The organism is Kitasatospora sp. NPDC058444, assembly GCF_042721415.1.
GTDB lineage: Bacteria > Actinomycetota > Actinomycetes > Streptomycetales > Streptomycetaceae > Kitasatospora.
Genome location: NZ_JBHXLL010000005.1, coordinates 57,672 through 115,342, shown reverse-complemented (window position 1 = coordinate 115,342; position 57,671 = coordinate 57,672). Strand labels below are relative to the sequence as shown.

The 57,671-nt window shown below is 75.7% G+C and carries 10 protein-coding genes (2 of these 10 cut by a window edge); 8 read left to right on the top strand and 2 right to left on the bottom strand.

Annotated features, from left to right (window positions below; translation table 11 throughout):
* Positions 1-542, top strand: the 3' portion of a protein-coding gene (locus ACFWP2_RS08040) for an MFS transporter (protein WP_380449417.1). Its footprint begins 748 nt before the window's first position; only the last 542 of its 1,290 coding nucleotides appear in the window; the start codon falls outside the window, past its left edge; its stop codon occupies positions 540-542.
* A gap of 146 nt (positions 543-688) precedes the next feature.
* On the opposite strand, the gene ACFWP2_RS08035 is transcribed toward ACFWP2_RS08040, so the two are convergent.
* Positions 689-3,952: an AAA family ATPase gene (locus tag ACFWP2_RS08035; RefSeq protein WP_380449416.1), complete on the bottom strand. Its 3,264-nt coding sequence runs from the start codon at positions 3,950-3,952 to the stop codon at positions 689-691.
* A 226-nt stretch (positions 3,953-4,178) separates the two neighbouring features.
* Between ACFWP2_RS08035 and ACFWP2_RS08030 the strand changes: the two genes are divergently transcribed.
* The 6 genes from ACFWP2_RS08030 to ACFWP2_RS08005 all read left to right on the top strand — a co-directional run bounded on the left by ACFWP2_RS08030 (position 4,179) and on the right by ACFWP2_RS08005 (position 52,950).
* Positions 4,179-5,423 carry a transposase domain-containing protein gene (locus ACFWP2_RS08030; RefSeq protein WP_380449415.1) on the top strand — a complete coding sequence of 415 codons (1,245 nt, stop codon included), beginning with the start codon at positions 4,179-4,181 and terminating at the stop codon, positions 5,421-5,423.
* A gap of 699 nt (positions 5,424-6,122) precedes the next feature.
* The gene (locus tag ACFWP2_RS08025) at positions 6,123-6,860 is read left to right on the top strand and encodes a thioesterase II family protein (protein ID WP_380449414.1); all 738 of its coding nucleotides are present in this window, start codon (positions 6,123-6,125) and stop codon (positions 6,858-6,860) included.
* A gap of 136 nt (positions 6,861-6,996) precedes the next feature.
* Positions 6,997-8,250 (top strand): crotonyl-CoA carboxylase/reductase, encoded by a 1,254-nt coding sequence (ccrA, locus tag ACFWP2_RS08020; protein ID WP_380449413.1) that lies wholly within the window; start codon positions 6,997-6,999, stop codon positions 8,248-8,250.
* A gap of 255 nt (positions 8,251-8,505) precedes the next feature.
* A complete protein-coding gene (locus ACFWP2_RS08015; protein ID WP_380449412.1) occupies positions 8,506-33,498 on the top strand; it encodes a type I polyketide synthase in 24,993 nt (8,330 codons plus the stop codon).
* A 30-nt stretch (positions 33,499-33,528) separates the two neighbouring features.
* Positions 33,529-38,394 carry a type I polyketide synthase gene (locus tag ACFWP2_RS08010; RefSeq protein ID WP_380449411.1) on the top strand — a complete coding sequence of 1,622 codons (4,866 nt, stop codon included), beginning with the start codon at positions 33,529-33,531 and terminating at the stop codon, positions 38,392-38,394.
* Positions 38,395-38,505: 111 nt separating this feature from the next.
* Positions 38,506-52,950: a type I polyketide synthase gene (locus tag ACFWP2_RS08005; RefSeq protein WP_380449596.1), complete on the top strand. Its 14,445-nt coding sequence runs from the start codon at positions 38,506-38,508 to the stop codon at positions 52,948-52,950.
* A gap of 154 nt (positions 52,951-53,104) precedes the next feature.
* On the opposite strand, the gene ACFWP2_RS08000 is transcribed toward ACFWP2_RS08005, so the two are convergent.
* Positions 53,105-54,328 carry a cytochrome P450 gene (locus ACFWP2_RS08000; RefSeq protein ID WP_380449410.1) on the bottom strand — a complete coding sequence of 408 codons (1,224 nt, stop codon included), beginning with the start codon at positions 54,326-54,328 and terminating at the stop codon, positions 53,105-53,107.
* 280 nt (positions 54,329-54,608) lie between these two features.
* Between ACFWP2_RS08000 and ACFWP2_RS07995 the strand changes: the two genes are divergently transcribed.
* Positions 54,609-57,671, top strand: partial view of a type I polyketide synthase gene (locus ACFWP2_RS07995; RefSeq protein WP_380449409.1) — the 5' end (the start) only. The gene runs 13,389 nt beyond the window's last position; 3,063 of the gene's 16,452 nt are visible here — the first part of the coding sequence; its start codon is at positions 54,609-54,611; its stop codon lies off the right edge, out of view.

The window sequence follows — 57,671 nt, the reverse complement described above, 5'->3', positions numbered from 1 at the left end:
ACGCCACCGCGGTCAACTTCGTCGCGGGCGGGCTGATGACGCTCACCCCGGTGTTCCTGGTCGGCACCCTCGACGCGCCGGCCGCCGCCGTCGGCGCGCTGATGGCCACCGGGGGTCTGGGCAGTCTGGTCGGCGCCGCCCTCACGCCCCGGACGGTCTCCCGGATCGGCAGCGGCGGCGCCCTGCGGTGGGGGGCGCTGATCGCCGCGCTCTTCACCTTCCTGCTGCCGGCGGCCGGCTCCGGCTGGGCGGTGCTGGTCTTCGCCGTCGGCAACGCGGGCTTCTCGGCGGGAGTGGTGGTCACCAGCATCGTCACCCGCACCCACCGGCAGAGCCACACGCCGCCGGAGCTGCTGCCCAGGGTGATGGCCACCGTCCGGTTCGTCTCCTGGGGCGCCATCCCGGTCGGCGCGGTCCTGGCCGGCGCCGCCTCCACGGTCTGGGGGCCGCGTACGGCGCTGCTCCTGCTGGCGGTGTCCAGTCTGGTCAGCCCGGCGATCCTGCTCGCCGGGTCGATCCGCCGGGTGCGCGACCTCGCCTGACCGTCGCCCCGGAGCCGCTCGCGGCGCCCGCGCCCGGTCAACACCGGACACGGCACCGGGCGCCCTCGCGGACTCTCCGCGAGGGTGCCCGGTGCCGTTCGAGCGCCGTCCGGCGTGCCGTCAACTCGGCGGCACGTCAGGCAGGTTCAGCCCACGGCGACTCCGTCGGCCCCCAGGCCGGCCGCGTCGCCGACGGCCTCCAGCACCTCCACCGAGGAGGCGGCGCAGCCCACCAGCTCGACGGTGTGGAAGCCGACCTCGGGCCCGATCCGGGTGGAGCCGCCGGGCGCGTCCCGGAAGACGGGGGCGTCGGCGGGGAGCAGCTCCGCACGGAGCAGGTCCGCCAGGCCGGCCCGGCCGCTCAGGTTCAGCTTCCGGTAGATGCGCGTCAGGTGCTGCTCCACCGTGCTGACGGTGATCCAGAGCTTGTCGCTGATCTCCCGGTTGCTGTCGCCCTGTGCGGCCAGCCTCGCCACCCGGAGCTCGGCCCGGCTCAGGCCGGTGAGCACCGAGCACGACGCCGCGCCCGGGGCGGTGGCCGGCGACGGCCCCAGCAGGAGCGCCGCCTCGTCGTCGTGCGGGACGGCGACGTGCGGGCCGGCGACGTGCGATACGGCATCGAGCGGGACGGCGGCATGCGATACGGCGACATGCGGGACCGCGATCTGCGGAACGGCCGCGTGCGGTACGCCATCGCGCGGCCCGTCGTCCGCCGGGAGGCCGTGGCCGTCCCGGAGGCCGTCCTCGTCGCCGAGGCCGGTGCCGGTGTGCCGGTCCGCGCCGAGGTGTGCCGCCCCGCCGGCGTACGGCTGCTCGTCGTACCCGAACCCGTCGCCGAGGCCGGACGGCTCGTGCTGCGCCGCCGGGACGAACCCGGTCCGGACCCGGCGCGACCCGGCCTCCATCCGGGCCGCCGGCCGGGCCCCCGCCCGGGCCGGTTCGAGCCGGTCCTCGGACGCCCGGAGGCCGTCGACCGCCCGGCGCGACGGGGCGGGCTCCGCCCGGCCCCGGTCGCCGTCGTGGTCGGCCAGGAGGCGGAGCAGGACGCCGCGGCTGCGGTCGTCCAGCGACGGCTCCTCCAGCCGGCCGGCCGCCAGGTCCCGGGCGGCTTCCGGATCGCCGGCCCGGAAGGTGGCCTCGACCAGACTGGCGGTCAGCGGGATCAGGGCGGAGACGTCCGACTGCCAGACCCTGAGCCGTCGGGCGCAGGTCCGGAGGTCGTCGAGCGCCTCCGCGGTCCGACCGGTCGCCAGGGCGAGCCGGCCCCGGGCGTGCAGGTAGCGGATGCCCATCACGGTCTCGAACATGGCGCTCGGGACCTCGCGGCCGGCCTCCTTGGCGGCGTCGTCCAGGTGACCCAGTGCGAGGTGGGCCTGGATGAGCACCGACAGCGGATAGCCGATCGACACCCCCCAGTTCTCCTCGCCCGCCAACGAGAGGGCGTCCGAGGCCAGTTCGGCGGCGGCCCCGGGGTCGCCGTCGCGCAGGCAGACGTCGGCCCGGGCCGCCTTGAGCTGGGCCAGCCAGGTGGTCGCACCCCGCCGGGTGGCGTGGCCGATCAGTTCGTCGCACCAGAGCAGTGCCCGGCCGGTCTGGTCCCCGTCGGCGAGGGCGAGGATCGCCGTGGTGATCGCCTCCAGCGGCATCTCGTCCACCCGGCAGGAGGACAGGACGCGTTCGGCGAGCGAGGCGCTCTCCGCGTCGCCGCCCCGGGACCAGGCCCGGGAGAAGACCTCGATCGCCGCCGCCGCGGACGGGCGGGTGCCCCCGGCCGCGGTGCCGGCCCCGCCGCCGCAGAGTTCGTCGAGGTTCCAGGAGCGGGTGAAGGAGGGGCCGAAGAACCAGTGGAAGACGTGCAGGAGTTCGGCGCCGTCCTCGTGCCCGAGGGTGAGGTCCGCGTGCTCGGCCTCCGCGAGGACGGCGGAGACGGTGGTGAGGTCTCCCCGCCACAGCAGGGCCCGGATCAGTGCGACGACGTCCCGGCCGGTGAGCCTGCCCTCCACCAGGGCCTCGCGCAGCGCGGGGGTGTGCGGGGCGACCGCGCTGGGGTTGGTCTGCCAGGTGGAGCGGACGTACGTGCGCAGGGTGGCCAGGTGCTGGTCGTCGTTGGCCGCGGCCAGCGCCAGGTTGAGGTAGAGGTGTGCGGTCGAGGTCTTCCCCGAGGCCAGCTCCTGCTCGGCCGCGTCGGTGAGGATCGGTACGGTCCAGTCGCCGCCGGCCTCGCCCGCGGCGACGATCTGGGCGGCGATGTCCGTGGTGGCCATGCCCAGTTCGCGCCGGAGTCTGGTGGCCCGGGTGTACAGCGCCGTCCGCTCCTCGTGGGAGAGCGAGGCCAGGACGGCGGCCGCGACGTTCGGGTGGCGGAACTCGTCGCCGTTGGCCAGGCCGGCGTTGGTGAGGATCTCCAACGCCTGCCCGACGCACCGCCGGTCGAGGTCGAGCAGCCGGCCGAGCAGCGCCGGGGAGGCGTGCTCGCGCAGGACGGCCATGCCGCTGGCGACCGAGAGGATCTGCGGTTCCCAGCGGTAGAGGCAGGCCAGGACGGCCATCTCGAACGACCGGCCGACGTGCGGAGCGTCGTCGGTCCGGGCCCGGCCGTGGCCGGCGTCGACGTGCTCGTCGTGGGCGTCGTGGTCGAAGTGGTTGTCCTCGATCAGCGCGTGGACCAGGATCGGGTTGCCCCCGCTCAGCCGGTGGACGGCCGGGGCTAGTCGCGGCTCGATCGCGTGGTCCGCGGTCCGTTCGAGGATGTCGCGGATGGTGCGTTCGGACATCGGCTTGAGCTGGATCCTGCTGTGCGGTGCGCGGGTCAGCTCGGCGCGGAACATCGGCAGCGTGGGCTGCGGCCGGTCCCACTCGTTGAGCACCATGAGCATGCGCTGCGGGCGCATGCGCCGCTGGAGGTAGAGCAGCGCCTGGAGCGAGGCGGCGTCCGCGAAGTGCACGTCGTCGATCCCGACCACGACGGGGCGGCCGTCGCAGGCGCCCAGCAGGACGTTGCAGAGCCGGCGGATGGTCTCGTTCTCGACGGCCCTCGGCCGTTCGAACCGGGGACCGGACCCCAGGTGGTCGCCGAACGCCTCCGCGACCAGGCCGGGGATCTCCGCGGCGAGTTCGCTCGGCAGTTCGGCGCAGCGCAGCAACTGCTCGACGACCCCCATGGGGAGGTCCCGCTCCGCCCGTGAACCGGTCGCCTGGAGAACCAGCGCCCCCTCTTTCGCCGCCAGCGCCGAGAAATCGTGCAGTAGTTGGGTTTTACCACTTCCCAGAGTTCCACTGACGAGGACCACCCGCCCGTTTCCGCTGGACAGTCCGTCGAATAGAGCCAGTAAATACTCCAACGCCTCATGCTGTTCGGCTCGAATCAGCAAGAATGCCTCCGAGTTGTTGTGTAAAAGACTTGCATCCACCGCAACGGAAAGGCTGACTCCCCCGTGGTGCCTTGAGCCTCCATGACTTCACGTGATCACGCAGATGCGCAATGTACACAGCGCGCGGCGCCGGCGGGTCCGAGTACCCGGATCTGCATCTACTTTCACCCTAGGCGAACTTCAACGACCTCGGCTAGGGATCCGGTTCAGCACCGCACCGGTGACTTAGGCCCCGGGTCGGTAACGTGGTTTCAGGAGGTGTCGGATGTCGCGACCAGGGCAGTTCGGCGTGGAGCCGGGCGGGGGACTGTCGGACCGCATCGCGGTCGGGCTGCTGACCGGGGCGTTCCCGCCGGAGCTGGTGGACCGGGTGGTGGCCCGGTGCGGGCGGCAGGGGCAGCGGAACCGGCTGCTGACACCGAAGGTGACGGTCTACTTCGTCCTGACGATGTGCCTGTTCCCCGGGCAGGGCTACCGGGAGGTCGCCCGGACGCTCGCCGGGGGCCTGGCCTGGGGGAGGCGCTGCGCCGCGCCGGGGCAGGTGCCCAGCACGGCGGCGATCTCGCGGGCCCGGCTGAAGCTGGGGGCGGAGCCGCTCCGGGAGTTGTTCGCCGAGGTCGCCCGGCCGGAGCCGGTCCAGCCGGTCCAGCCGGTCCAGCCGGTCCAGCCGGCCGAGGGGGCTGCGGGGGCCGGTCGGGCGGGGTGGGGCGGCGGAGCCCGGTACCGGGGCTGGCGCCTGGTCGCCGTCGAGGGCACGGTGCTCGACGTGCCGGACAGTGCCGAGAACCTGGCGCACTTCGGGCCGCCGGAGACCGATGGCGGGTACCCGCGGGTGCGACTGGTGACGCTGGCCGAGTGCGGCGGCAACGCCGTCACCGCGGCGGCCGCGGGTCCGCCGTCGACCGCCGCGCCGGACCTGGCCCGCGGCCTGTTCGACCGCCTCGGCGGCGGCGACCTGGTGCTCGCCGACCGCGGCGGCTTCGACGATCCGGCGTCGTGGCGGGCGGCCTCGGCCGGCGGGGCGGACCTGCTGTGGCGGGCCGGTCCGGACGCGGTGCTGCCGGTGTGTCAGAAGCTGTCCGACGGCTCGTACCTGACGGGGGCCGCCCTCGACGGCTCGTACCTGACCGGGGTCGCCGTCGACGGAGGCGCAGGCGCAGGCGCAGGCGCAGGCGGGGGCACGGGCGCCGGCGGGCGTGGAAGCGGGCGCGGACGCGTCCGGGCGGGGGTGGCGGTGGTGCGGGTGGTCGAGGACTCCTCGGCGGGTGGCCCCGGCCGGCTGCTCACCACGATCCTCGACCCGGTGCGGGCGCCCGCCGCCGAGCTGGCCGCGCTGCACGGCGGTTGGAGCTCGGGGGTGACGGCCCTTCGGGAACTGACGGACGACCAGCTCGGGTCCGTCCGGGTGCTGCGCTCCTGCTCGCCCGAGGGGGTCGAGCAGGAGGTCTGGGGCCACCTGCTGGTCCATCACGCGGTGGGCCGGCTGAGGGCCTTCGGTCCGGCGCGTTAAGTCACCGGTGGGGTGGAGCTGAATCAGCCGTTCCGTTTCTTCTCGATGGCTGAAACATGACAGTGCATTCGGCGGCGATGTGCAGGCCGCGTGAGGAGAAGTGGATCGTGCCCTTCCGGTAATGCCGGAAGGATTCGGAGACGCTCGTTCCGCACACGTTCTGCCTGACCGGCCCGCGGGTTCCGCCGGTGGACCGTCGAGTTGCCGGGGCGGATGCCGGCGGCGGTTCCGCCGGTGGAATCAGCGGGTCCGGTCCGCCGGAGCGATCCGGCCGACACCCCTAAAGTTGGCCACCGGCCGCCCCCTAACCTCCCCCCGGCGCGAGGAGGCCCCCTTGTCCGGGCGGCGTGATCGACTAGCGTGGGTCGACCACCCGCACGGCCGCCGCAGTCCAGCGGCCCGATGGCGGGCCGGGGCGCCGGCGGGCATCCCCTACCGGGGCCGCCCGAGCGGGCCCGCGCGTGCGCGCCCGCGCCGCGCGGCTAGGGGTTGTCCGGTCGGGCCCGGCGCCGTCACGGTAGGAGCCGTTGAGGTCCCGACAGGACAGCGGGCGACCGGAGGCGGGCACGAACCCTCGTGCGCCCCCCGCCCGCGGATCAAGGTGAGACGGTTCTCCGCGCGCGGCCCGCAGGTCCGCGGGCGGCGGCTCACCGGTGTCGCGGTCCCACCACGCCGACCGCCGGAGGGATTCCAGTCACCATGGCCGCTATCGACGATCTGTGGGTGCGTCGCTACCACCCCGCGCCCGAGGCCCGGCACCGGCTGCTCTGCCTGCCGTACGCCGGCGGGTCCGCGAGCTACTTCTTCCCGGTGTCCCGCGCGCTGTCGCCCCAGGTCGACGTCCTCGCGGTGCAGTACCCCGGCCGCCAGGACCGGCGCCACGAGCCCTGCGTGGAGTCCGTGCAGGAACTCGCCGACCAGCTGGTCGACGTCGTCAAGCCCTGGGCCGACCGCCCGCTGTCGCTGTTCGGCCACAGCATGGGCGCCTCCGTGGCGTACGAGCTGGCGCTGCGGCTGGAGGACCTGGGCATCGTGCCGCACACCGTGTGGGCCTCCGGGCGGCGCGCCCCCGGCGCCCACCGCGACGAGCGGTTCCACCAGCTCGACGACCAGGGCCTGCTCGCCGAGATCAAGCGGCTGGACGGCACCGACTCCAACCTCCTCGACGACGAGGAGATGGTGCGGATGGTCCTCCCGGTGCTGCGCAGCGACTACCGGGCCGCCGAGACCTACCGCCCCGACCCCGGCCCGAAGCTCACCGCGCCGGTCCTCGCCCTGGTCGGCGACGACGACCCGAAGGTCACCGTGGACGAGGCCCGGAAGTGGGCCGAGCACACCTCCGGCCCCTTCGAGCTCGAAGTTTTCCGCGGCGGCCACTTCTACCTCAACGCCCACGCGAACACCGTCGTCGACCGGATCCGCACCAGGCTCGGCTGACCGGTCCGTCGTTCCTCCGCGTCATTCATCCACGCGAATCGACCGTGTTGAAGGGCAGCCGGTTCCGAAACCGGCCCAGAACTGCTCTGCGAGGCGGTCCTCGGAAATTCCGGAATACTGCCCAGAGGAGTCGTTCGTGTCCAAGTCGCTCTACGAACTCGGTGAGGTTCCTCCGCTCGGCCACGTGCCCGAGCAGATGTACGCGACCGTCATCCGGCAGGACCGTTTCGGCGAGCCCCTCAAGGCGATGCAGACCGAGGTCGTCGACGTGCCGGAGCCCGGTCGCGGCGAGGTGCTGGTCTACGTCATGGCCGCCGGGATCAACTACAACAACGTCTGGGCGTCGCTGGGTGAACCCATCGACGTCATCGCGATGAGACAGCGGATGCTCGGCGAGAAGGAGGACTTCCACATCGGCGGCAGCGACGGCTCCGGAGTCGTCTGGGCCGTCGGCGAGGGCGTCAGACAGTTCAAGGTCGGCGACGAGGTCATCCTCTCCGGCGCGACCTGGGACGAGACCGCGGAGGACGTCCGGATGGGCGTCGACCCGATCGCCTCGAAGTCGCTGCGGGCCTGGGGCTACGAGACGAACTACGGCTCCTTCGCCCAGTACACCCTGGTGCGCGAGCACCAGCTCCACCGCAAGCCGGCCAACCTGTCCTGGGAGAACGCCGGCGGCTACCTGGTCACCGGCGCCACCGCGTACCGTCAGCTGACCGGCTGGGCCCCCCACGACGTCCGCCCGGGCGACCCGGTGCTGATCTGGGGCGGCTCCGGCGGCGTCGGCTCGGCGGCGATCCAGATCGTGAAGCTGCTCGGCGGCATCCCGATCGCCGTGGTCTCCAACCCGGAGCGGGTCCGGTTCTGCCTGGACCTCGGCGCCGCGGGCGTGATCGACCGCCGGGAGTTCACCCACTGGGGACGGCTGCCGGACCTCGACGACGAGGCGGCCGGCCGGGCCTGGACGGCCGAGGCGCGCCGGTTCGGCGCCAAGATCTGGGAGATCCTCGGGGAGCGCCGCAACCCGAAGATCGTCGTCGAGCACCCCGGCGAGGACACCCTGCCGACCTCGCTGTTCGTCTGCGAGAACGGCGGCATGGTCGTCCTGTGCGGCGGCACCAGCGGTTACAACGGCGACCTGGACCTGCGCTACCTGTGGATGCGCAGCAAGCGCCTCCAGGGCTCGCACGCCTCGAACACCCGGGAGAACCGCGCGGTCATCGGGCTGATGGCGGACGGCCGGCTCGACCCGTGCATCACCTGGTGCGGCACCTTCGACCAGATCGGCGAGGCCCACCAGATGCTCTTCGCGAACCAGCAGGGCGTCGGCAACCTGGCCGCCCTGGTGAACGCCGGGGCGCCGGGGGAGACCACGCTGCGGCTCGGCTGAACGACCGGACGGAAATCCGTGCCGCCCGGCGGCGCGGATTTCCGGACCGAATTCCGGAACGGGAATCGCGTGAATGCGGTTCCCGCTCCGGCGGCGAACGGCCCGGGACGGCCCGTGCCATCTGAAGTCCTTTTTCTGGGGTCGGCTAGGGGTATCGCACGCGGATTCAATTCCTAGGATTCGAATCGCTGCGGTCTCACGGGTAATCGGTACCGGCTGCGGTTCACCACGGGCCGGGAGTAGGGGTTGATCAGCGTGGGGGAAGAGCAGAAGTATCTCGACTACCTGAAGCGGGTGACGGCCGATCTCCGGCGCACTCGTCGTCAGCTCCAGGTGGCGGAGATGCGCGAGCGCGAGCCCATCGCGATCGTCGCGATGGCCTGCCGGTATCCGGGCGGCGTGGACTCGCCGGCCGACCTGTGGCAGCTCGTGACCCGGGGCGAGGACGCCATCACCGGGTTCCCCGAGGACCGCGGCTGGCCGGCCGCCGGGTCCGACCACGCCGACGAGGGCGGATTCGTCGACGGCGTCGCCGAGTTCGACGCCGCGCTGTTCGGCATCTCCCCGCGCGAGGCCCTGGCCATGGACCCGCAGCAGCGGCTGCTGCTGGAATCCGCCTGGGAGGTCGTGGAACGGGCCGGGATCGACCCGCGCTCGCTCACCGGCAACCGGGTCGGCGTGTTCGTCGGCGCCTCCGCCTCCGGCTACGCCGAGGGCGCCCACTCCCTGCCCGAGGGCGCCGCCACCCACCTGGCCATCGGCAACGCGGCCAGCGTGGTGTCCGGCCGGATCGCCTACGCGCTGGGCCTGGAGGGCCCGGCCGTCACCATCGACACCGCCTGCTCCTCCTCCCTGGTCGCCCTGCACCTGGCCGTCCACGCGCTGCGCGCGGGCGACTGCGAACTGGCACTGGCCGGCGGCGTCACCGTGATGTCCTCGCCGAGCGTCTTCGCGGAGTTCAGCCGCCTCGACGGCCTGGCCGGCAACGGGCGCTGCAAGGCCTTCGCCGCGGCGGCCGACGGCACCGGCTGGGGCGAGGGCGTCGGCCTGCTGATGGTCGAGCGGCTCTCCGACGCCCAGCGGCTGGGACACCCCGTGCTCGCCGTGGTCCGCGGCAGCGCCGTCAACCAGGACGGCGCCTCCAACGGCCTCACCGCCCCCAACGGCCCGTCCCAGCAGCGGGTGATCCGCCAGGCGCTGGCCGGTGCGGGGCTCTCCCCGGCCGACGTGGACGCGGTGGAGGCGCACGGCACCGGCACCCGGCTCGGCGACCCCATCGAGGCCCAGGCCCTGCTCGCCACGTACGGGCGGGAGCGCGCCGAAGGCGGCCCGCTGTGGCTGGGCTCGGTGAAGTCCAACATCGGGCACACCCAGGCCGCGGCCGGTGTGGCCGGCGTGATCAAGATGGTGCAGGCGATCCACCACGGCCTGCTGCCGGCGACCCTGCACGTGGACGCGCCCACCCCGCACGTGGACTGGAGCGAGGGCGGCGTCGAACTGCTCACCGAGGCCCGGCCGTGGCCGGAGACCGACCACCCCCGCCGGGCCGGCGTCTCCTCCTTCGGCATCAGCGGCACCAACGCGCACGTGATCATCGAAGCGGCGCCCGCGCCCGCCACGGCGCAGGGCGAGGCGGAGCCGGACGGCGACACCGAGCCGGCCGCTTCGGCCGACCCGACCGCGGCCGACCCGACCGCTCTGGCCGCCCCGACTGCCCCGGCTGAGGCGCCCGAGGCGCCCGCGGCCGGCCGGCCGTCGCTGTGGCCGCTCTCCGGCAAGGGCGCGGCCGGGCTGCGCGCCCAGGCCCGCAGGCTGCGCGACCACCTCGCCGAGGCCGAGGCCAGGGGTGAGGCTCCGGACCCCGCCGACCTCGCCTGGTCGCTCGCCACCACCCGCGCCGGCCTGGACCACCGCGCGGTGGTGCTCGGCGAGTTGCTCCCGGGCCTGGACGCGCTCGCCGAGGGCGAGCCGGCCACGGCGGTCACGGGCGTGGTGGGCGAGGGCCGTCGCGCCTTCCTGTTCACCGGCCAGGGCTCGCAGCGCGCCGCCATGGGCCGCGGGCTCTACGAGGCGTTCCCCGCCTACGCCGAGGCCTTCGACGCCGTCTGCGCCGAACTGGACCGGCACCTCGGCGGATCGGTCGGGGACGCCGTCCGCACGGGCCGTGACCTCGACCGGACGATGTGGACCCAGGCCGGCCTGTTCGCCGTCGAGGTGGCGGGCTTCCGGCTGCTCGAATCCTGGGGCGTGGCCCCCGACTTCCTGCTCGGCCACTCCGTCGGCGAACTCGCCGCGGCGCACTGCGCGGGAGTCCTCACGCTCGCGGACGCCTGCGCCGTGGTGGCCGCGCGCGGCCGGTTGATGCAGGCGCTGCCGGCCGGCGGCGCGATGCTCGCCGTCCAGGCCACCGAGGCCGAGGCCGTCGAGGCGATCGCCGGACGCGCCGACGTCGCGGCGGTCAACGGCCCGTCCTCGGTCGTGGTTTCCGGCGACGCGGCCGTGATCGACGAACTGGCGGCCCGCTGGGCGGCGGAGGGCCGCAAGACGAGCCGCTTGGCGGTCTCGCACGCCTTCCATTCCGCCCTGATGGAGCCGATGCTCGCGGACTTCCGCGCGGTGCTGGAGACGGTCTCCTTCGCCCGCCCTCGGATCGCGATCGTCTCCAACCTGACCGGAGCCGTCGCCGAGCCCGACCTGCTCACCACCCCGGAGTACTGGGTGCGGCACGTGCGCGAGGCCGTCAGGTTCGCCGACGGCGCCGCCTGCCTGGCCGCCCGGGGCGTGACCCGCTTCGTCGAGCTCGGCCCGGACGGCGTGCTCTGCGGCATGGCCCAACAGGCCGGTGCCGAGGGCGTGTTCGCCCCGGTGCTGCGCCGTGGCCGGGACGACGCCGAGTCCGCGCTGACCGCGCTGGCCCGGATCTGGACGGCCGGGGTCGAGGTCGACTGGCGCGCCGTGCTGCCCGAGGGCCGCCGGGTGGAGCTGCCGACGTACGCCTTCCAGCGCGAGCGCTACTGGCCCCGGAGCATGGCGGCCCCGGCCGCCCCGCCGGCCGAGGCCTCGGAGCGGGACGAGCGGTTCTGGGCGGCGGTGGAGCGCGCGGACCTCGCCGAGCTGGCCACCACCCTGAAGCTGGAGGAGGCCCCCGGCCTGCTCGACGAGGTGGTCCCCGCGCTGGCCGCCTGGCGGCGCTCCCAGCGGCAGGAGTCGGTCGTCGACTCGTGGCGCTACCGGATCGCCTGGAAGCCGCTGACCGGCCTCGGCGACGCCGCCCCGCTCACCGGCGACTGGCTGCTGTCCGCCGCCCCCGAGGACGGGCGGGCGGAGGCCGTCGAGCAGGCCCTGCGGGCCGCCGGCGCCACCGTCCTGCGCTGCGCGCCCGGGGCGTGGCCGACGGAGAACCCGGCCGGCCTGACCGGCGTGGTCGCGCTGCCGGCCGGCGCGGACCCGGCCGCCGAGGCGCTGACGACCGTCCAGGGCCTCGGCGAGGCGGGCATCGAAGCGCCGCTGTGGCTGCTCACCTCCGGCGCCGTCTCGGTGGGCCGGTTCGACCCGCCGTGCGACCCCGCGGCGGCCCGGGTGTGGGGGCTCGGCCGCGTCGCCGCCCTGGAACTCCCGGACCGCTGGGGCGGATTGGTCGACCTGCCGGCCACCCTGGACGCCCGGGCCGGTGACCGGCTCGCCACGGTGCTGGCCGGACGCACCGGTGAGGACCAGGTCGCCGTGCGCGGCTCCGCCGTGTACGGACGCCGACTGGGCCGTCCGGAGCCGGTCCGGGCCGCCGAGCGGCCGTGGACCCCCTCCGGCACGGTGCTGGTCACCGGCGGCACCGGTGCGCTGGGCGCGGCCGTCGCCCGCTGGCTGGCCGGCCGCGGGGCGCCGCACCTGCTGCTGCTCGCCCGGCGCGGCGCCGCCGCACCGGGCGCCGGGGAACTGGTCGCCGAGCTGACCGCCACCGGCACCCGGGTGACCGTCGAGGCCTGCGACGTCGCGGACCGGGACGCGCTGGCCGCGGTGCTCGCGCGGATCCCGGCCGACCTCCCGCTGACCGGCGTGGTGCACGCCGCCGGGGTCGCGGCGCACGAGCCGATCGACCGGCTCGGCCTCGCCGACCTGGCCGCCGTCGTCGCCGGCAAGGCGGCCGGCGCCACCCATCTCGACGAACTGACCGACGGCCTGGAGCTGTTCGTCACCTTCTCCTCGATCGCGGCGACCTGGGGCAGCGGCGGCCAGGCCGCCTACGCGGCCGGCAACGCCCACCTGGACGCGCTGGTCGACAACCGCCGCAGCCGCGGCCTGGCCGGCACCTCGATCGCCTGGGGCCCCTGGGCCGAGGCCGGAATGGCCGTCCAGGGCGAGGCGGCCGACTTCCTGCGCCGGCGCGGGCTGAACGCGCTCGACCCGGCCCTCGCCGTCCTGGCCCTGGCCCGGGCCGTCGACCACGGCGAGGGCTGCGTGACCGTCGCCGACGTCGACTGGGGCCTGTTCGCCCCGGCCTTCACCCTGGGCCGCCCCAGCCCGCTGCTGGCCGACCTGCCCGAGGCGGCGCAGCCGGTCGAGGCGGAGGCCCCCGACTTCGAACTGGGCGCCGCACTGCGGCAGCGGCTCACCGCCGGGCCCGCCGGGCACCGCCACCAGGTCGTGGTGGACCTGGTCCGGGAGCGCGCGGCCGCCGTGCTGGGCCACCGCGGCGCCGAGGCGGTCGACCCCGACCAGGTCTTCCGCGACCTCGGCTTCGACTCGCTGACCGCCGTCGAGCTGCGCAACCTGCTGAACGCGGAGACCGGCCTCCGGCTGCCCGCCACCCTGGTCTTCGACCACCCGACGCCGACCGCCCTGGCCGGGTACCTGCTCGGCGAGCTGTTCGACGAGCCGCAGGCGCCGTCGGCGCAGGCCCGTGCCGCCGCCGGCACCGCCACCGACGACGACCCGGTCGTGATCGTCGGCATGAGCTGCCGCTACCCCGGCGGGGTGGAGTCCCCCGACGACCTCTGGCGGCTGGTCTCCGAGGGCGAGGACGGCGTCACCGGCTTCCCGGCCGACCGCGGCTGGGACCTCGCCGACGACGGGGGCTACGCCCGGCAGGGCGGCTTCGTCGCCGGGGCGACCGGCTTCGACGCGGCGCTGTTCGGCATCTCCCCGCGCGAGGCCCTGGCCATGGACCCCCAGCAGCGGCTGTTGCTGGAGGCCGCCTGGGAGGTCTTCGAATCGGCCGGGGTGGACCCGCGCTCCGTCCAGGGCGCGCAGATCGGCGTGTTCGCCGGCGCCTCCAACTCCGGCTACGGCGCCGGCGGACTCGGCACGGCGGGCGCGGAGGGGCACCTGCTGTCCGGCACCGCCAACAGCGTCATCTCCGGCCGGGTCGCGTACACCTTCGGCCTGGAGGGCCCGGCCGTCACCGTCGACACCGCCTGCTCCTCCTCCCTGGTCGCCCTGCACCTGGCCGTCCAGGCGGTGCAGCGCGGCGAGTGCGAGCAGGCGCTGGCCGGCGGCGTCACGGTGATGGTCTCACCGGCGGCCTTCGGCGAGTTCGACCGCCAGGGCGGGCTCTCCTCGACCGGACGCTGCCGCTCCTACGCGGGCGCCGCCGACGGCACCGGCTGGGGCGAGGGCGTCGGCCTGCTCCTGGTCGAGCGGCTCTCCACCGCGCGGCGCGCGGGCCACCGCGTCCACGCGGTGGTCCGGGGCAGCGCGGTCAACCAGGACGGCGCCTCCAACGGCCTCACCGCGCCCAACGGCCCCGCGCAGCAGCGGGTGATCCGCCGGGCGCTCGCCAACGCCGGCCTGTCCACCGGGGACGTCGACCTGGTCGAGGGCCACGGCACCGGCACGGTGCTCGGCGACCCGATCGAGGCCCAGGCGCTGCTGGCGACGTACGGCCAGGGGCGGCCGGAGGACGGTCCGCTGTGGCTGGGCTCGATCAAGTCCAACATCGGGCACACCCAGGCCGCCGCGGGCGCGGCCGGTGTGATCAAGATGGTGCAGGCGCTGCGCCACGGGATCATGCCCGCCACCCTGCACGTGGACGAGCCCAGCCCCGAGGTGGACTGGTCGCGCGGCGCGGTGGAACTGCTCACCGAGGCCCGGCCCTGGCCGGAGCGGGACCGGCCGCGCCGGGCGGGCGTCTCCTCCTTCGGCATCAGCGGCACCAACGCCCACGTCATCATCGAGCAGCCGCCGGCCGCCGAGCCCGAGCGGGCGCAGACCTCCGCGCTCGCCCTGTGGCCGCTCTCCGCGCACACCCGGGACGGCCTGCGGGCCCAGGCGGAGCGGCTGCGCACCTTCCTCGCCGACGCGGACACCGACCCGCGCGACATCGGCCACGCGCTCGCCACCACCCGCGCCGCGCTGGAGCACCGCGCGGTGCTGGTCGGCGACGACCGGGCCGAACTCCTCGGCCGGCTGGCCGACTTCGACGGCCTGAAGACCGCCACCACGGTCCCCGGCGGCACCGCCTTCCTGTTCACCGGCCAGGGCGCCCAGCGGGCCGGCATGGCCGAGGAGCTGTACGCGCGCTTCCCGGTGTTCGCGGACGCCTTCGACGCGGTCTGCGCCGAACTGGACCCGGCGCTGGACCGGCCGGTCCGCGAGGTGGCGGCCGACGGCGTGGACCTGAACCTGACCGGCTACGCCCAGACCAGCCTGTTCGCGGTCGAGGTCGCCACCTTCCGGCTGCTCGAATCCTGGGGCGTGGTGCCGAACCTGCTGCTCGGCCACTCGATCGGCGAGGTCGCGGCGGCGCACTGCGCGGGCGTGCTCTCCCTGGCGGACGCCTGCCGGCTGGTCGCGGCCCGGGCCCGGCTGATGCAGGCGCTCCCGGCCGGCGGGGCGATGCTCGCGGTGCGGGCCACCGAGGCCGAGGCCGTCGAGGCGATCGCCGGACGCGCCGACGTCGCGGCGGTCAACGGCCCGTCCTCGGTCGTGGTCTCCGGCGACGCGGCCGTGATCGACGAACTGGCGGCCCGCTGGGCGGCGGAGGGCCGCAAGACGAGCCGGCTGGCGGTCTCGCACGCCTTCCACTCCGCGCTGATGGAGCCGATGCTCGCGGACTTCCGCGCGGTGCTGGAGACGATCACCTTCGAGGCGCCGCGGATCGCGATCGTCTCCAACCTCACCGGCGCCCTCGCCGACGCCGAGACCCTGGGCACCCCGGACTACTGGGTGCGCCACGTCCGGGAGACCGTCCGGTTCGCCGACGGCGTGGCCTGCCTGCGGAGCCACGGCGTCCGCAGGTTCGTCGAGCTCGGGCCGGACGGCGTGCTCTGCGGCATGGCCCAACTGACCGTCACCGACGGCGTGTTCGTGCCGATGCAGCGCCGGGACCGGAGCGGTGCGCAGGCGGTCGCAGGTGCCGTCGCCGAGCTGTGGACGGCCGGCGTCCCGCTGGACTGGCGGGCCGTGCTGGGCGGCGGCCGGCGGGTCGAGCTGCCGACCTACGCCTTCCAGCGCGAGCGGTACTGGCCCGAGCCGGGCCCCGTCCCCGCGCCCGCGAACGGCGGCGGAGACGCCCTGGACGCCCGGTTCTGGGACGCGGTCGAGCGCGAGGACCTGGGCGAGCTGGCCAGCACCCTCGCCGTCGAGGCGGCGGGCGAGCTGGAGCCGCTGCTGCCCGTGCTGTCCTCCTGGCGGCGCCGCCGCCGGGCCGACGCGGTCATCAACTCCTGGCGCTACCGCGTCACATGGAAGCCGGTCACGGACGGGCTCGGCGCGGGCGAGCTCACCGGCAGCTGGCTGGTCGTGCTGCCGGAGGAGCCCGCCGAGGCCTCCGAGGAGACCGAGGGCGCCGGGGCGGGCGCGGCGGCCGGACTGCTCGCGGCGCTGCGGGCCGCTGGGGCCGAGCCGGTCGAGTTCCGCTGCGACCCGGTGGCCGAGGGCCGGGCGGCGCTGGCCGGACGGCTGGCCGAACTGCCGGCCGAGTACGCGGGCGTGCTGTCGCTGACCGCACTCGGCCCGGACGGGCTGACCGCCTCGCTGGTCCTGCTCCAGGCGCTCGGCGACGCCGCGATCGGCGCGCCGCTCTGGACCGTCACCAGCGGTGCGGTGTCGGTGGGCGGTTCCGACCCGCTGCGCGATCCGTTCCAGGCCCAGGTGTGGGGCGCCGGGCGGGTCGCCGCCCTCGAACACCCGGACCGCTGGGGCGGGTTGATCGACCTGCCGGCCACCGTGGACGGCCGGGCGGCCGCCCGGCTGGCCTCGGTGCTGACCGGCGACCAGGGCCTGGACCAGGTCGCCGTGCGCGGCGCCGGGGTCTACTCCCGCCGACTGGTGCGGGCGGCCGTCGAGGACGCCCCGGCCGAGCCGTGGACCCCGTCCGGCACCGTGCTGATCACCGGCGGCACCGGCGCGCTGGGCGCCGCCGTCGCCCGCTGGCTGGCCGGGCGCGGCGCGCCGCACCTGGTGCTCACCGGGCGGCGCGGGCAGGCCGCCCCGGGCGTGCCCGAGCTGGTCGCCGAACTCACCGGGCTCGGCGCCCGGGTGACGGTCGCCGCCTGCGACGCCGGGGACCGGCAAGCGCTGGCCGGGCTGCTGGCGGCCGTCCCGGCCGACCTCCCGCTGACCGGCGTGGTGCACGCGGCCGGCGTCGCCGAGACCGCACCGCTGGACTGGACCGGCCCCGCCGACGTGCGCTCCTCCACGGAGGGCAAGGTGACCGGCGCGGCGCACCTGGACGAGCTCACCGCCGACCTGGACCTGGAGCTGTTCGTCACCTTCTCCTCCATCGCGGGCGTCTGGGGCAGCGGCGGGCAGGGGCTCTACGCCGCCGCCAACGCCTACCTGGACGCGCTGGTCCAGCAGCGGCGCTCGCGCGGCCTGGCCGGCCTCTCGGTGGCCTGGGGCCCCTGGGCCGAGGCCGGAATGGCGGTGCGCGGCGAGGCGGAGGACTTCCTGCGCAAGCGCGGACTGCCCGCCCTGGACCCGAAGTCGGCCGTCACCGCGCTCGCCCAGGCGGTGGACCGGCGGGAGACCTGCGTGGTGGTCGCGGACGTGGACTGGGAGCGTTTCGCCCCGGCGTTCACCTCCAGCCGCCCCAGCCCGCTGCTGGCCGATCTGCCCGAGGCGGCCCAGCGCCCGGCCGGGGAGGAGTCCGCCGCCGAGGGCGGCACCGCCCTGGTGCGCAGGCTCGCGGCGGCCCCCGCCCCGCAGCGCGGCCGAATCCTGCTGGACCTGGTGCGGGCACGCGTCGCGACGGTACTCGGACACGGCACCGCCGAGGCCGTCGGAGCGGACCGGGCCTTCCGGGACCTGGGCTTCACCTCGCTGACCGCGGTCGAGCTGCGCAACGTGCTGGGCACCGAGACGGGCCTGGCGCTGCCGGCCACCCTGGTCTTCGACCACCCGACCCCCGGCGAGCTGGCCGAGCACCTGGCCGGCGAGCTGCTGGACGACCTGGAGACGGCCCCGGAGGCCGTCCCGGCCGGCGTCGCGGCCGGGGCCGGCGCCGACGACCCGATCGTGATCGTCGGCATGAGCTGCCGCTACCCCGGCGGCATCGCGTCGCCCAACGGGCTGTGGGAGCTGGTCGCCACCGGCGCCGACGGCATCTCCGGCTTCCCCGCCGACCGCGGCTGGGAGTTCGCGGCCGCCGAGGACCCGAACGCCAAGGGCTCGAACGCCGAGGGCTCGAACGCTGAGGACTCGTACGCCCGCCAGGGCGGATTCGTCGCGGACGCGACCCGCTTCGACGCCGGGCTGTTCGGCATCTCGCCGCGCGAGGCGCTCGCCATGGACCCCCAGCAGCGGCTGCTGCTGGAGGCCGCCTGGGAGGCCTTCGAGTCCGCCGAGCTGGACCCGCGCTCGGTGCGCGGCCGGCAGATCGGCGTCTTCGTCGGCGCCTCGTCCTCCGGCTACGGCGGGGGCGGCGCGCGCGGCTTCGAGGGCGCCGAGGGGCACCTGCTCTCCGGCACCGCCAACAGTGTGATCTCGGGCCGGGTCGCCTACTCCTTCGGCCTGGAGGGGCCGGCGGTGACGGTGGACACCGCCTGCTCCTCGTCCCTGGTGGCACTCCACCTGGCGGCGCAGGCCGTGCGGCGCGGCGAGTGCGCGATGGCGCTCGCCGGCGGTGTCACGGTGATGGTCTCGCCGGCCACCTTCGGCGAGTTCGACCGCCAGGGCGGGCTGGCCTCGGACGGCCGCTGCAAGGCCTTCGCGGCCGCGGCGGACGGCACCGGCTGGGGCGAGGGCGTCGGCGTGCTGCTGGTCGAGCGGCTGTCGGACGCCCAGCGGCTCGGGCACCGGGTGCTGGCGCGGGTCCGCGGCAGCGCCGTCAACCAGGACGGCGCCTCCAACGGCCTCACCGCGCCCAACGGCCCGGCGCAGGAGCGGGTGATCCGGCAGGCGCTGGCGGACGCCGGGCTGTCGGTCGGCGACGTGGACGTGGTCGAGGCGCACGGCACCGGCACCCGGCTCGGCGACCCGATCGAGGCCCAGGCCCTGCTGGCGACGTACGGCCAGGGCCGGCCGGAGGGCAGCCCGCTGCTGCTCGGCTCGATCAAGTCCAACATCGGGCACACCCAGGCCGCCGCCGGCGTCGCCGGGATCATCAAGATGGTCATGGCGATGCGTCACGGCGTCATCCCGGCCACGCTGCACGTGGACGAGCCGACGCCCCATGTGGACTGGTCGGCCGGTGCGGTGGAACTGCTCACGCAGGCCCGGCCGTGGCCGGAGGCCGAACGGCCGCGCCGCGCGGGCGTGTCCTCCTTCGGCATCAGCGGCACCAACGCCCACGTCATCATCGAGGCCGTGCCGAGCCCCGCCCCGGCCGAGCGGACCGCGGCGGCGCCGTCGGTGGTCCCCTGGCTGCTGTCAGCCAGGACGGAACCCGCCCTGCGGGCCCAAGCCGAGCGGCTCGCGGCCTTCGTCGGCTCCGGCGACGGGGCCGACGAGCGGCCGCAGCCGGACCCGGCCGACGTCGGGCACGCCCTGCTCGCCCGGGCCGCGCTCGCACACCGTGCGGTCGTGCTCGGAGCGGACGCGGCGGGCCTCGCCGAGGGGCTCGGCACCGTGGCCGGGGGCACCCCGTCGGGGCACGTGGTCGCCGGTGCGACCGTCGAGGGCCAGACGGCGTTCCTGTTCACGGGGCAGGGTTCGCAGCGGGTCGGTATGGGCCGGGGGCTGTACGAGGCGTTCCCGGTGTTCGCGGACGCGTTCGACGCGGTCTGCGCCGAGCTGGACCTGCACCTGGACCGGCCGCTCAAGGACGTCGTCTTCGCGGGCGTGGAGGATCCGGACCGTACGGTGTGGGCGCAGGCCGGGCTGTTCGCGGTCGAGGTGGCGTCGTTCCGGCTGCTGGAGTCCTGGGGCGTGGTACCGGACTTCCTGCTCGGGCACTCGATCGGTGAGGTGGCGGCCGCCCATGTGGCGGGTGTGTTCTCGTTGGCGGACGCCTGCGCCCTGGTGGCGGCTCGCGGCCGGTTGATGCAGGCGCTGCCGAGCGGCGGCGCGATGCTGGCGGTCGAGGCCACCGAGGCCGAGGTGAGGGCGGAGATCGGTGACCGGCTGGATGTCGCGGCCGTCAACGGGCCTTCCTCAGTGGTGGTTTCGGGCCTGACGGAAACCGTCGAGGAGTTCGCGGACCGCTGGAAGGCCGAGGGCCGCCGGGTCCGCCGGCTGACGGTCTCGCACGCTTTCCACTCCGCGCTGATGGAGCCGATGCTCGACGAATTCGCCGCTGTGCTGGGCGGGTTGACCTTCGCCGAGCCGCAGCTGCCGGTCGTCTCCAATCTGACCGGCGAGGTCGCCGAGCCCGGGCTGCTCGCGACCCCCGGCTACTGGCTGCGCCAGGTCCGGGAGGCCGTTCGCTTCGCCGACGGCGTTGAGGCGCTGGGGAAGCAGGGCGTCACCCGCTACGTCGAACTGGGACCGGACGCGGTGCTCTGCGGACTGGCCCAACAGTCCGCCCCCGAAGGGGTGTTCGCTCCCGTCTCCCGTCGCGACCGGGAGGACGTGGCCACCGCACTGCACGCGCTGGCCCGGGTCTGGGTCGTGGGCCTGGACGTGGACTGGCGGGCCGTGCTGCCGGCCGGCCGACGGCTCGAACTGCCGACCTATGCCTTCCAGCGCGAGCGCTACTGGCCGGAGGCGGTCCCGGTGGCCGGGGACCCGGGCACGGTCGGCCTGGAGCCGGTCGGCCACCCGCTGCTGAGCGCCGCCGTCACGGTGGCCGACGGCGGCAGCCTGCTGCTCACCGGTCGGCTGTCGCAGGCCACCCACCCGTGGCTGGCCGACCACGTCATCCTGGACCGGGTGGTGGTGCCCGGTGCCGCGCTGGTCGAGATGGTCTGGGCGGCCGGCCGCCGGGCCGGCGCCCCGGCGATCCGGGAGCTGGTGCTGCGCACGCCGTTGGTGCTGCCCGAGCGCGCCGGGGTGCAGATCCAGGTGAGCGTGAGCGCCGCCGGCGAGACCGGTGAGCGCACTGTCGAGGTCTACTCGCGGCCCGAGGGCACCGGCGACGCCGTCTGGATCAGCCACGCGGTCGGGCTGCTGGCCGACGAGGCCGCCGCCGACTCCGCTCCGGACCTCACCGCCTGGCCGCCGTCGGGGGCGACTGCGGTGGCGCTGGAGGGCTTCTACGAGGCTCTCGCCGAGAACGGGTACGGCTACGGTCCGGTGTTCCGGGGTCTGCGTGCGGCCTGGCGGGTCGGTGACGCCGTTTACGCGGAGGTCGCGCTGCCCGAGGAGGCGGCGGGTGAGGCGGGCGGCTTCGGCCTGCACCCCGCCCTGCTGGACGCGGCACTGCACGCGGTCGGGCTGTCCCCGGTCGTCCAGGCCGGAGGCACCCGGCTGCCGTTCGCCTGGACCGGTGTCCGGCTGGACGCGGTGGGAGCGTCGGTGCTCCGGGTGCGGGTCGAGGGCACGGCGGACGGCGTGTCGCTGCTCCTCGCCGACGGCGTGGGCGAGCCCGTCGCCACCGTGACCTCGCTCGCGATGCGTGAGGTGTCGGCGGAGGCGCTTCGGCCGACCGGTATGGGTGGGCCGGAGGCGTTGTTCGCGGTGGACTGGGTGCCGGTTCCGGTTCCGGTGGTTCGGGACGGTGCGGGTTCGTCGGATTGGGTGGCGATCGGTGAGGTCGCCGGTCTGCGGGGGTTCGTCGATGTGGCGGGCCTGGTGGGTGAGGTGGAGTCCGGTGGTGTGGTGGTGCCGCCGGTGGTGGTGCTGCCGGTGCCGGTCTCGGATGACGTGCATGAGGTGACCGCGCGGGTTCTGGGCGTGGTGCAGGAGTGGTTGGCGGAGGAGCGGTTCGAGGCGTCGCGGTTGGCGGTGCTGACGTGTGGGGCGGTTCCGGTTCCCGCCGGTGGTGGGGCCGATCCGGTGCAGGCGGCGGTGTGGGGTCTGTTGCGTTCGGCGCAGACGGAGAACCCGGGCCGGATCGTGCTGGTGGATCTGGATCCGCTGGGTGGTTCGGGGGAGTTGTGGCCGGCGGTCGTTGGTGGTGATGAGCCGCAGGCGGCGGTCCGTGGTGGTGAGGTTTCGGTGCCGCGTCTGGTGCGGGCCTCGTCGCTGGAACTGCCGGAGACTCCGGTGGAGTTGGATCCCGAGGGCACGGTGCTGGTCACCGGTGGGACGGGGACGCTGGGTGGGCTGCTGGCCCGGCACCTGGTCGCCGTTCACGGGGTGCGTCATCTGACGCTGCTGAGCCGTCGTGGTGCGGATGGTCCGGGTGTTGTGGAACTCCTTGCCGATCTGGGCGAGTTGGGTGCCGAGGCGGAGGTCGTCGCGTGTGACGCGGCCGACCGTACGGCCCTGGCCCAGGTGCTGGAGGGCCTTGCCCGTCCGCTGACGGGTGTGGTGCACGCGGCCGGGGTGCTGGACGACGGGGTGTTCGGTGCGCTGACGCCCGAGCGGCTTTCGGCTGTGCTGCGTCCGAAGGTGGAGGCGGCGCTCAACCTGGACGAGCTGACGGCCCACCTGGACCTGCCGTTGTTCGTGCTCTACTCCTCCGTGGCCGCGACGTTCGGTTCCGGTGGGCAGGCCAACTACGCGGCTGCGAACGCCTTCCTGGACGCCCTGGCCGCGCGGCGGATGGCCGCCGGCCGGGCGGGCCAGTCGTTGGCCTGGGGCCTGTGGGAGCAGGCCAGCGAGCTGACCGGCCACCTCTCCTCGGCGCGTACGGGTTCCGGTCTGCCCACCGAACAGGCCCTGGCCCTGTTCGACCGCGCGATCACCCTGCCCGTACCCCACCTGCTGCCGACGGTCCTGGACCTGGCCGCCGCGCAGGCCGTCTCCACCCATGGGGTGCCGCCGCTGCTGCGCGGTCTGATCCGCCCGTCGACCCGCCGGGCGGCCGCCGGCCGGGGCGCGGGCGCGGACTCCGGACTGGTGGCCCGGCTGTGGCCGCTGTCGCCCGAGGAGCGGCGCGCGCGACTGCTGGAGCTGGTCCGCGGCAGCGCGGCCACCGTGCTCGGCCACGGCGCCGCGGACGCGGTCGGCGCCCGGCACGCCTTCCGGGAGCTCGGCTTCGACTCGCTCACCGCGGTGGAGCTGCGCAACGGGCTGAACGCCGTCACCGGACTGCGGCTGCCCGTGACCCTGGTCTTCGACTACCCGACGCCGACCGTGCTGGCCGAGCACCTCGACGAGCTGCTCTTCGAGCGGGCCGCGTCCGTGGCGCCGCTCGCCGAGGCCGCCGTGGACACCGGCGAGCCCATCGCGATCGTCGGCATGAGCTGCCGCTTCCCCGGCGGCGCCGACAACCCCGAGCGGCTCTGGCGCCTGCTGGCCGAGGGCTTCGACGGCGTGACCGCGTTCCCGGCCGACCGCGGCTGGGAGATCGAGGTCGCCGACGCCAGGTACACGCCGCGCGGCGGCTTCCTGCACGACGCCGCCGACTTCGACGCCGGGCTGTTCGGCATCTCGCCGCGCGAGGCGCTTGCCATGGACCCCCAGCAGCGGCTGCTGCTGGAGGCGTCCTGGGAGGCCTTCGAATCGGCCGGACTGGACCCGCTGTCCATGCACCGCTCGTCCACCGGCGTCCTGGTCGGTGCCTCGGCGTTCGGCTACGGCGCCGGGATGGACCTGCCGGAGTCGGAGGGGCACCTGATGACGGGTGCCGCCACCAGCATCCTCTCCGGCCGCGTCTCGTACGTGTTCGGCCTGGAGGGCCCGGCCGTCACCGTGGACACCGCCTGCTCCTCCTCCCTGGTGGCGATGCACTGGGCGATCCAGGCGCTGCAGCGCGGCGAGTGCGCGATGGCGCTGACCGGCGGTGTGACCGTGATGTCCACCCCGGGGGTCTTCGCCGAGTTCGACCGCCAGGACGGCCTGGCCTCGGACGGGCGCTGCAAGGCGTTCTCCGCCGAGGCCGACGGCACCGTCTGGTCCGAGGGCGTCGGCGTGCTGGTCCTCCAGCGGCTGTCCGACGCCCGCCGGGACGGCCACCAGGTGCTCGCGGTGATCCGGGGCAGCGCGGTCAACCAGGACGGCGCCTCCAACGGCCTCACCGCGCCGAACGGGCCCTCGCAGGAGCGGGTGATCCGGCAGGCGCTGGCCACGGCGCGGCTCGCCCCGTCCGAGGTGGACGTGGTGGAGGCGCACGGCACCGGTACCCCGCTCGGTGACCCGATCGAGGCGCAGGCGCTGCTGGCGACCTACGGCCAGGGGCGTGAACTCCCGCTGCTGCTGGGCTCGATCAAGTCGAACATCGGGCACACCCAGTCGGCGGCCGGTGTGGCGGGTGTGATCAAGATGGTGCAGGCGATGCGGCACGGGCTGCTGCCCGCCACCCTGCACGTGGACGAGCCGACGCCCCATGTGGACTGGTCGGCGGGTGCGGTGGAGCTGCTGACGGAGGCCCGGCCGTGGCCGGAGGCGGACCGTCCGCGCCGTGCGGGTGTGTCCTCCTTCGGGATCAGCGGCACCAACGCCCACGTCATCCTGGAGCAGGGCGACCCGCTGCCCGCGCCGGAACCGGTGGAGAGCAGTGGCACGGTGCTCTGGCCGGTGTCCGCGAAGACCCCGGACGGGCTGCGCGGACAGGCTGAGCGACTGCGCGACTTCCTGGCGACCGGGCCCGACCTGGCGGCCGCCGGGCACGCGCTGGCCGTCACCCGGGCGGGGCTGGAGCACCGCGCGGTGGCCGTCGGTGACACGGCGGCCACGATCGAGGCGGGCCTGACCGCGCTGGTCGACGGCCGGCCCGGCGAGGGCGCCGTCTCCGGTGTCGCGGTGGAGGGCCGGACGGCGTTCCTGTTCACGGGGCAGGGTTCGCAGCGGGTCGGTATGGGCCGGGGGCTGTACGAGGCGTTCTCCGCCTTCGCGTCGGCGTTCGATGCGGTCTGCGCGGAGCTGGACCCGCGGCTGGATCGGCCGCTCAAGGACGTCGTCTTCGCGGGCGCCGAGGACCTGGACCGGACGGTGTGGGCGCAGGCCGGGCTGTTCGCGGTCGAGGTGGCGTCGTTCCGGTTGCTGGAGTCCTGGGGCGTCACGGCCGATTTCCTGCTCGGGCATTCGATCGGTGAGGTGGCGGCCGCCCATGTGGCGGGTGTGTTCTCGCTGGCGGACGCGTGTGCGCTGGTGGCGGCTCGTGGGCGGTTGATGCAGGCGCTGCCGAGCGGTGGTGCGATGCTGGCGGTCGAGGCCACCGAGGCCGAGGTGCGGTCGGAGATCGGTGAGCGGCTGGATGTCGCGGCCGTCAACGGGCCTTCCTCGGTGGTGGTTTCGGGCCTGGCTGAGATCGTCGAGGAGTTCGCGGACCGTTGGAAGGCCGAGGGCCGTCGGGTCCGCCGACTGACGGTCTCGCACGCTTTCCACTCGGCGCTGATGGAGCCGATGCTCGACGAGTTCGCCTCCGTGTTGGGCGGGTTGACCTTCGCCGAGCCGCAGCTGCCGGTCGTCTCCAATCTGACCGGCGAGGTCGCCGAGCCCGGGCTGCTCGCGACCCCCGGCTACTGGCTGCGCCAGGTCCGGGAGGCTGTTCGCTTCGCCGACGGCGTTGAGGCGCTGGGGAAGCAGGGCGTCACCCGCTACGTCGAGCTGGGACCGGACGCGGTGCTCTGCGGACTGACCGGGCAGTCGGACGCCGAGGCCGTGTTCGCGCCGCTGCTGCGCCGTGAGCGGGACGAGGCGGGCACCGCGCTGACCGCCCTGGCCCGGCTCTGGACGGCCGGCGCGGACGTGGACTGGCCGGCCGTGCTGCCGGCCGGCCGCCGGGTGGACCTGCCGACGTACGCCTTCCAGCGCGAGCGCTACTGGCCGCGCCCGGCCGCCAGGTCCGGTGACGTCGGCTCGGTCGGCCAGCTGTCGGCCGGGCACCCGCTGCTCGGCGCTGCGGTCCAACTGGCCGGGGACCAGAGCCTGTTGCTGACCGGTCGGCTGTCGCTGGCCACCCACCCGTGGCTCGCGGACCACGCGATCCAGGGCCGGGCGCTGGTGCCGGGGACGGCCTTCGTGGACATGGCACTGCGGGCGGGCGAGCAGATCGACCGCCCGGTGCTGGAGGAGCTGGTGCTCCAGGCGCCGCTGCCGCTTCCCGAGCGGGGCGGCGTGCACCTCCAGGTGCGGGTGGCGGCCCCGGGCGAGGACGGCGACTCCCGGGTGGAGATCCACGCCCGGCCGGACACCGACGAGACCGCGCCCTGGACCTGCCACGCGGTGGGAACCGTGACCGCGCAGGAGCGGGCGCCGGAGTTCGAGCTGGCCGCCTGGCCGCCGTCGGGGGCGGCTCCGGTGGCGCTGGAGGGCTTCTACGAGGCTCTCGCCGAGAACGGGTACGGCTACGGGCCGGTGTTCCGGGGTCTGCGTGCCGCCTGGCGGGTCGGTGACACGGTCTACGCGGAGGTCGCGCTGCCCGAGGCGGCGGCGGGTGAGGCGGGCGGCTTCGGCCTGCACCCCGCGCTGCTGGACGCGGCACTGCACGTCAGCGGCCTGGTGGACGCCGAGGGCGGGGCGACCCGACTGCCCTTCGCCTGGACCGGCGTGCGGCTGCACGCCGTCGGGGCGTCCACGCTGCGCGTCGCCATGAGCCCGGCCGCCGACGGTGTGGCGATCCTGGCCGCCGACGAACTCGGCACTCCCGTCGCGTCCGTGGGCTCCCTGGTGCTGCGTGAGGTGTCGGCGGAGGCGCTTCGGCCGGCCGGTGTGGGTGGGCCGGAGGCGTTGTTCGCGGTGGACTGGGTGCCGGTTCCGGTTTCGGTGGTTCGGGACGGTGCGGGTTCGTCGGATTGGGTGGCGATCGGTGAGGTCGCCGGTCTGCGGGGGTTCGTCGATGTGGCGGGCCTGGTGGGTGAGGTGGAGTCCGGTGGTGTGGTGGTGCCGCCGGTGGTGGTGCTGCCGGTGCCGGTCTCGGATGACGTGCATGTGGTGACCGCCCACGTGCTGGGTGTGGTGCAGGGGTGGTTGGCGGAGGAGCGGTTCGAGGCGTCGCGGTTGGCGGTGCTGACGTGTGGGGCGGTTCCGGTTCCCGCCGGTGGTGGGGCCGATCCGGTGCAGGCGGCGGTGTGGGGTCTGTTGCGTTCGGCGCAGACGGAGAACCCGGGCCGGATCGTGCTGGTGGATCTGGATCCGCTGGGTGGTTCGGGGGAGTTGTGGCCGGCGGTCGTCGGTGGTGACGAGCCGCAGGCGGCGATCCGTGGCGGTGGGGTTTCGGTGCCGCGTCTGGTGCGGGCCTCGTCGCTGGACGTGCCAGCTGTTCCGGTCGAGTTGGATCCCGAGGGCACGGTGTTGATCACCGGTGGGACGGGGACGCTGGGTGGGCTGCTGGCCCGGCACCTGGCTTCCGTTCACGGGGTGCGTCATCTGACGCTGCTGAGCCGTCGCGGTGCGGACGGGCCGGGTGTTGCGGAACTCCTTGCCGAGCTGGGCGAGTCGGGCGCCGAGGCGGAGGTCGTCGCGTGTGACGCGGCCGACCGTGCCGCCCTGGCCCGGGTCCTCGAAGGCCTTGCCCGTCCGCTGACGGGTGTGGTGCACGCGGCGGGTGTGCTGGACGACGGGGTGTTCGGTGCGCTGACGCCCGAGCGGCTGTCGGCGGTGTTGCGTCCGAAGGTGGAGGCGGCGCTCAACCTGGACGAGCTGACGGCTCACCTGGACTTGCCGTTGTTCGTGCTCTATTCCTCCGTGGCCGCGACGTTCGGTTCCGGTGGGCAGGCCAACTACGCGGCTGCGAACGCCTTCCTGGACGCGCTGGCCGCGCGGCGGATGGCCGCCGGCCGGGCGGGTCAGTCGTTGGCCTGGGGCCTGTGGGAGCAGGCCAGTGAGCTGACCGGCCACCTGTCCTCGGCGCGTACGGGTTCCGGTCTGCCCACCGAGCAGGCCCTGGCCCTGTTCGACCGCGCGATCACCCTGCCCGTACCGCATCTCCTTCCGGTGACGCTCGACCTCCGGGCGCCCCGCACGGGCGGGATTCCGCCGCTGTTCCGCGCGCTGGTGCGGGCCCCGAAGGGCCGCGCCGCCGAGCGGGGCGCCGGCAGCCGGGCCGCGGTGCTGGAGCAACTGCGGGGCCTGGACGCCGATCAGCGCCGTGCGCGGCTGCTGGAACTGGTGCGGTCCCACGTGGCGAGCGTGCTCGGCCACGCCGGAGTGGACGCGGTCGGCGCGAAGCAGGCCTTCAAGGACCTCGGCCTGGACTCGCTGACCGCCGTGGAGCTGCGCAACGGGCTGAACGCCGCGACCGGGTTGCGGCTGCCCGCGACCCTGGTCTTCGACTACCCGACCCCGGACGCGCTGGCCGACCACCTCGCCGAGGCACTGTCCGACCGCGTCGCCCAGGCCCCCGCCTCGACCGGGTCCGGTTCCGCCGCACCCGCCTTCGCCGCGGACGCCGACGAGCCGATCGCGATCGTCGGCATGAGCTGCCGCTACCCCGGCGGCGCCGACGACCCCGAGCGGCTCTGGCGCCTGCTCGCCGAGGGCTTCGACGGCGTGACCCCGTTCCCGGCCGACCGCGGCTGGCGGGTCGGGGACGCGTCCTACGCCCCGCGCGGCGGCTTCCTGGACGACGTCGCGGGCTTCGACGCCGAGCTGTTCGGCATCTCGCCGCGCGAGGCCCTGGTGATGGACCCGCAGCAGCGGATCCTGCTGGAGGCGTCCTGGGAGGCCTTCGAGGCCGCCGGGCTGGTCGCCCCCGAGCTGCGCGGTTCCCCGACCGGCGTGTTCGTCGGGGCGTACGCCTCGACGTACGGTGTGGGCGCCCAGCTCCCGCCCGGCGCGGAGGGCTACCTGCTGACCGGGACCTCGATGAGCGTGGTCTCCGGCCGGGTGGCGTACACCTTCGGCCTGGAGGGCCCGGCCGTCACCGTCGACACCGCCTGCTCCTCCTCCCTGGTGGCGATGCACCTGGCCGCGCAGGCCCTGCGGCGCGGGGAGTGCGAGCTGGCGCTGGCCGGCGGCGTGGCCGTCCTGGCCGGTCCGAACATCTTCGCCGAGTTCGACCGGCAGGGCGGGCTGGCCTCCGACGGCCGGTGCAAGCCCTTCGCCTCGGCGGCGGACGGCACCACCTGGTCCGAGGGCGTCGGTGTGCTGGTGCTGGAGCGGCTCTCCGACGCGCTGCGCAACGGCCGTGAGATCCACGCGGTGATCCGGGGCAGCGCGGTCAACCAGGACGGCGCCTCCAACGGGCTCACCGCCCCCAACGGGCCGTCCCAGCAGCGGGTCATCCGGCAGGCGCTGGCCGACTCCCGGCTGCGCGCCGAGGAGGTGGACGCGGTGGAGGCGCACGGCACCGGCACCAGCCTGGGCGACCCGATCGAGGCCCAGGCCCTGCTGGCGACCTACGGCCAGGAGCGCCCCGAGGGCCGGCCGTTGTGGCTGGGCTCGATCAAGTCCAACATCGGGCACACCCAGGCCGCGGCCGGCGTGGCGGGCGTCATCAAGATGGTGCAGGCGATGCGGCACGGCGTGCTGCCCGCCACCCTGCACGTGGACGAGCCGACCCACCACGTGGACTGGTCGGCCGGTGCGGTCGAGCTGCTGACCGAGGCGCGCCCCTGGCCCGAGGCCGACCGTCCGCGCCGCGCGGGCGTGTCCTCCTTCGGCATCAGCGGCACCAACGCGCACATCATCCTGGAGTCCGCGCCGAGCCCGGCCGCGCCGAGCCCGGCCGCGCCGAGCCCGGCCGCGCCGAGCCCGGCCGTTCAGAGCCCGGCCGGGCCGACCACCACGGGCCACGGTCCGATGGAGCCGATCGGCGGACGTCGCGAACCGGCGGGCCCGACCACGGTGGGCGAGGGCACGGTCGTGTGGCCGATCTCCGGCCGGACCCCGGCCGCGCTGCGCGACCAGGCGCGCTCCCTGCGCGCCCACCTGGCGGCGGCGCCCGCGCCCGAACCGGCCGACGTCGCGTGGTCGTTGGCCACCACCCGGGCCGAACTGGAGCACCGCGCCGTCGCCGTCGGACGGGACGGCGAGGACCTGCTGCGCCAGCTCGACCGGCTCGCGGACGAGGAGGCGCAGGGCGCGGAGCCGCAGGCCGTGACCACGGGCGGCCCCGGCCGGCTCGCCTTCCTGTTCACCGGCCAGGGTGCCCAGCGCGCCGGGATGGGCCGGGGCCTGTACGAGGCGTTCCCGGTGTTCGCCGAGGCCTTCGACGCGGTCTGCGCGGAGCTGGACCCGCACCTGGACCGGTCGGTCAAGGACGTGGTCTTCGAGGGCGTCGACCTCGACCGGACCGTGTGGGCCCAGGCCGGCCTGTTCGCCGTCGAGGTCGCCCTGTTCCGCTGGGCGGAATCCTGCGGCCTGGTACCGGACTTCCTGCTGGGCCACTCGATCGGCGAGGTGGCCGCCGCCCATGCGGCGGGTGTCCTCTCGCTCGCCGACGCCTCTGCCCTGGTCGCCGCGCGCGGCCGGCTGATGCAGGCGCTGCCCGAGGGCGGCGCGATGCTCGCCGTCCAGGCCACCGAGGCCGAGGTGAGAGCGGAGATCGGCGAGCGGCTGGACGTCGCGGCCGTCAACGGGCCCTCCTCGGTGGTGGTTTCGGGTCCGGTCGAGGTGGTCGAGGAGTTCGCCGACCGCTGGAAGGCCGAGGGCCGTCGGACCAGTCGGCTGACCGTCTCGCACGCCTTCCACTCGGCCCTGATGGAGCCGATGCTCGCCGAATTCACCTCCGTCCTGAAGGAGTTGACCTTCGCCGAGCCGCGCGTCCCGATCGTCTCCAACCTGACCGGCGCGGTGGTCGATCCCGAGGAGATCCGGACGCCCGGCTACTGGGCCCGCCATGTGCGCGGCACCGTCCGGTTCGCCGACGGCCTCGCGCACCTGGCCGGCCGGGGCGTCACCCGGTACCTGGAGCTCGGCCCGGACGGCGTGCTCTGCGGCCTGGCCCAACAGTCCGTCACCGAGGCCGTGTTCGTCCCGGTGCTGCGCCGCGGCGAGGCCGAGGAGACCGGGACGGCGCTGCGCGCGCTCGGCCGGCTCTGGGCGGCCGGCGTCGAGGTGGACTGGCCGGCCGTGCTGCCGGCCGGACGCCGGGTGCCGCTGCCGACCTACGCCTTCCAGCGGACCAGGTTCTGGCTGGAGCCCGCCACCGGCGTGGGCGACGTGGGCGGCGTCGGACAGAGCGCGGCGGACCACCCGCTGCTCGGCGCGACGGTCGCGCTGGCCGGCGAGGACGAGGTGCTGCTGACCGGCCGGCTGTCGCTCGCCGCCCAGCCCTGGCTGGCGGACCACGCCATCCTCGGCCGGGTGCTGGTGCCCGGGACGGCCTTCGTGGAGATGGCGCTGCGGGCCGGCGAGCAGGTCGGCTCGACCGTCCTGCGGGAACTGCTCGTGCAGTCCGCGCTGCCCCTGCCGGCGACCGGCGGGGTGCAGGTCCAGGTGCGGGTTGCCGCCCCGGGCGAGGACGGCGACCGCCGGGTGGAGATCCACGCCCGGGCGGAGGAGGACGGCGCGCCGTGGGTGCGCCACGCGACCGGCGTCCTGGGCGCCGAGGGCGCCGCGGAGGAGTACGACCTCTCGGCCTGGCCGCCGCCGGGCGCCGAACCGCTGGCGCTGGAGGGCTTCTACCCGACCCTCGCCGAGGGCGGGTACGGCTACGGCCCGGCCTTCCAGGGGGTGCGGGCGGCCTGGCGTGAGGACGCGACCGTCTACGCCGAGGTCGCACTGCCCGAGGAGGCGGCCGCGGCCGCGCCCGGGTTCGGGCTGCACCCGGCGCTGCTGGACGCGGCGCTGCACGTGATCGGCTTCGTCGAGGCCGGCGGAGCGGCGCCCCGGGTGCCGTTCGCCTGGACCGGGGTCCGGCTGTACGCCACCGGCGCCACGGTGCTGCGCGTCGCGGTGACCCCGACCGAGGACGGCGTGCTGATCCGGACCGCCGACGGGATCGGAGCGCCGGTGGCCTCCGTCGACTCCCTGGTGCTCCGCGAGACCGCCGTCGAGCAGCCGCCGGAGACCGGTCGACAGCCCGGCCGGGACTGGTTGTTCGCGGTCGACTGGACGCCCGCGCCGGCCCTGCCGCCGGTGGACACCGCCGGTTGGTGGGTGCTCGCCGGAAACGAGGGCGCCGGGAACGAGGGCGCCGGGAACGCGGCCGTGGTGCCGGGCGAGCGGATCGACTCGCTGTCGGGGCTGCCCGACGGCGCGCAGGTGCCCCCGGTGGTGGTCCTGCCACTCGTGACCGGCCGCGCCGACGCCGCCGGCGCCGATGCCCTCGGCGACGCGGATGCGGCACGCCGGGCGGCCTCCGAGGTGCTGGCGACCGTCCAGCACTGGCTCGCCGACGAGCGGTTCGACTCCTCCCGGCTGGTGGTGCTGACCTCCGGCGCCGTCGGCCCGGCCGAGCGGGTGCGCGATCTGCCCGGCGCGGCGGTCTGGGGCCTGTTGCGCTCGGCCCAGTCCGAGCACCCGGACCGTTTCGTCCTGGTCGACGCGGACCCGGAGGACGACGCCTGGTACCCGTACGCGACCGGTGGCGAACCGCAGCTGATGGTCCGGGACGGGCAGGTGCTGGTGCCCCGCCTGGCCCGGGCGTCCGCAACCATGGCGCAGCCCGACACCGCGGCGCAGCCCGGCACCGGACTGTCGGCCGAGCCGGAAGGCACCGTCCTGGTCACCGGCGGCACCGGCGTGCTCGGCGGACTGGTGGCCCGCCACCTGGCCGCGGCGCACGGCGTGCGGCACCTGCTGCTGCTCAGCCGGCGCGGTGCGGACAGCCCCGGCGCCGCCGAGCTGACCGCGGAACTCGCCGAACTCGGCGCCCGCGCCGAGGTGGTGGCCTGCGACGCCGCCGACCGCGAGGCGCTGGCCCGGGTGCTCGCCGCGATCCCGGCGGACCGCCCGCTGCGCGGCGTGGTGCACACCGCCGGTGTGCTGGACGACGGCGTGGTCGAGTCGCTGACCCCGGCCCGGATCGCCACCGTCTTCGGCCCCAAGGCAGACGCGGCCGTGCACCTGCACGAGCTGACGGCGGGCACGGACCTGGAGCTGTTCGTGCTGTTCTCCTCGGCGGCCGGCACCTTCGGCTCGCCCGGGCAGGCCAACTACGCGGCGGCCAACTCCTTCCTGGACGCCCTCGCGGCGCGGCGCCGGTCGCTCGGGCTGCCGGGCCTCTCGCTCGCCTGGGGCGTCTGGGCGGAGGCCAGCGCGATGACCGGCCACCTCGGCGACCGGGCCGCCCGGCTCGGCGACGCGCTGACGGCGGAACAGGGCCTCGCCCTCCTGGACGCGGCCCTGACCAGCGACCGCGCCCACCTGGTGCCGGTCCGCCTCGACCTGCCGGCCCGGCCCGGTGCCGTCGACGGCGCCGTCCCGGCGATCCTGCGCGGACTGCTGCCGGGCGGTCCGCGCCGGGCGAGCGCCGCCGCCGCCGGCCCGTCGCTGCCGCGGCAGCTGGCCGGCCGCACCCCCGCGGAGCAGGCCAGGATCGTCCTGGAAGCCGTCCGGGCGGACGTCGCGCAGGTCCTCGGACACGCCACGGCGGAGGCCGTGGCGCCCGACCGGGGCTTCGTCGACCTCGGCTTCGACTCGCTGACCGCGGTCGAGCTGCGCAACCGGCTGGCGGCCCGCACCGGGCTGCGGCTGCCCGCGACGCTGGTGTTCGACCAGCCGTCGGCCGGCCGGGTCGCCGAGTACCTGACCGGGCGGATCGCCTCGCCGCACACCGCGGCCGCCTCGCTCACCGACCGGGTGGAGCGGATCGAGGCCGAGCTGGCGGAGGTCGCCGAGGCGGAGCGGATCACGGTGGTCCGGCGCCTCCAGGCACTGCTGGCCCGCTTCGAGGACGGTGCTCCCGCCGCCGGGACGCCGGACGTGGTGGCCGGGCTGGACGCCGCCACCGACGACGACCTCTTCGACTTCATCGACAAGGAACTGGGCGCCTCGTGACCCTGCTGCCGAACCCCTACCCGACACCCTGTGAGGCCTGACATGGCGGACGAGCAGAAACTGCGCGACTACCTCAAGCGCGTCACGGCCGAACTGCACCAGACCCGGCAACGGCTGCACGCCGCCGAGTCGGTGGACCGCCAGCCGATCGCGATCGTCGGCATGGCCTGCCGGCTGCCCGGCGGCGTGGACGGCCCGGACGCGCTCTGGCGGCTGGTCTCCGAGGGCGTCGACGCCGTCTCGCCCTTCCCCGAGGACCGCGGCTGGGACGTCGGCGAGGACGCCGGATTCGCCCGCAGCGGCGGCTTCCTGCACGACGCGGACGGCTTCGACCCGACGCTGTTCGGCATCTCGCCGCGCGAGGCGACCGCCATGGACCCGCAGCACCGGCTGCTGCTGGAGGCCTGCTGGGAGGCGTGCGAGCGCGGCGGCGTCGACCCGTCCGCGCTGCGCGGCAGCCGCACCGGGGTGTTCGCCGGGCTGATGTACCGGGACTACGCGGCCCGCATGATCGACGTCCCCGAGGGGGTGGACGCCTACCTCGGCATCGGCAACATGGGCAGCGTCGCCACCGGCCGGATCTCCTACACCCTCGGTCTGGAGGGCCCGGCGGTCACCATCGACACCGCCTGCTCCTCCTCGCTGGTCGCCCTGCACCTGGCCTGCCAGTCGCTGCGCTCCGGCGAGACCACGATGGCCTTCGCGGGCGGCGCCACCGTGATGGCCTCCCCGGACACCTTCACCGGCTTCGCCCGGCAGGGCGGGCTCTCCTCGGACGGCCGCTGCAAGTCCTACGGCGCCGGCGCGGACGGCACCGGCTGGGCCGAGGGCGTCGGGATGCTCCTGCTGGAGCGGCTCTCGGACGCCCAGCGGCTCGGCCACCGGGTGCTGGCGGTGGTGCGGGGCAGCGCGGTCAACCAGGACGGCGCCTCCAGCGGCCTGACCGCGCCCAACGGCCCCGCCCAGCAGCGGGTCATCGAGGACGCGCTGGCCAGTGCGCGGCTCACCACCTCGGACGTGGACGTCGTCGAGGGCCACGGCACCGGTACCCGGCTCGGCGACCCGATCGAGATCCAGGCCCTGCTGGCGACGTACGGTCAGGACCGGCCCGCGGACCGGCCGCTGCGGCTGGGCTCGGTGAAGTCCAACATCGGGCACACCCAGGCCGCGGCCGGCGTGGCCGGCGTGATCAAGATGGTGCAGGCGATGCGGCACGGCACCATGCCGCGCAGCCTGCACGCGGAGCAGCCCACCCCGCAGGTCGACTGGTCGGCCGGCGCGGTGCGGCTGCTGACCGAGGCCGAGCCCTGGCCCGAGTCGGACCGCCCGCGCCGCGCGGGCGTCTCCTCCTTCGGCATCAGCGGCACCAACGCCCACGTCGTCCTGGAGCAGGCCCCGGCCGCCGAGGCCCCGGCCGCTCCCGGGCAGCCCGCGCCCGGGGTGGTGCCCTGGCTGCTGGCGGCCCGCACCACCGAGGCGCTGCGCGCCCAGGCCGGCCGGCTGCACGCCTTCGTCGCCGACACCGAGCCCGACCCGGTGGACGTCGGCCTCTCGCTGCTCTCCCGGGCGCCGCTGGAGCGGCGCGCCGTGGTGCTCGGCGCCGACCGGGACCGCCTGGCCGACGCGCTCGCCGCGCTGGCCGGCGACCTGCCCGACAAGGCCGTGGTCTCCGGGACGGCCGGGGAGGGCCGCAGCGCCTTCCTGTTCACCGGCCAGGGCGCCCAGCGGAGCGGGATGGGCCAGGAGCTGTACGAGGCCTTCCCGGTGTTCGAACGCGCCTTCGACGCGGTCTGCGCCGAGCTGGACCCGCGCCTGGAGCACTCCCTCAAGGACGTGGTGTTCTGCGGCGCCCAGGACCTCCACCAGACGGTGTGGGCCCAGGCCGGGCTGTTCGCCCTGGAGGTGGCGCTGTTCCGGCTGTTCGAGTCCTTCGGCGTGCTGCCGGACTTCCTGCTCGGCCACTCGATCGGCGAGGTGGCGGCGGCGCACTGCGCGGGCGTCCTGACGCTGGCGGACGCCTGCGCCCTGGTCGCCGCGCGGGGCCGGCTGATGCAGGCGCTCCCGGCCGGCGGGGCGATGCTCGCTGTGCAGGCCTCCGAGGCCGAGGTGGTGGCCGCGATCGCGGCCGTCGCCGGGACGGCGGACGTGGCCGCGCTCAACAGCGCCGGCTCGGCGGTCGTCTCGGGCGCGGCGGAGACCGTCGACGAACTCGCCGCCCGCTGGACGGCCGAGGGCCGCAAGACCAGCCGGCTGACCGTCTCGCACGCCTTCCACTCGGCCCTGATGGAGCCGATGCTGGACGACTTCCGGGCCGTCCTCGCGACGCTCTCCTTCGCCGAGCCCCGCATCCCGATCGTCTCCACCCTCACCGGCGCGGTGGAGGACGAACTGCTGCGCACCCCCGACTACTGGGTGCGGCAGGTCCGCGAGACCGTCCGGTTCGCCGACGGCGTCGCCTGCCTCCGGCACCAGGGCGTCAGCAGGTTCGTGGAGGTCGGCCCCGACGCGGTGCTCACCGCGATGGCCCGCGAGACCCTGCCCGAGCCGGTGCTCACCACGACGGCGCTGCGCGGCAGCTGGAACGACACCGGGGTGTTCGTCACCGCCCTGGCCGATCTGTGGACCCGGGGCACCCCGGTCGACTGGCAGGTGCTCTTCGACGGCCACGGCCGCCCGGTCGAGCTGCCGGTCTACCCGTTCCAGCACGAGAGCTACTGGCTCCACCCGATCGCCGCGCCGGCCGGCGGGCCCGCCGACCCGGGCCTCTGGGCGGCGCTGGCCGGCGAGGACGCCGACGCGCTCGCCGACCGGCTCGACGTGACCGACCCCGAGGTGCGGGCCTCGCTGCGCACCGCGCTGCCGCTGCTGTCCGACTGGCACCGGCGCGGCCGGGAGGACGCCGAGGTCGCGGGCTGGCGCTACCACGTCGGCTGGGAGCCCGTCTCCGGCACCCCGGCGCCCGCCTTCACCGGCGACTGGCTGCTGGCCGTGCCCGCCGGGCAGGCCGACGACGAGCGGGTGCGGGCCCACCGGGAGGCCCTGACCCGGCACGGCGCCTCGGTGGTGACGGTGCCGGTCGAGGCGGACGCCGCCGACCGCGCCGAGCTGGCCGCCCGGCTGCTCCAGGCCGTCGGCGCCGGGCACCGGACCGCCGGCGTGCTCTCCCTGCTGGCGCTGGAGACCGAGCCGCACCCCGGGGTGCCGGCGCTGCCGGGGGGCGCGGCCACCACGCTGCTGCTCGTCCAGGCCCTGCTGGACGCCGGGATCGCCGGACCGCTGTGGTGCGTGACCGAGGGCGCGGTGTCCACCGGCGAGTACGAGCCGCCGGTCGATCCCGACCAGGCGCCGGTCTGGGGCCTGGGCCGGGTCGTCGCCCTGGAGCACCCGCAGCTGTGGGGCGGTCTGGTCGACCTCCCCGCCGGGGCCGAGGAGGAGGATTTCGACGCGCTGGCCGGCCTGCTGGCCTCCGCCGACGGGGAGGACCAGCTGGCGGTCCGTCCGGAGGGCGTCTTCGCGCGCCGGCTGCTGCACGCCCCGACGGCCGACCCGGAGGCCCCCGCGTGGCGGCCGCGCGGCACCGTCCTGGTGACCGGCGGCACCGGCGCGCTCGGCGGGCAGGTCGCCCGGTGGCTGGCCGGCGGCGGGGCCGAGCACCTGGTGCTGGTCAGCCGGGGCGGCCGCGGCGCCCCCGGGCTGGCCGCGCTGGAGGCCGAGCTGGTGGAGCTCGGCGCCCGCGTCACGGTGGTCGCCTGCGACCTCTCGGACCGCGCGGACGCCGCCCGGCTGGTCGGCGAACTCGACGCGATGGAACCGAAGTTGAGGGCCGTCGTGCACGCCTCGGGGGTCAGCTCCTCGGCGCCGCTGGCCGACACCACCCTCGCGGAACTCGACCGGACCGCGGGCGGCAAGGTCGCGGGCGCCCGGCACCTGGACGAACTGCTCGACCAGCGCCGGCTGGACGCGGTCGTGCACTTCTCCTCCATCGCCGGCGTCTGGGGCGTCGGCGAACAGGCCTGCTACGCGGCCGCCAACGCCTACCTCGACGCCCTGGCCCAGCGGCGCGACGCCGAGGGCGTGCGCGCCCTGGCCGTCGCCTGGGGGCCGTGGGACGGCGGCGGCATGGTCGACCAGGCGATCAAGGAACCGATGCGCCGGCGCGGCATCTCGCTGATGGCGCCGGACCGGGCGATGCGCGCCCTGCAGCGGGCGCTGGACCTGGACACCGGGGCGGTCACCGTCGCGGACATCGCCTGGGAGCAGTTCGTGCCCGCGTTCACCGCGCTGCGGCCCAACCGGTTCTTCGCCGAGCTGCCCGAGGTGCGGGCGCTCGCCGTGGGCACCGCCGACGAGGGCGAGGACCGGAGCCGGCTCGCCGCCCTGCGCGAGCGGCTGGCCGCCCTGCCGGCCGCCGACCGCGAGCCCGTCCTGCTCGACCTGGTCCGCACCCACGCGGCCGTGGTGCTCGGACACGACGGCCCGGGCGCGATCGACATCGGCCGGCCGTTCCGGGACTTCGGCTTCGACTCGCTGGCCGCCGTCGAACTGCGCAACCGGCTCGGCCGGGCCACCGGCCTGGCCCTGCCCGCCACCGTGGTGTTCGACCACCCGACACCGGCGGTGCTGGCCGCCCACCTGCTGACCGAGGCGCTGCCGGACGACGCCGCGGCCCTGCCCTCCACGGCCGAGCTGGACCTCCTGGAGGAGGCGCTGCTGGCCCGGGCGGAGGACGACGTGGACCGGGTCAGGGTCGTCCTGCGGCTCCAGGCGCTGCTCACCCGGCACCGGGGCGCGGCCGACGACGGCCCGGTCGGCTTCGACGACCTGCGGGACCAGCTCAGCAGGGCCAGCAACGAAGAGCTCTTCGACGTGATCGACCGGGATCTCGGCCTCTCGTGAACAGGGGTACGTGGTGGCCGGGGACAATCTTGGAAGGCGGCAAGTTCGATGGCAGATGATGCGAGGCCGATGGCGGATGACGCGCAGCGGCTCCGCGACTACCTGACCCGGGTGGTCGCCGAACTGCAACACACCCGCCGGCGGGTCCGGGACTTGGAGTCCGCGGCGGGCGAGCCGATCGCCATCGTCGGGATGAGCTGCCGGTACCCGGGCGACGTGCGCTCCCCGGACGACCTGTGGCGGATGGTCAGCACCGGTCGGGACCCGATCGGTCCACTGCCCGCGAACCGCGGCTGGGACCTCTCGCTGGCCGACGAGCCGTCCTGGGCGGGCGGCTTCGTCGAGGACGCCGGGGAGTTCGACGCGGACCTGTTCGGGATCTCGCCGCGCGAGGCGCTGGCCATGGACCCGCAGCAGCGGCTGCTGCTGGAGACCTCCTGGAAGGCCTTCGAGGACGCCGGCATCGACCCGCTGTCGCTGCGGGGCTCCAGCACCGGCGTCTTCGTCGGCGTCACCTCGGTCAGCTACGGCCCCGGGATGGACCTGCCGGAGGACGTGGCCGGCCACCTGATGACCGGCACCGCCTCCAGCATCGCCTCCGGCCGGGTGTCGTACACCTTCGGCCTGGAGGGCCCGGCGGTCACCGTGGACACCGCCTGCTCCTCCTCCCTGGTCGCGCTGCACCTGGCCGTCCAGTCGCTGCGCGAGGGCGGCTGCGACCTCGCGCTGGTCGGCGGCGTCACGGTGATGACCACCCCGATGCAGATCGTCGAGTTCGGCCGCCAGGGCGGTCTGGCCTCGGACGGCCGCTGCAAGGCGTTCTCCGACGAGGCCGACGGCGCCGGCTGGTCCGAGGGCATCGGTCTGCTGCTGGTCGAGCGGCTCAGCGACGCCCGGCGGCGCGGGCACCAGGTGCTCGCGGTGGTCCGCGGCAGCGCGATCAACCAGGACGGCGCCTCCAACGGCCTCACCGCGCCGAACGGTCCGGCGCAGGAGCGGGTGATCCGGCGGGCGCTGGCCAACGCCCGGCTGAGCGTCGAGGACGTGGACGCCGTGGAGGGCCACGGCACCGGCACCCGGCTCGGCGACCCGATCGAGGCCCGGGCGCTGCTGGCGACCTACGGGCGCGGGCGCTCCGCCGAACGCCCGCTCTGGCTCGGCTCGATCAAGTCCAACATCGGCCACACCCAGTCCGCCGCCGGGGTGGCCGGCGTGATCAAGATGGTCATGGCGATGCGGGACGGCACCCTGCCGCCCACGCTGCACGCCGAGCGGCCCTCCAGCCAGGTCGACTGGTCGCCCGGCACCGTCCGGCTGCTGACCGAGACCCGGCCGTGGCCCCTCGCCGACCGGCCCCGCCGCTCGGCGGTCTCCTCGTTCGGGATGAGCGGCACCAACGCCCACGTCATCCTGGAGCAGGCCCCCGCACCCGAGCCCGCCGAAGCCGCCGAGCCCACCGCCGGGCCCGGCGCCGAGCCCACCGCCGAGCCGGCGCTCACCGCCGGCCCGCTGCCGTGGCCGCTGGCCGCGAAGACGGCGGACGGGCTGCGCGGCCAGGCCGTGCGGCTGCGCGACGTGATGACCGCGGACGACGCCCCCCGGCCGGTGGACGTCGCCCGCTCCCTGCTGACCCGGGCCGCGCTGCCCAGCCGCGCCGTCGTGCTCGGCGCCGAGCGCGCCGAACTGCTGGCCGGGCTGGAGGCGCTGGCCGACGGCGCGTCCGCGGCCAACCTGGTGCGCGGCGAGGCCGCCGACGGCACCGGGGTGGTCTTCGTCTTCCCCGGACAGGGCAGCCAGTGGGCCGGGATGGCCCGTGAACTCCGGGACGCCTCACCGGCGTTCCGGCGGCGGCTGGAGGAGTGCGGGGCGGCGCTGGCGCCGTACGTGGACTGGTCGCTGACCGAAGTGCTGCGCGAGGGCGCGGAGTTGGACCGGGTGGATGTCGTCCAGCCGGTGCTCTGGGCGGTCATGGTGTCGCTGGCCGAGGCCTGGCGCTCGGTCGGCGTCCGCCCCGCCGCGGTCGTCGGCCACTCCCAGGGCGAGATCGCGGCGGCCTGCGTCGCCGGCGGCCTGACCCTGGCGGACGGCGCCCGCGTCGTGGCGCTGCGCAGCCGGGCGATCACCGCCCTCGCCGGCCGCGGCGGCATGGTCTCGCTGCCCGTCGGCCGGGACCAGGCCGCCGAGCTGATCGCCCCCTGGGGCGACGGGCTCTGCGTGGCGGCGGAGAACGGCCCCGCCTCCACCGTGGTCTCCGGCGAGGCCGGCCCGGTCGAGGAACTGCTGGCGCTCTGCGAGGCCCGGGAGGTGCGCGCCCGCCGCATCCCGGTGGACTACGCCTCGCACTCCCCGCAGGTCGAGGAACTGCGCGAGCGCATCCTCGCCGACCTCGCGCCGATCACCCCCGGCTCCTCCGGCATCGCCTTCTACTCCACCGTCACCGGCGCGCCGATCGACACCGCGCGGATGGACGCCGCCTACTGGTACGAGAACCTGCGCTCCCCGGTGCGCTTCGAGACCGCCGTCCGGGCCCTGCTGGCCGACGGCCGCTCGGTGTTCGTGGAGAGCAGCCCGCACCCGGTGCTCACCGTCGGCATCCAGGACACCGCGGACCGGGCGGACACCCGGGTGACGGTCACCGGCACGCTGCGCCGCGAGGACGGCGGCCCGGACCGCCTCCTGTCCGGCGCCGCCGAGCTGTGGACCGCCGGGGTCGCCGTCGACTGGTCGTCGGCCTTCGCCGGCGGCACGCGCACCGCGCTGCCCACGTACGCCTTCCAGCGCCGCCGGTACTGGCCCGACCCGCTGCCCGCCCCGACGGGGGCGACCGGGGGCGGCGACCTCGCCGAGAGCGGCTTCTGGGACGCCGTCGAGCGCGGCGACACCGGGGAACTGGCCGCCACCCTGCGGCTCGACGAGGCACCCGGCGTCCTGGACGCGGTGCTGCCCGCGCTGGCCGGCTGGCACCGCGGCCGCCGCCGGGGCGCGACCGTCGACTCCTGGCGCTACCGGGTCACCTGGACCCCCGTACCGGACCTGCCCGCGCACCCCCGGCTGGGCGGCCGCAGGCTGCTCGTCCTCCCGGAGGGCGGGGACGGCGGCGAGGTCGCCGCGCTGCTGCGCTCGGCCGGCGCCGAGGTGGTCGAGCTGACCGTCGCCGCCGGTGCCGACCGCACGGAGCTCGCCGGGCGGCTGCGCGCGGTCGGCCCCGTCGCCGGTGTGGTGGCGCTGCCGACGGGCGCCGAGGACGCACCGCAGGCCCCGGCCGGGCTCTTCGCGACCGTCACCCTGCTCCAGGCCCTCGGCGACGCCGACCTCGACGCGCCCCTGTGGGCGCTCACCGGCGGCGCGGTGTCGATCGGCCGGGCGGACCCGCTGCGCAGCCCCGTCCAGGCGCTGTCCTGGGGCCTGGGCCGGGTCGCCGCGCTGGAGTACCCGCGCCGCTGGGGCGGCCTGATCGACCTTCCGGCCGTCCTGGACGCCCGGGCCGGCGCCCGGCTGGTGGCGCTGCTCGGCGGCGCCGCCGGGGACGAGGACCAGCTCGCCGTGCGCGGCTCCGGGGTGTTCGCCCGCCGCCTGGTGCGCGCCCCGCGCCCGGCCGGGACGACGCTGGAGCTGCCCGGTTCGGTGCTGGTCACCGGCGGCACCGGCGCGCTCGGCGCGGTCGTCGCCCGCTGGCTGGCCGGCCGCGGCGTGCCGCACCTGACCCTGCTCGGCCGGCGCGGCGCGGCGGCGCCGGGCGTGGCGGACCTCGTCGCGGAGCTGACCGAGCTGGGCACCCGGGTGACCGTGGCCGCCTGCGACGTGACCGACCGGGAGTCGCTGGCCGACGCGCTGGCGCGGATCCCGGCGGAGTTCCCGCTGGTCGGCGTGGTGCACGCGGCCGGCGTCGGCCAGGCCATGATGCTGGACCGCACCGGCCCGGCGGAGCTGGCCGAGGTGCTCGGCGGCAAGGTCGCCGGGGCACTGCACCTGGACGAGCTGACCCGGGGCCTGGACCTGCGGATGTTCGTCACCTTCGGCTCCGGCGCCGGGATCTGGGGCAGCGGCGGCCAGGCGGCCTACGCGGCCGCGAACGCCTACCTGGACGCGCTGGTCGCCCGCCGCCGGGCCGACGGCCTGCCCGGGACCTCGGTCTCCTGGGGCGCCTGGGGCGAGGTGGGCATGGTGTCGACCGACGCCGTGCGCGACCACCTGCGCGAGCGCGGCATGGTGCCGATGGACCCGGATCTGGCGATCGAGGCGCTGGCCGGGGCGGTCGACGCGGGCGAGGACTGCCTGACCGTCGCCGACATCGACTGGCCGCGCTTCGTCGACACCTTCACCGCCACCCGGGTCAGCCCGCTGCTGGCCGACCTCCCCGAGGCGCGGACGGCCGACGAGGCGCCGGCCGGCGACGAGCGGCGCCCGGATCTCGGCCGCCGGCTCGCCCCGCTGCCCGAGGCGCAGCGCCGGCAGATCCTGCTGGACCTGGTCCGCGCCGAGGTCGCCGCGGTGCTCAAGCACCCCGACGTCCGAACCGTCGAGGCCGCGCGGACCTTCAAGGACCTGGGCTTCGAATCGCTCACCGCGGTCGAGCTGCGCAACCGGCTGAACCGGGAGACCGGCCTGCGGCTGCCCGCGACCATGGTGTTCGACCATCCGACGCCGACCGCCCTGGTGGCCTACCTGGAAAGGGAGTTGGACCTCGGGGCCACGGCGGGACCGGCCGGCGCCGAGCCGGCGGCGGTCCCGGTCGGCCTGGACGAGCCGATCGCGATCGTCGGCATGGGCTGCCGCTTCCCCGGCGGGGTCCGCTCGCCCGAGGACCTGTGGACCCTGGTCGCCGACGGCGCCGACGCGCTGTCCTCCTTCCCCGTCGACCGCGGCTGGCCGGACCGGGTGCCGGGCGTGGACACCGCCGTCGGCGGCTTCGTGGACGACGCCACCGAGTTCGACGCCGGACTGTTCGGCATCTCGCCGCGCGAGGCGCTGGCGATGGACCCGCAGCAGCGGCTGCTCCTGGAGGCCTCCTGGGAGGCCTTCGAGTCCGCCGGCATCGACCCGCACGAGGTGCGCGGCAGCCGGACGGGCGTCTTCGCGGGCGCCTCCTCCTCGGGCTACGGCCACGGCCAGCTGCTCGACGGGGTCGAGGGGCACGTGCTGTCAGGCACCGCCAACAGCGTGATCTCGGGCCGGGTCTCGTACGTGTTCGGTCTTGAGGGCCCGGCCGTCACGGTGGACACGGCCTGCTCCTCCTCGCTGGTGGCGCTGCACCTCGCGGTGCAGGCGCTGCGGGTGGGCGAGTGCGGCATGGCGCTGGCCGGCGGCGTCGCCGTGATGGTGAACGCCGGCGCGTTCGGCGAGTTCAACCGGCAGGGCGGGCTGGCCTCGGACGGCCGCTGCAAGGCCTTCGCGGCCGGCGCGGACGGTACGGGCTGGGGCGAGGGCGTCGGCGTGCTGGTGCTGGAGCGGCTCTCCGACGCGCAGCGCAACGGGCACCAGGTGCTGGCCGTGGTGCGGGGGAGCGCGGTCAACCAGGACGGTGCGTCCAACGGTCTGACGGCTCCGAACGGTCCCTCGCAGGAGCGGGTGATCCGGCAGGCCCTGGCCAACTCGGGGCTGGCGGTCTCGGACGTGGACGCCGTCGAGGCGCACGGCACGGGCACCCGGCTGGGTGACCCGATCGAGGCGCAGGCGCTGCTCGCGACCTACGGCCGGGACCGGGCCGGTGAGCCGCTCTGGCTGGGCTCGGTGAAGTCCAACCTGGGGCACACCCAGGCCGCGGCCGGTGTCGCGGGTGTGATCAAGATGGTGCAGGCGCTGCGGAACGGCGTACTGCCGGCCACCCTGCACGTGGACGAGCCGACGCCGCAGGTGGACTGGTCGGCGGGCGCGGTGGAACTGCTCACCGAGGCCCGGCCGTGGTCGCCGGGCGAACGCCCGCGCCGGGCGGGCGTGTCCGCCTTCGGGATCAGCGGTACCAACGCCCACGTCCTGCTGGAGCAGGCGCCGCCCGTCGAGGAGACGGCGCCGCTGGAGGAGGCCGCCGGGCCGCTGCCGTGGGTGGTGTCGGCGCAGAGTGCCGGTGCGTTGAAGGCCCAGGCGGCGCGGCTGGCCGAGGAGTTGGAGACCGGCGCCCGTCCGCAGGACGTGGCGTGGTCGCTGGCGACCGGGCGGGCCGGGCTGGCGCACCGGGCGGTGGTGCTCGGTGACGGCCGGGCGGCGCTGCTGGAGGGCCTGGGCGCACTGGCGGCGGGCGAGCCGTCGGCCCGGGTGGTCTCGGGCGTCACGGCCGAGGGCCGGACGGCCTTCCTGTTCACCGGTCAGGGCGCGCAGCGGGCGGGCATGGGTGCCGGGCTGTACGAGGCGTTCCCGGTGTTCGCCGAGGCCTTCGACGCGGTGTGCGCGGAGTTCGACCTGCTGCTGGACCGTCCGGTGAAGGATGTGGTGTTCGAGGGCGCCGAGGATCTGGACCGTACGGTCTGGGCGCAGGCCGGGCTGTTCGCGGTCGAGGTGGCGCTGTTCCGGCTGCTGGAGTCCTGGGGCGTGGTTCCGGACGTGCTGCTCGGGCACTCGATCGGTGAGGTGGCGGCGGCGCATGTCGCCGGGGTGTTCTCGCTGGCCGATGCCTGCGCCCTGGTGGCGGCGCGCGGCCGGCTGATGGACGCGCTGCCCGAGGGCGGGGCGATGCTGGCGGTGCAGGCCGGTGAGGCCGAGATCCGCGAGGCGGTCGGCGACCGGCTGGATGTCGCGGCCGTCAACGGGCCCGCCTCCGTGGTGGTTTCGGGGCCGGCCGCCGTGGTGGAGGAGTACGCGGCGCGCTGGTCGGCCGAGGGCCGCAAGACCCGTCGCCTGACCGTCTCGCACGCCTTCCACTCGGCCCTGATGGAGCCGATTCTCGCCGAATTCGCCTCCGTCCTGGAGGAGTTGACCTTCGCTGAGCCGCGTATCCCGATCGTTTCGACGCTGACCGGTTCGCCCGCCGAGCCGGGCCTGCTGACCACGCCGGACTACTGGGTGCGCCAGGTGCGCGAGGCCGTCCGGTTCGCCGACGGCGTCGAGGCCCTGTGCGGCCAGGGTGTGACCCGCTTCCTGGAGGTCGGCCCGGACGGCGTCCTGACCGCTCTCGCCGCCCGGTTGGTGCCCGACGCCGTCGGTGTGCCGCTGCTGCGCAAGGGCCGGGACGAACACGGGACCGCCCTGGCGGCCCTGGCCGGGCTCTGGACGGCGGGTGCCGGGATCGACTGGTCCGTCGTGCTGCCCGCCGGCCGTCGCGTCGCCCTGCCGACGTACGCCTTCCAGCGCGAGCGCTACTGGCCCCGGTCCATCGACCTGGGGAGCCTCGTGGCCGACCCGGCCGAGGCCCGGTTCTGGCAGGCGGTCGAGAACCAGGACCTGGACGGGCTGGCCGAGGCGCTGGAGATCGGCCGGGCGCCCGAGGAGTTGGAGTCCGTCCTGCCGGTGCTGTCCTCCTGGCGGCAGCGCCGCCAGGTCGACTCGGTGGTGGACTCCTGGCGCTACGAGGTGGTCTGGAAGCCGCTGACCGGTCTCACGGAGACCCGCCTGTCGGGTCGCTGGCTGCTGGTGACGGCCGAGGGGGCACCCGCGGAGGCCGTCGAAGCGGCGCTGCGGGCCGCCGGCGCGGACGTCCTGCCGGTGGCCGGCGAGGGTCTCGGCCGGAAGGAACTGGCCGACCGCGTCCGCGAGTCGGCCGCCGATGGCGAGCCGGTGAACGTGCTCTCCCTGCTCACCGCGGCCGAGGGGCCGCAGGGCCCCGGCTCGTGGGTGCCCGCCGGCGTGGCCGGGACGCTGAGGTTGGTCCAGGCGCTGGGCGACGCGGGCGTGCGGGCCAGGCTGTGGTCGGCGACCGTCGGTGCGGTGTCGGTGGGCCGGGCGGACCGGTCGGTGTGCCCGTGGCAGGCGCAGGTCTGGGGTCTGGGCCGGGTGGCGGCGCTGGAACTGCCGGATCTGTGGGGCGGGTTGGTCGATCTTCCGCCGGTGGTGGACGAGCGGGCAGGGCGTCGGCTGGTGGCGGTGCTCGGTGGTGCCGAGGACCAGGTCGCGGTGCGTTCCTCGGGCGTCTACGGACGCAGGTTGGTGCGGGCCGCGCAGCGGGCCGGCCGGAGCGGCGCCTGGACGCCGTCCGGGACGGTGCTGGTGACCGGTGGTCTGGGCGCGCTGGGCGCGGAGGTGGCCCGTTGGCTGGCCGGGCGCGGGGTGCCGCACCTGGTGCTGACCGGCCGTCGCGGCGATCGGACGCCGGGTGCCGCCGAGCTGGTGGCGGAGCTGACGGCGCTGGGTGCCCGGGTGACGGTCGCCGCCTGTGACGTGGCGGACCGCGATGCGGTCGCCGCCGTCCTGGCCGCGGTGCCCGCCGGGCTGCCGCTCACGGGCGTGGTGCACACCGCGGGCGTGGTGGACGACGGCGTGCTGGACGGCGAGACTCTCGAGCGGTTCGAGCCGGTCTTCGCCGGCAAGGTCGGCGGCGCCGATCTGCTGGACGAGCTGACGGCCGGTCTGGAGCTCGATCTGTTCGTGGTCTTCTCCTCGATCGCGGCGACCTGGGGCAGTGGCGGCCAGGGGGCCTACGCGGCGGCCAACGCCCACCTGGACGCCCTGGTGCAGCGGCGCCGTGCGCGCGGTCTGAAGGGCACCTCGATGGCCTGGGGCCCGTGGGCCGGCGAGGGCATGGCCGCCCAGGGCGATGCCGCCGAGCAGCTGCGCCGCCGCGGCCTGGCCGTGATGGACCCGGAGCTGGCGGTGTCCGCGCTGGCGCGGGCGGTGGACGCGGACGAGGTCTGCGTGACCGTCGCGGACGTGGACTGGCAGCTGTTCGCACCGGCCTTCACGGCCGTGCGCACCAGCCGGCTGCTGGCGGAGCTGCCGGAGGCCGTCGGCGCGCAGGCGCCGGTGGTTGAGGGCGTGGAGCGGTCCTCGGACTTCCGGGAGCGGCTGGCCGAGACCGCGGCCGGGCGCCGGGAGCGGATGCTGGTGGACCTGGTCCGCACCGGTGCCGCCGCCGTCCTCGGGCACGCCTCGATGGAGGCCGTGGACGCCGGTCAGGCGTTCCGCGACGTCGGCTTCGACTCGCTGACGGCGGTGGCCCTGCGCAACCTGCTGGTGAAGGAGACCGGGCTCTCCCTGTCGGCCACGCTGGTGTTCGACTATCCGACCCCGGTGGTGCTGGCACGGCACCTGGCCGAGGAACTGCTGGAGGCGGTGCCCGAGACGGCGGCCGCGGAGCAGGCCGGTGCGGCGGTGGTCGTCGCGGACGATCCCGTCGTGATCGTGGGCATGAGCGCCCGCTACCCGGGCGGGGTGCGCTCGGCGGCCGAGCTGTGGGAGCTGGTCGCCGCCGGAACCGACGGGGTCACCGGCTTCCCGACCGACCGCGGCTGGCCGCTCGAAGCGGTCGGCGCCGCGGCGGCGCGCGGTGGCTTCGTGGACAGCGTCACGGAGTTCGACGCCGGGCTGTTCGCGATCTCCCCGCGCGAGGCGCTGGCGATGGACCCGCAGCAGCGGATCCTGCTGGAGGCCTCCTGGGAGGCGTTCGAGGACGCGGGGATCGACCCGCGCTCGGTGCGCGGCCGGCAGATCGGCGTCTTCGTCGGTGCCTCCAGCTCCGGCTACGGTTCCGCCGGCGGCCTGGAGGAGGTCCAGGGCCATGTGCTGGCCGGGACGGCGAACAGCGTGATCTCCGGCCGGGTGGCGTACGCCTTCGGCCTGGAGGGCCCGGCCGTCACCGTGGACACGGCCTGCTCCTCCTCGCTGGTGGCCCTGCACTGGGCCGCGCAGGCCCTGCGCGAGGGCGACTGCGGGCTCGCCCTGGCCGGCGGTGTCACCGTGCTGGCCACCCCCGGGGTGTTCGGCGAGTTCGACCGGCAGGGCGGCCTGGCCGCCGACGGCCGCTGCAAGGCCTTCGCGGCCGGCGCGGACGGTACGGGCTGGGGCGAGGGCGTCGGCCTGCTGGTGCTGGAGCGGCTCTCGGACGCGCGCCGCAACGGGCACGAGGTGCTCGCGGTGGTCCGGGGCAGCGCCGTCAACCAGGACGGTGCCTCCAACGGGCTGACCGCCCCGAACGGGCCGGCCCAGCAGCGGGTGATCCGGCAGGCCCTGGCGAGCGCCGGGCTGTCGGCCGCCGACATCGACGCCGTCGAGGCGCACGGCACCGGGACGAAGCTGGGGGACCCGATCGAGGCCCAGGCCCTGCTGGCCACCTACGGCCGGGAGCGGGCGGGCGAGCCGCTGTGGCTGGGCTCGGTGAAGTCCAACATCGGGCACACCCAGGCCGCCGCCGGTGTCGCGGGCATCATCAAGATGGTGCAGGCGATGCGCCACGGCGTGCTCCCGGCGACGCTCCACGTGGCCGAGCCCACCGCCGAGGTGGACTGGTCGGCCGGCGCGGTGGAACTGCTCACCGAGCCGCGCCCCTGGCCCGAGCTGGACCGGCCGCGCCGCGCGGGCGTCTCCTCCTTCGGCATCAGCGGCACCAACGCCCATGTGATCATCGAACGCCCCGAGCCCGAGCCCGAGTCGGCACCGGCGGCGGAGGGCTTCGGGCCCGTGCCCTGGGCGCTCTCCGCCCGGACCGCCGAGGGACTGCGCGGTCAGGCCGAACGGCTGCGCGACTTCGTGCGGGCGGACGGGACGGCGGACCTCCGGGACGTCGGCCGCGCCCTGGCCACCACCCGCGCCGCGCTGGAGCACCGGGCGGTCGTCGTCGGCGCCGACCGGGAGGAGCTGCTGCGCGCCCTGACCGCCGTCGTCGACGGCGAGCCGAGCGGGGCGGTGGTCTCCGGGACCGCGGGCGACGGCCGGGTGGCGTTCCTGTTCACCGGCCAGGGCTCGCAGCGGGCCGGGATGGGGCGCGATCTCCACGCGCGCCACCCGGTGTTCGCCGAGGCCTTCGACGCGGTGTGCGCGGAGTTCGACCTCTTGCTGGACCGGTCGGTGAAGGACGTCCTCTTCGAGGGCGCCGAGGATCCGGACCGTACGGTCTGGGCGCAGGCCGGGCTGTTCGCCGTCGAGGTGGCGCTGTTCCGGCTGCTGGAGTCCTGGGGCGTGGTCCCCGAGGTGCTGCTCGGGCACTCGATCGGTGAGATCGCGGCGGCGCACGTCGCCGGGGTGTTCTCGCTGCCGGACGCGTGTGCCCTGGTGGCGGCGCGCGGCCGGCTGATGGACGCCCTGCCCGAGGGCGGCGCGATGCTCGCGGTGCAGGCCACCGAGGCCGAGGTGCGGGCGGAGATCGGCGAGCGGCTGGACGTCGCCGCCGTCAACGGGCCTGCCTCGGTGGTGGTTTCGGGTTCCGCCGAGGCCATCGAGGAGTTCGCGGCGCGCTGGTCGGCCGAGGGCCGCAAGACCAGCCGGCTGACCGTCTCGCACGCCTTCCACTCGGCCCTGATGGAGCCGATGCTCGCCGAATTCACCTCCGTCCTGAAGGAGTTGACCTTCTCCGAGCCGCGCGTCCCGGTCGTCTCCAACCTGACCGGGGAGATCGCCGAGCCCGGACTGCTCTCCACCCCGGACTACTGGGTGCGCCAGGTCCGCGAGGCCGTCCGCTTCGCCGACGGCGTCGAGGCCCTGCACCGCCAGGGCCTGACCCGGTTCGTCGAACTGGGCCCGGACGGCGTGCTGTCCGCGCTGGTGGCCCGGATCGTGCCGGACGCCGTCGGCGTGCCGCTGCTGCGCGAGGGACGGGACCACGTGCCGTCCGCCGTCGGGCGGCTCTGGGCGGCCGGCGTGCCGGTGGACTGGGCGGCCGTGCTGCCCGGCGTCCGCCGGGTGGGCCTGCCGACCTACGCCTTCCAGCGGGACCGCTACTGGCCGGAGCCGGTGGCGGCGGCGCGGCCCGTCGACCCGGCGGAGGAACGGTTCTGGGAGGCGGTCGAGCGCGAGGACCTCGGCGAGCTGGCCGAGACCCTGGACACCCGCCCGGAGGCCGTCGAGACGGCCCTGACGGCGCTGTCCTCGTGGCGCCGCCGCAGGCGGCAGGACGCCCGCACCGACGCCTGGCGCTACCGGGTGCTCTGGCAGCCGGCCGCCTCGCCGTCGGGCCGGGCCGCGCTGGACGGGACCTGGCTGGTCGTCGCCCCGGAGGGCGAGGAGCTGGCGGCCCAGGCGGAGAGCAGCCTGGTCGCCGCCGGGGCCCGGACCCTGCGGCTGCCCGTCGGCGGCGACGCGACCGATGCGGCCGGCGGCACGGACCGCGCGGTGCTGGCCGCCCGGCTCCGGGCCGCGCTGGAGGAAACCGGGACGGTCGCGGGCGTGCTCGCGGTGCCCGGCGACCGGGTCGCCGAGCTGGCGACGCTCGCCCAGGCCCTGGACGACACCGGCCTGACCGCCCCGCTGTGGGCGGTCACCTGCGGCGCGGTGTCGACCGGCCCGGCGGACCCGCCGGCCGACCCGGCCCAGGCCACCGTCTGGGGCCTCAGCCGAGGCCTCGACCTGGCCGGCCCGGACTGCTGGGGCGGGATCGTCGACCTGCCGGTGCGCCGGGACGCCGCCGCCTGGGAGCGCTTCGCGCAGGCGCTGGCCGGGCCGGAGCAGGAGGCCGCCGTCCGCGACGGGCGGGTCCTCGTCCGCCGACTGGTCCCGGCCCCGGCCGGGGCCGAGGCGGGACAGGTGCGGTGGCCGGCCTCCGGCACCGTGCTGGTCACCGGCGGCACCGGCGCGCTCGGCGGGCGGGTCGCCCGCTGGCTGGCCGGCCGGGGCGTGCCGCGCCTGCTGCTGGTCGGCCGGCGCGGTGGGGGCGCGCCCGGCGTCGCCGAACTGCTCGCCGAGCTGCGGGCGGCCGGAACCGAGGCGACGGTGGCCGCCTGCGACGTCGCCGACCGGGCGGCGCTCGCCGGGCTGCTCGCCGCCGTCCCCGCCGAGCACCCGCTCACCGCGGTGGTGCACGCGGCCGGGATCGGCGACGACACCGCGGCGGACGCGCTCACCCCGCGGCGGATCGCCGAGGTGCTGCGGCCCACCGTGGACGGCGCCCGGAACCTGCACGAGCTGACCTCGGGCCTGGACCTGAGCGCCTTCGTGCTGTTCTCCTCGGTGGCCGGCGTCTGGGGTGCCGCCCAGCCCGCCAGGGCGGCGGCCAACGCCTACCTGGACGCGCTGGCCGAGTCCCGCCGGGCCGCCGGCCTGGCGGCCACCTCGATCGCCTGGGGGCCGTGGGCCGCCGACAGCGGGCTGACCGCCGGCGCCGCCGACCTGCTGGCCCGTACCGGACTGCGGGCGCTGGCCCCGGACGCGGCCCTCGACCTGCTCGCCCGGCTGCCCTGGGAGGCCTGCCTCACCGTCGCCGACGTCGACTGGGAGCGCTTCGCCGCCTCGTACACGCTCAGCCGGCCGCGCCGGCTGCTGGACGGGGTCCCGGCGGCACGGCGCACCGGTGGCGCGGCCGACGAGCCCGTCCGGGCCGACGCGGCGGCGCTGCGCGAGCGGCTCGCCGGGCTGCCGGAGGAGGAGCGGCACCGGACCGTGCTCGACCTGGTCCGGGTCCACGCCGCCACCGTGCTCGGGCACGACGGCGCCGGGGCGATCGCCGCGGAGCGGCCGTTCCTGGAACTGGGCGTCAACTCGCTCAGCGCGATCGAGCTGCGCGACCGGCTGCGGACGGCCGTCGGGGTGCCGCTGGAGAGCACCGTGGTGTTCGACAGCGGGACCGCCGCGGAGCTCGCCCGGCGGGTCCTGGAGGCCCTCGGCGGGGCCGGCGCCGCCGCCGAGCCCCGGGAGCAGACCGGGATCCTGCGCACCCTGTACGCCGAGTCGATGCGGCAGAACAAGCTCCACAAGTACATGGAGTTCCTGTCCGACGCGGCCTCCTACCGGCCGCAGTTCGAGTCGCCCGAGGAGGTCTCCGAGCCGCCCGCACCGGTCTTCCTGGCGCGCGGGCCGAAGCGGCCGAGGGTGGTCTGCCACACCGGCATGTCGGCGCTCGGCGGCGTCCACGAGTTCGCCCGCTTCGCCGCCTCCTTCAACGGCAGCCACGACGTGATCGCGCTGCCGCTGCCCGGCTACCGGGACGGGGAGCAGCTGCCCGCCACCCTGGAGGCCTCGCTGGACTGGCAGGCCAGGGCCCTGGTGGAGGTCGCCGGGGACGCGCCGTTCGTGCTCCTCGGGCACTCCGGCGGCGGGCTGCTCGCCCACGCGCTGACCCGCCGACTGGAGGCGCTGGGCGTGCCGGTGGCCGGTGTGGTCCTGGTGGACACCTATCCGATGGACCGTCCGATGCACCAGGAGTGGCTGTCGGAACTGACCGAGGGCACCTTCGGGCGCGAGGAGCTGGCCGTGCCGATGACCGACACCCGGCTCACCGCCCAGGCCTGGTACGGCCGGATGTACCTCGGGTTCCGGGCCGAGGAGGTCGCCGCCGCCACCCTGGTGGTCCGGGCCTCCGAGCCGATCGGCGAGTGGACCCGGGAGGACGACTGGCGCGCCACCTGGGACCGTCCGCACCGTACCGTGGACGTCCCCGGCAACCACTTCACGGTGATGATGGAACACGGCGCCACGACCGCCGCGGCCGTCCGGGAGTGGCTGGACACCCTGGTCGGGCCCGGTGCGCGGGCCGCCGCCGACTGACCGCACGGAGAGCCGGGTGGCCGCGCGGAAGACCGGGCGGCCACCCGGAAGCGGGGCGACGGCACGGAGAGCCGGGTGACCGCCCGGAGGAACGGAGAACCGCCCGGGAGCGTCTCGTACGCTCCCGGGCGGTTCCGTTTCCCCGGCCGGCGGCTCAGGCGCGGTGGGCGACCTTGAGCGGCAGGCGCTTGAGGCCCAGCACGAAGTTGAACCGGGTGTGCCACTCCAGCTCCGTGGAGGCCAGCTCGATCCTCCCGTACCGCCGCAGCAGCTCGGTGATGGTCAGGCAGACCTCGGTGCGGCCGAGCATCGCGGCGATGCAGTAGTGCGGTCCGGAGCCGAAGGCGAGCGACTTCACGCCTTCGCGGCGCAGGTCCAGGCGGTCCGGGTCGGGGAACCTCGCCGGATCGCGGTGGGCGGCGCCGAGGACCGCCAGGACGACGTCGCCGGCCGGGATGCGCTGCCCGGACAGGACGAGGTCGTCGGTCAGGTGCCGCATGATGACCTGCACGGTGGAGTTGTAGCGGGCCAGCTCCTCGAAGCAGTCGCCCATCATCTCCGGGTGGGCGCGCAGCAGTTCCAGCTGGTCGGGGTTGGTCAGCAGGGCGTGCATGCTGTTGCCGATGACGTTGATCGTGGTCTCGTGCCCGGCGTTGAACAGCAGCAGCACCTGGGCGATCACGTCCTCGTCGCTGAGCCCCTCGCCGTCCTCGTCCTTGGCCATCAGCATGGTCAGCACGTCGTCGCGGGGCTCGGCCCGGCGCAGCTCCATCTGGTGCCGGATGTAGGCGCTGAACTCCGGCTCGGCCTGGTTCATCGCGTCCCGCATCCGCGGGGTGATCAGCGGGTCGATGATGTTGGCGATCGCGTTCGTCCACTTCAGGCACTTGTCCGCGTCCTCGATCGGAATGCCCAGCAGACCGCAGATCACCGCGACCGGGACGGGCGCGGCGAGCTGTTCGATCAGGTCGACCTCGCCCTCGCCCATCTCGTCGATCAGCCGGTTGACGATGCGCAGGATCTCCGGTTCGAGGCGCTGCACGGCGCGCGGCGTCACCGCCCTGGCGATGATCCGGCGCAGCTTGCGGTGCTCCTCGCCGTGCTTCACCAGCATCCAGCGGCTCAGGCTGCGCATCGCCGGGCTGTCGGGACCGCCGCGCTGCTCCGCGAACGCCGGGTCCGTGGTGACGCTGGAGGACGCCTGCGGGGACCGCAGGAAGGCGTCCACGTCGTCGTAGCGGCTGAGCGTCCAGAATCCGTACGGCGAATGGTGAATGGGCTCGGTCTCGCGCAGCCGCCGATAGTAGGCGTATCTGTTCCTATGGAGCTGCGGATCGTTGAGGTCGAAGAGAACCCTGGTCCTTTGCCGCTCCACCATGACCCGGCCAATCATCGCGAGGAAATTTTTCCCCAGAATCCGGCGGGTGGTGATGAGGGGTCAACCCCTATCCTTCCGGCCGTTGTGCCGGTTAAGGGGGAATCCCCGCAAGGCTAGGGGTGGTTGGCGGCGTCGGCGCGCGGTTAGCCTGCGTCCGGCGGACCGGCGAATCGGGCGGCTGGTGCATGCGGCGGCGGCGAAAGTCCAAGAATTCCCGTAAGGGGCCGGCCGGTCATTCCCGTCAATATTTCGCGCCATCCGTGGAAGAGGGTTTCACCAGATGGTTGATAAGGATACGCTTCGCGATTATCTGAAGCGGGTCACCGCCGATCTCCACCGGACCAGGCAGCGCCTGGCCGATTTCGAGGCGGCGGACACCGAACCGCTGGCGATCATCGGGATGAGCTGCCGGTTCCCCGGTGGCGTCCGTTCACCCGAGGACCTCTGGCACCTGGTGGCCGGCGGTGCCGACGCCATGGGCCCGTTCCCGGAGGACCGCGGCTGGGCCCTCGACCGCCTCTTCGACGACGACCCGGACCGGGCCGCGACCAGCTACGTGCGCGAGGGCGGCTTCGTCGCCGGCGCCACCGAGTTCGACCCCGGGTTCTTCGACATCTCGCCGCGCGAGGCCCTGGCCATGGACCCGCAGCAGCGGCTGCTGCTGGAGACCTGCTGGGAGGCCGTCGAGCGCGCCCGCCTCGACCCCACCTCGCTGCGCGGCAGCGACACCGGCGTCTTCATCGGCGCCGGCGACCAGAAGTACACCGCGCTGGTCGCCGGGGCGCCGCACGAGGGCGGCGAGGGCTACCTGCTCACCGGCGGCGCCAGCGCCGTCATCTCGGGCCGGGTCTCGTACGCGATGGGCCTGGAGGGCCCCGCGATCACCGTGGACACCGCCTGCTCCTCCTCGCTGGTCGCGCTCCACCTGGCCGCCCGCTCGGTGCGCCAGGGCGAGTGCTCGCTGGCGCTGGTCGGCGGCGTCACCGTGATGGCCACCCCGGGCGTCTTCACCGAGTTCAGCAAGCAGCGCGGGCTGGCCGGGGACGGCCGGTGCAAGTCCTTCGCCGCCGCGGCCGACGGCACCGGCTGGTCCGAGGGCGTCGGCGTGCTCCTGGTGGAGCGGCTCTCCGACGCGCGCCGGCTCGGGCACCCGGTGCTCGCCGTGGTGCGCGGCTCGGCGGCCAACCAGGACGGCGCCTCCAACGGGCTCACCGCCCCCAACGGGCCGTCCCAGCAGCGGGTCATCCTCCAGGCGCTGGCCGGCGCCAAGCTGTCCACCGGGGACATCGACCTGGTCGAGGCGCACGGCACCGGCACCGAGCTGGGCGACCCGATCGAGGCCCAGGCCCTGCTGGCGACGTACGGTCAGGGCCGCCCCGAGGGCCGCCCGCTGTGGCTCGGCTCGGTCAAGTCCAACATCGGCCACACCCAGGCCGCGGCCGGCGTGGCCAGCGTGATCAAGACCGTGATGGCGCTGCGCAACGGCGTGCTCCCGGCCACCCTGCACGTGGACGAGCCGACCCCGCACGTGGACTGGTCGGCCGGTTCGGTGGAGCTGCTCACCGAGGCCCGGCCGTGGCCGCGCGGCGCCGAGCCGCGCCGCGCGGGCGTCTCCTCCTTCGGCATCAGCGGCACCAACGCCCACGTCATCCTGGAGGAGGCCGCCGAGTCCGAGGCCGCCTCGCCCGAGGCCGCCGAGCCCGGAGCGGAGGAGCCCGGGGCCGCGCAGGCCGGGACCGCCCAGGCCACCGGCGAGCTCCCGTTCGTCCTCGGCGCCAAGAGCGGGGCCGCGCTGCGCGGCCAGGCCGCGCGGCTGCGCGCCCTGCTGACGGCCGATCCGTCGGTGCCGCCGGCGGCCCTCGGCCGTTCGCTGGCCCTCACCCGCGCCGCGCTGAACCACCGCGCGGTGGTCGTCGCCGCCGACCGCGCCGACCTGCTGGCCGGACTGGCCGCGCTGGAGGACGGCACCGAGAGCGGCCGGGTGGTGCGCGCCACCGCCCGCACCAGCGGCAAGCTGGCCTTCCTGTTCACCGGCCAGGGCGCCCAGCGCGCCCGGATGGGCGCCGAACTGGCCGCCGCCCAGCCCGTGTTCGCCGCGGCCCTGGCCGAGGTGTGCGAGCGGCTGGACCCGCACTTCGACCCGCCGCTGAGCGCCATGCTCGACGCCGAGCCCGGCAGCGACACCGCCGCGCTGCTCGACCGGACCGCCTACACCCAGGCCGCGCTGTTCGCCGTCGAGGTGGCGCTGTACCGCCTGGCGACCGCCTTCGGCCCGGCCCCCGACCTCCTGCTCGGACACTCGGTCGGCGAGGTCGCCGCCGCGCACGCGGCCGGGGCGCTCTCCCTGGACGACGCCTGCACGCTGGTCGCCGCGCGCGGCCGGCTGATGCAGGCCATGCCCGAGGGCGGCGCGATGCTCGCCGTCGGGGCCGACGAGGCACGGGTCCGCGAGGACCTGGCCGCCGTGGCCGACCGGGTCGCCGTCGCCGCCGTCAACGGGCCGGCCTCGGTGGTCGTCTCCGGCGACCGCGAGGCGGTCCTGGCGCTCGCCGACACCTGGCGCGAACACGGCCTGCGCACCAGCGAGCTGCGGGTCTCGCACGCCTTCCACTCGGCGCACATGGACGGCATGCTGGCGGAGTTCCGCGAGGTCGTCGCGGGGCTCGCGTTCCGGCCCCCGGTGATCCCGGTGGTCTCCAACCTCACCGGCGCCCCCGTCGGCGCCGAGCAGCTGGCCGACCCGGAGCACTGGGCCCGGCAGGTCCGCGAGACCGTCCGCTTCGCCGACGGCGTCCGGTACCTCGACGGCCAGGGCGTCACCCGCTACCTCGAACTCGGGCCCGACGGCGTGCTCACCGCCATGGCCCGGGAGAGCCTCGCGCACCGCGAGGACACCGTCTTCCTGGCCCCGCTGCTGCGCCGCGACCGGCCCGAGCCGCTGAGCGCCGTCACCGCGCTGGCCGGCCTGTCCGCGCACGGCGGCGCCGTCGACTGGGCCGCCTTCTTCGGCGACGGCCCCCTGCTGGACCTGCCGACCTACGCCTTCGAGACCGCGCCGTACTGGCCCGACACCGCCTCCTGGCGGGGCGACGTGAGCGCGGTCGGCCTCAGCGCCACCGGCCACCCGATGATCGGCGCCGGGATCTCGCTCGCCGGCGGCGACGAACTGCTGTTCACCGCACGGCTGTCCGCCGACTCCCACCCGTGGCTGGCCGACCACCGGGTGCACGGCCGGGTCGTCGTCCCCGGCACCGCCTTCGTCGAACTCGCCGTCCACGCGGGCGACCAGGTCGGCTGCGGCGACCTCGACGAGCTGGTCCTGGAGGCCCCGCTGGCGCTGCCC

Bases quoted from the DNA above. Each gene is read 5' to 3' on its own strand.
- ACFWP2_RS08030 (WP_380449415.1), top strand. From the start codon at position 4,179: ATGTCGCGACCAGGGCAGTTCGGCGTGGAGCCGGGCGGGGGACTGTCG.
- ACFWP2_RS08025 (WP_380449414.1), top strand. From the start codon at position 6,123: ATGGCCGCTATCGACGATCTGTGGGTGCGTCGCTACCACCCCGCGCCC.
- ACFWP2_RS08000 (WP_380449410.1), bottom strand. From the start codon at position 54,328: ATGGTGGAGCGGCAAAGGACCAGGGTTCTCTTCGACCTCAACGATCCG.